The sequence below is a fragment of the Halalkalibacter lacteus genome (genome assembly GCF_036663595.1).
Lineage (GTDB): Bacteria > Bacillota > Bacilli > Bacillales > Bacillaceae_D > Halalkalibacter > Halalkalibacter lacteus.
In genome coordinates, this window is the sequence record NZ_JAWRVL010000008.1 from 115344 (window position 1) to 157989 (window position 42646).

Sequence of the window (42646 nt, forward strand, 5' to 3'; positions counted from 1 at the left end):
GAGTAAACTTGAATGAAAATAAAAAGGAGGATGACTTAATGTATCTTAAGTCATCCTTCTAAAAGTTATACTTCCATTATGATCGGTAAAATCATCGGTTTACGTTTTGTTCGTTCGTATAAAAATGGACCAAGTAAATCTGTAATTTCATTTTTGATTTCTGACCATTGAGTTGTTTTCCGTTCCATCACTTCGTGTAAATGCCCTGCAAGTAGCTTCTGTGCTTCATGAATTAAGTCGCTAGACTCCCTCATATAGACAAATCCACGAGAGATGAGGTCAGGACCAGCTGTAACCTTAAACTCTTTCATGTTTAAGCTGACGACTACGACTACAAGACCTTCTTCTGAGAGGATCCGACGATCTCTTAGCACGATATTTCCAATATCACCTATTCCGTTTCCATCAACATAAACAGACCCTGATGGAATTTTTCCGACAACGCCAGCTTCTTCTGGGTGGAGAGCTAATACATCGCCATTATCCATAATGAAACTGTTTTGTTCAGGAATTCCACAATCTGCAGCAAGCCTTATGTGCATTTTTAGCATGCGATATTCTCCGTGAATAGGCATGAAATATTGTGGCTTCATTAAGCGTAGCATAAGTTTCTGCTCTTCTTGACCACCGTGGCCGGATGTATGAATATCATTTAATGATCCGTGAATGACATCAGCACCAGCACGATATAACTGATTGATTGTCTTACTTACACTTAATGTATTTCCTGGAATTGGTGATGATGAGAACACTACCGTATCTCCAGGAATGATTTGAATTTGGCGGTGCGTACCATTAGCAACACGTGAAAGAGCTGCCATCGGTTCACCTTGGCTACCTGTACATAAGATCGTTACTTGAGTGTCAGGCAGTTTGTTTAATTGAGATGGTTCAATAAATGTACCTTTAGGTGCATTTATGTAGCCTAATTCTTGACCAATTGTTAATGCATTTTCCATGCTGCGACCGAAGACAGCTACTTTTCTACCGTATTGAACAGCAGCTTCTATCACTTGTTGAAGGCGGTGGATGTTGGAGGCAAATGTAGCAAAAATAATACGTCCATTAACTTTATTAAAAATATTGCTAATGCTTTCTCCAACTTTCCTTTCTGACATAGTGAAATCTGGAATTTCACTATTTGTACTATCTGATAATAAGCAGAGTACACCTTCTTCGCCAATTTTTGCCATTTTTGTTAAATTAGCTGGTTCTCCGACTGGAGTGAAATCAAACTTAAAGTCACCTGTATGCACAACATTCCCTGGTGGGGTTTTTACAACAATTCCGTAAGAGTCAGGAATACTATGCGTTGTTCGGAAAAACGATACCGATGTCTTCGTAAATTTAACAATTTGGTCTTCATGAATTTCATGAAGCTTTGTTTTTCGTAAAAGACCGTGTTCTTCTAGTTTTCCTTTTAATAGACCTAAAGCTAATTTCCCCCCGTAAATCGGGACGTTGATAGTCCTAAGTAAATAAGGAATACCACCAATATGATCTTCGTGTCCATGTGTGATAAAAAGGCCTTTAATTTTATCTTCATTTTTTACTAAATAAGAATAATCAGGAATGACGTAATCAATGCCGAGAAGTTCGTCCTCTGGAAACTTAATCCCAGCATCAATAAGAATGATTTCATCTTGAAACTGAACAGCGTACGTATTTTTACCGATTTCGCCTAATCCGCCTAAGGCAAAGACGGCAGTTTGGTTGTTTTTCACTTGTTTCATGGATTAAATGGACTCCACATTAAAATCTTCGCTTTGTTGTTCATAGTCAAGATATGCTCCAGAGACCGGTGTTACAAACTCAATATTATAATTGCGTGAAGCGAGCTTTTTACGTACATCCGCTTCACTCTCTCCCTCAACAAAGAGCGATTCCGTAAATTCCCGTACAGGAACTTGGTTAAATTTCTTTTGATAAAATACTTTAAATATCATGTTACTACCTCTCCTTACCATTGGTTATATTTTCATTATAAAGCAAATGACTCCGCATTTCATGTTTTTCTTTGAGTTGGAGCATTATTTGGTAAACTTTATGCAGTATTAACCAGAGTGGTATTGATTAAACTTCTATAAGTCGGTTTTTAGGGAGTAAGTTTTTACAGCCTTTTACGATTTTTTTACGCCATTTACGTAACATGTTGGGTTCACGCTCCTTCTTTTATTGTTGTTATCTTTTCCTGCCACTTAATGAGGATTGTTATGTATAGTATGTGTTGGTTGTAAATCTGCTGTTCAAGGTAATAAATGGATAAAAAAAAGTGATTCATTCCTAAAGTTCAAATTAGGAAGAGGAATCACTGTTCTTATGCATGTAAATTAGGTAGCTCTTTTTTTAGCTTATCTTTAAAGCTTTCAATACGATCATAAAACATAATACCATTAAGATGATCAAGTTCATGTTGAAAAACAATTGCTACTAGGCCGCGTAAACGTAATGTCACTTCTTCCCCGTCTAAGTTTGTTCCTTTAACGGTAATTCTAGAATATCTAGGAACGTTACCTTGAATATCTCTATCAACAGAGAGACAGCCTTCTCCCCCCTCTAAATGAGTCTCTTCTATAGAATGGCTAACAATTCTAGGATTAAATAGTCCCATACTATATAGCTGGTCTTGTTCATCGGTAACATGAACAGCAAACATGCGCTTAGAAATTCCTATTTGAGGAGCAGCTACCCCAACACCTGGTCTTAGTTCATATTTTTCAGCAATGTCTGGATCTTGACTGTTAATGACAAACTCAAGCATTTTTTGCAAGGTTTGTTTATCTTCTGTATTTGCTGGAAGAGAAACTTCTTTTGCCACTTTTCTTAATACAGGGTCTCCTTCACGAACAATATCTTTCATTGTTAACATTTATGTATCACTCCTTTTGCTTATACATTAACTTTATGAAGAAACCTACGAAATATCAAGTAGTATTCCATTAAGAAAGCTATTTTAACGATCACTTTCCGTTTTTAACTTAATTTTGGAGCTTGTCGAAACGGTTGTAAAAAGTGTCAGAGGCTTCTCATAAGAGGTTTAAGTTTAAATACAGAAAAAAAGGAGCAAGGCAGCAGCCTTACTCCTTTTGTGCATATTAGCAATGACCAAACTTAGAAGCTCCAACAATGATAAGCAGGATGAAAAGTACAACGATTAACGCGAAACCTTTACCTGCACCTGGTGCGTAGCTTGCTCCTGCAACTGGAGCACCGTATCCGTATCCACAAGGGTCATAACAACATCCTGCACCTTGACCGTGTCCATATCCAAACATTTGACATTCCTCCTTTGTCGTCTTGGCACCGCATTGGTTGCGATTCACTAATTACTTTATGCAGGAAGAGGATCGTTGGTTGGACGAATGCCCATTTTTATGATTCTTTTTAAATAAACTCATTCATTTATTAAAGGACAGGCTCATATTACCAAGGTTGCGCTCATATACTAGCAACGTTTACAGATTTACTAATTCAATGTATTGTACAATTTGTACATACTCATTTAGTCTAGAAGTAAATAGGTACACAGGATAGGGGGAAATGGATGTTGAGTTTTGTAAAGTGGGTGCCAACTTTTCTAGTAACAATCGTACTGCTAACAGCTTGTGGTGAAAATCCAGCAAATACCGTTTATCACCATCTAGAGGCTGCAGTTGAACTTGAACAACCTTTTGAAAAGCAACAAGAACCATTACAGAAAGCAGAAATAAGAGAGAATGAACTTTTTGAGAAAATTATTGCTCTTGGTATGGATGAATTTGAGGAAATCGTTCAAGTAGCAGACGAAGCGATTGTTTCGATTCAATCGAGGGAGACAATGATAAAAAAAGAAAAAGAAAGTATTGAAGAAAGTTATCAAGAATTCAAGAAAATAGAAGAAGTTGAAAAGATTGAAGATTTTGAGCTTGCTGATGTGTTAACTGATTTGGTAAAGACTATGCAAGACCGGTATGATCATTATCAACAATTATACGACAGTTACTTTGAAGCAATTAACTTAGATAGAACATTGTTTGAGATGTTACAGGAAGAAGACTTAGTTATGGAGGATCTTCAAAGTCAAATTGACAATGTAAATGAAACATATGAAAAAGTAGAAGGATATAAAGAAGAATTTAACAGAAAGACAGATGAGTATAACCAATTAAAAAGAGAGTTTTATAAAGTAGCAGAGCTTAACGTACTGTTTGAATAGTGCGTTAAGCTTTTTTAGTGAAAATGCCTGTGCTAATAGTTTGAGTCAATTTTTGTTTTTAATACAGGATAAAATGAGCCTGACTTAAGATTATATTTTTAGAAGGGAATCTGTACTATTGTAAATGTAAATTGATATATAACAACAAAACTTTTTAGAGATGCGAAACATTTTGATGGAATTATAAAAAATAGATAAACAAAAGGATTGACGGATTTTAATAAGATGATGTAGACTTAATTTTGTAAGTTGTGTTGTATTACTTTGTTAGTGAATCGACTAATACAGATCAATTGAAGTTTTGCGATGCAACATCAATCGTATTTTTATACATATGTGGCTAAGCGAAGCTTGTCGAAATTTTGTTTCGAACTTTACCATAGAGGTTATGTATGAGTAGAGATTGGGCATCCTATGGGAGAGGTTTGTCAAGTAGATTTTACTACTTAACTTATAGTCATTTTAATTCAATAAAAAAACGATTGAGTTTATTTTTCATTTGAAAGGAAGAGGTGAAGGTAGTGAGTACAAAAACGTTAGAGCAAGTAGAAAATCAGTTTGAGACGTTTCAGATTTTAAATGAAGAGGGCGAAGTTGTTAATGAAGCTGCTATGCCTGAGTTAAGTGATGAACAGCTACAAGAAATTATGAGACGCATGGTGTATACAAGAATTTGGGATCAACGTGCAATTTCATTAAACCGTCAAGGTCGCCTTGGTTTCTATGCGCCAGTGGCAGGTCAAGAGGCATCAATGTTAGGGAGTCAATTTGCCCTAGACAAAGAAGATTGGATTTTGCCTGGTTATCGTGATATTCCACAAATTGTATTCCACGGCTTACCGTTACATCAAGCATTTTTATGGTCCCGCGGACACTATGCTGGAAGCCAGTTTCCAGACGGCTTAAACGTTATGTTTCCTCAAATCATTATCGGTGCTCAAATCATTCAAGCAGCTGGTGTTGCAGTTGGGCTAAAACGTAAAAAGAAAAACAATATTGCTATCACATATACAGGTGATGGTGGTGCTTCACAGGGCGATTTCTATGAAGGTATGAACTTCGCTGGTGCTTATAATGCTCCTGCTGTATTTATCGTACAAAACAACCGTTTTGCCATTTCAGTACCTGTTGAGAAGCAATCTGCGGCAAAGACAATTGCTCAAAAAGCAGTCGCTGCTGGTATTGAGGGAATTCAGGTAGATGGTATGGACGTCCTTGCTGTATATGCTGCAACTAAAGACGCTCGTGAGCGTGCATTAGCTGGTGAAGGTCCAACACTTATTGAAACGATGACCTATCGTTATGGTCCACATACAATGGCTGGTGATGATCCAACTCGTTACCGTTCTTCAGATCTTGATGATGAGTGGACAAAAAAAGATCCCCTTGTTCGTTTCCGTAAATTCCTAGAGAAAAAAGGATTATGGACAGAAGAAAAAGAGAATGAAGTAGTGGAACAAGCAAAAGGCGACATTAAAGAAGCAATGAAAAAAGCGGATGGAACAGCAAAACAAAAAGTAACGGATCTAATTGGCTTTATGTTTGAGGAGTTACCGGCAAATCTCCGCGAGCAAATGGAAGAATATACAGCAAAGGAGTCGAAGTAACCTATGGCACAAATGACAATGATTCAAGCAATTACGGATGCAATGCGTAATGAGCTTAAGAATAATGAAGATGTTCTTGTGTTTGGTGAAGACGTTGGTCAAAACGGAGGGGTATTCCGTGCGACTGAGGGCTTACAAAAAGAATTTGGTGAAGAGCGTGTATTTGATACTCCACTTGCTGAATCAGGTATCGGTGGTTTAGCGATTGGTTTAGGACTTACTGGCTTCCGTCCAGTAATGGAAGTTCAATTTTTCGGTTTTGTATTCGAAGTGTTTGATTCTGTTGCAGGCCAAATGAATCGTATGCGTTATCGTACTGGTGGGAAATTGACATCACCAATTACAGTACGTTCACCATTTGGTGGTGGAGTTAAAACGCCTGAAATGCATGCAGATAGTTTAGAAGGACTTATGGCTCAAACTCCTGGTTTGAAAGTTGTTATTCCTTCAACACCTTATGATGCAAAAGGTCTTTTAATCTCTGCGATTCGTGATAACGATCCGGTTGTTTACCTTGAGCATATGAAGCTTTATCGTTCATTCCGTGCGGAGGTACCAGAAGAAGAGTACACGATCCCATTAGGTAAAGCTGATATTAAACGTGAAGGAAAGGATTTAACTATTGTTACATACGGAGCAATGGTACATTCTTCACTTAAAGCTGCAGAAGAGCTTGAAAAAGAAGGTATCGATGTTGAGGTTATTGATTTAATGACAATTAGCCCTCTTGATATAGACACGATCATCACTTCTGTAGAAAAGACGAGCCGTGCAATTGTCGTTCAAGAAGCACAGAAGCAAGCTGGTATTGCTGCTAATGTTGTGGCAGAAATTACGGAAAGAGCAATACTAAGTCTGGAAGCACCAGTCCTTCGTGTGACATCTCCTGACACGATCTATCCTTTTGCAACTATTGAAGATGATTGGTTACCAGATTATAAAGGCATAGTAGATACGGCGAAAAAAGTTATTAATTTCTAAATTTCAAAAAGAAGATTTTCTAAAGAATAGACAAGCGTATGAGAAGGAAAGATGGGAGTCTTTCCTTTTCGACTAATTTAACTGTTCATTTAAAGGAGGCACTTCAAAGTGGCATATAAGTTTAAACTGCCTGACATTGGTGAAGGTATTCACGAAGGTGAAATTGTAAAGTGGTTTATTAAACCAGGCGATGAAATTAAGGAAGATGACATTCTTCTTGAGGTTCAAAATGATAAAGCAGTTGTAGAAATTCCATCACCGGTTGATGGGAAAGTACTAGAAGTTCATGTTGAGGAAGGTACTGTAAGTATTGTTGGTGACGTTCTTGTAACGATTGATGCTGGTGATGCTAATCCTGCAGAAGAAGATAGTGCACCTGAAGCAGAAGCTGAACCTGCTAAAGAAGAAGCTAAATCTTCTGAACCTGCTGCAGATACTGCGAATGAAGATGAGGCAGATAATGGTGCACGTGTAATCTCTATGCCGTCTGTTCGTAAGTATGCTCGTGAAAAAGGTGTAGCAATTTCTAAAGTAAGTGGAACTGGGAAGAATGGTCGTATTGTGAAAGAAGACATAGATACATTCTTAAATGGTGGTGCAACAACTGAAGCGCCTGCTCAATCAGATGAAAAGACAGCTGCAGCTCCAGCTTCACAAAAATCAGAGCCAGTTTCTAGTCCAGTTGGTGAACAAGAAACACGCGTTCCATTTAAAGGTGTTCGTAAAGCGATTGCTAAGGCAATGGTTAATTCTAAGCATACAGCACCTCACGTTACACACATGGATGAGATTGAAGTTTCTGCGTTGGTTGCACATCGTAAAGAGTACAAAGCAATTGCTGCTGAACAAGGAACAAAGCTTACGTACTTGCCTTATGTTGTAAAAGCTCTTACTGCTGCTTTACGTAAATTCCCAGCTTTAAATGCATCAATTGATGATGCAAATGACGAAATCGTTTATAAAAATTACTTTAATATTGGCATTGCAGCTGATACAGAGCATGGTCTGTTCGTACCAGTTGTAAAAGATGCAGATCGCAAATCAATTTTCGCACTTGCTGATGAAATTAATGAGTTGGCAGGTAAGGCACGTGATGGTAAACTTAGTGGTGCGGAAATGAAGGGCGGTTCTGCCACAATTTCTAACGTTGGTTCGGCTCGTGGACTCTGGTTTACACCAGTTATTAATCACCCAGAAGTCGCTATTTTAGGTATTGGTCGTATTGAAGAAAAGCCAGTTGTGAAGAATGGCGAGATTGTAGCTGCTCCTGTACTTGCTCTTTCAATCAGTTATGATCACCGTCTAATTGATGGCGTAACAGCTCAGAATGCACTAAACCACGTGAAACGTCTATTAAACGATCCACAATTATTATTAATGGAGGGGTAATGCATGGTTGTCGGAGATTTTGCAAATGAAGTAGATACGCTGGTCATTGGTTCAGGTCCTGGAGGTTATGTTGCGGCAATTCGCGCAGCACAACTAGGACAAAAAGTAACAATTGTTGAAAAAGGAGAAATGGGTGGCGTTTGTTTAAACGTTGGTTGTATTCCTTCAAAAGCATTAATTGCTGCTGGTCACCGTTATCATAATGCAAAGCATTCTGAAGATATGGGGATTATTGCAGAAAAAGTTTCGGTTAATTTCGAAAAGGTTCAAGAATGGAAAGCTTCTGTTGTTAAGAAATTAACGGGAGGCGTTGAAGGACTTCTTAAAGGTAACAAAGTGGAAATTGTTCGTGGTGAGGCATACTTTGCTTCTGAAAATTCAGTTCGTATTATGGATGAGAAAAGTGCGCAAACTTATAATTTTAAACATTGTATTATTGCAACAGGTTCTCGCCCAATTGAGATTCCTGCGTTTAAATATACAGATCGTGTTATTAACTCAACGGGTGCTCTTGCTCTTAAAGAAGTGCCAAAGAAATTAGTTGTTATCGGTGGAGGGTACATCGGGATTGAACTCGCTGGTGCTTATTCCAACATGGGAACAGAAGTTGTTGTTCTTGAAGGCAGCAAACAAATCTTGGGCGGTTTCGAAAAGCAAATGGCCAAGCTTGTAGAGCGTCGCCTTAAGAAAAACGGTGTAGACTTCAAAATGGAAGCAATGGCTAAAGGCGTTGAACAGTCTGAAACAGGCGTCAAGGTAACAGCTGAAGTGAAAGGCAAAGAAGAAGTAATTGAGGCTGACTACTGCCTAGTAACAGTAGGCCGTAAACCAAATACGGATGAGCTAGGTCTTGAGCAAATCGGTGTTGAACTTAACGACCGTGGTGTTGTTAAGATTGATAAACAATGCCGTACAAGTGTCTCAAACATATTTGCAATTGGAGACGTTGTTGAAGGTCCGCCACTTGCGCACAAAGCTTCTTATGAAGGCAAAATTGCAGCTGAGGCAATTGCTGGAGAGAAGTCTGAAGTTGATTACCTTGCAATCCCTGCTGTTGTATTTTCTGATCCAGAGCTTGCAAGCGTTGGTTATACAGAAGCAGAAGCGAAAGAAGCAGGATTTGATGTTGTTGCATCGAAATTCCCGTTTGCTGCAAATGGTCGTGCGCTATCTCTAAATGAAACTGATGGCTTTATGAAACTTATCACACGTAAAGACGATGGTTTAGTTGTCGGTGCTCAAATTGCAGGTCCGAACGCATCTGATATGATTGCTGAACTTGGCCTTGCGATTGAAACAGGTATGACTGCTGAGGATATTGCATTAACGATTCATGCGCATCCTTCACTTGGTGAAATTACGATGGAAGCAGCGGAAGTTGCACTTGGTACACCAATTCATATTGTAAAATAAATAAACAAAAAAAGACATCTTACTAAGGTGTCTTTTTTGTGTTTAATTCACACTTAGTACATATAAGTCTGTAAGATAAGATGGCAAGAGAGGAAGTATAGCTTCTTTATCAACATGAAAAATTTCTATTAAATGTGCTAATATTTCGTCTTTTGGCAATGTTCCTTCCATCCTTAAATTTTCCTGGTCACCTGTTAGAACTAGCATAGTTGGGAACTGTTCAATATTAAAATAACGAATGGCATCTCGTTCATTCGCATCAATAATTAAAAAATCTGGCATTTTACTAGGGTAATTCTCTTTCAGTTCGAGTAGTGCATCATAATACGTTTTTTCATCTTGGATTGTGGAGGAATCTGAAAAAAGAACAGTGATCGTTTCTTCAGTATGTTGTTGTAATGGATTTTCTATCGCTGACGCTGCTGAAAAACATGAATTTAATAATAGAATAGAACTTAGGATCATCAATTCGATATACTTGTCCAATCGATTCACTTCCTTAGTTTAATTACATATGTTACTACTTTTATAATGTATCTTATTTTAGCACGCATTGTTTAACTAAGGATATTTGATATAAAATTGTAATCAAATAGAAATATTTAGGACTTTTAAAGTTTTTCTGCAAGAGCAATATAAATGATTGATAATAAGAAAAGATGTGTAATCGACTCGATCACACATCTTGCTAAAGGATATTTATTTTCCTTTTTTAAATTTTATTTTTTCCTTCTTAAATGCATTCTTTTCTTCTTTAAGTCTTTCTCGTTCTTCTCTTAATTCATAACGTTCTTGACGGATTCGCTCTTTTTCAGAAGCTAAAGTCGGTTTCTCTAATTTCAATGACTTCATCAAAGAGAATACCATCATAATCATTATAACCGTAAAAGGAAGGGCTGCAATAATAGCAGCGGTTTGCAATGCACCCAAGCCTTTATCAGTAGATAAAAGTACAGCAGCAGTCGCAGAGATGATCAAACCCCATACAAATTTCACTGAGTTAGGTGGGTTTAAATCTCCGTTTGTTGTTTGCATGCCTAACACTACCGTAGCAGAGTCAGCTGATGTAACAAAGAAAGATGAAATTAAAAATACTGCAATAATAGAAAGGATTATTCCAAGTGGGAATTGTTCAAGTACAGCAAATAAAGCTACTTCCATGCCGCCTGTAGACATCGTATCCATTATATCTGTTGTACCAAGACGTTGCATTTGAATTCCTGTTCCGCCAAAAACGGCAAACCAAAATGCACCGAAGAGAGATGGGACAGCTAAAACACCAATGATAAATTCACGAATGGTACGTCCTTTTGAAACACGTGCTATAAATGTTCCAACAAATGGTGCCCACGAGATCCACCAAGCCCAATAGAAGATTGTCCAGCCTTCAACCCAAGTCGTTTCTGGATTGTATACATCAAGGCGGAAGCTCATTCCTGCAAGGTTTTGAAGGTAACTTCCAATCCCTTGTGTAAACACCCCCATAATGTAACTTGTTGGACCAAATAACAATACAAACAACATGAGAGCAATGGCTAGATAAACGTTTGTTTTACTTAGAATGCGGATTCCTTTATTTAATCCAGTTTGAGCAGAAATCATAAATAAAACTGTAACGACGAGAATAACTAGAAGCTGAAGCAGTATGGCGTTCATATTCTGTAAGCCAGGAATTAAATAGGCAAGTCCTGCAGAGATTTGTGCCGCACCAAAGCCTAAAGAAGTAGCCACTCCAAAAATAGTAGCAAAAACAACGAGCACATTAATAGAGGTTCCAATTCCGCCATTTGACCTCTCGCCAATTAATGGTTGTAATACGGCACTCATTACCGCGGGAGATTCTTTTCTAAATCTAAAATAGGCTAGTGATAATGCGACGATAGAATAAATAGCCCATGGATGCAAGCCCCAATGAAAAAATGCATAACGCATCGCTTGTCCGGCTGCTTGATTGGATCCTGGTTCGGCAGATGGTGGATCAAAGAAATGATACAACGGTTCAGCTACTCCCCAAAAGACAAGACCGATTCCCATCCCTGCTGTAAATAAGAATGAAAACCAAGTTAAGTAATTGTATTCTGGTTTGTCATCCGGTTTTCCTAGCTTAACTTTTCCGTAAGGACTAAAAATAAGATAAAGACAAAAAAATAAAAAGCCTGTTGCAGCTAAAAGATAAAACCATCCTAATTCTTTAGTGATAAAACTTTGAATGGTTGTTGTGACCGTCTCTAAATTTGTTGGAGCAATAAGCCCCCATAAAATAAAGGCAACGGCGATCACAACAGAGATTGTAAAAACGGGTGTAACTTTCTTCATAATCATCTACCTTTCTTCATTAAAACCAAGTTCTAGCCTAACATAAATAAAATAACGATAGCAAAAGCTTTCCTATCTTTTTTGTATACAAAAGTTCCACTATAAAAACAACTCCCCCATCATGTATAGTAAAATGGATATGTCGGATACAAACAAAGCACGCAAATTACGGTTCATAAACGTATGGAATTTAAGTATCATTAAACGTAAGGCTTGTTAGTTACTTAATTCGATTACAGAAATAGTATGATCGTGCCCTGCTAATCATACAGGACCTGCTTTTTGAATATATAAGTAGGATAACTAGTCTCTTGCATTGAAAATCGGCGTTCATCTGTTGTGATTTGTGCTAATTCAGTCGTAACTTCATGAAGAGATAAAAGTTCATGGCAAATTTGGGCTAAGAATAAGTCGTGTTTTTTTTGTTGTTTTTGTAATTGCTTAATTTTTTCAATATTTGTAAAATGAGAGGTCGTGATTTGATGATAATGGTCCTTGTAGATTTTACAAAAAGATTCAATTGTATTACGAATGATAGCTTGGTCATTTTGTGACAATGATTGGTTTAATCGTAAGTGACATATTTTCCCTATGTGGAAAAGAGTAAGATGTAAATAATCTAATTTCTTCTGTAAGTACCCAAAGGAACGTCGTTCGAATTCACTGGATCGTCGATACTGCCATTCATCATGCTGAAATTTCGTTAACTGATAAGCTGTCGTTATTTCTTCATGTAAATGACGATAGTAATGCGTTCGATCTTTCGTATCATCTAAAAAATGTGACTCAATAATGGAAGAGAAGTTAGTTGCTGTTTTTGCATATAGTGCATCGATTTTTTTAACTAAAATCGGTCCAAATTTAGGCGGTAGTATTAGAAAGTTCACGAATGTTGAAACAATGATCCCGATAGAAGTCCCGGATATTCTAATGGAAAAGTCAAAGAGAGCATGATCCGTTGTTCCAGGAATCATTGCTACAGCTGTTAAGGTAGCAACTAACGTTCCTGTATCAAACTTAAGTTTCGAACAGACGATAATTGTAAGCATCGCTACAAGTGCATATGTAAGCGCATTTTGGCCAATTAGAAAATCTACAGCTATTGCAAAAGTGGCTCCCAGTGCAGCCGCAGGTAATCGTATCATCCCCTTTTTAAAGGAGTCAGCTGCTGTTGGTTCAGTTGTCACAATAGCAGTAATAACAGCAAAAGTAGGAGGGAGCTTAATAAGGTGACATAGAAGGGCTGTAATAAAAACGGCCAAGCCTGTTTTAATTACTCTTCTTCCAATCCAGCTTTTCATATCTACATAAACTCCTTATTTATCTTAAATGTTTTGTATGACACACACCTTAGTATGGGGGATATATAGGTATGTTATACTAATGTTTCCGTAATCAGAAGCAATTTGTAATATGATGTAGAAAGGGTGAATTTTTAATGAAACGCATTTGTATTTTCCTGTTTTTCTGTTTGATCCTTAGTGCTTGTCAAGGTCAAGTGGTACCCAGTGAAGAGGTTAATCATGGTATGGAAGCAGACACTGTCGAAAGACAACCTGAAGGAGCAAAGGAAGAGGTCGGTGGAACGGATCCTAAAGAACCTGAAGAACTTGAAGATCCTGAAGATCCTGAAGATCTTGAGGTACCTAAAGAACAGTATGTAATCAACAAAACAAATTGGCTAGTAGAGCCAGTTAATGAAACAAATGACAAAGTAGTCTTATTAACGATCGATGATGCACCTGAAAAGTATAGTGTCAAAATGGCTGAAACGTTAAAAGAATTAAATGCAGGCGCGATTTTCTTTGTTAATGGTCATTTTTTAAAAACAGAGGAAGACAGAGAGAAGTTGAGAGCTATTTACGGGATGGGCTTTGAAATAGGGAACCACACAATGACACATCCTAATATGAGTCAGCTTTCTGCTGAGGAACAACGTAAACAAATCATTGAGCTAAATGACTTAATTGAAGAGATCCTAGGAGAACGTCCGAGATTTTACCGTGCTCCATTCGGTGTCAACACGGAGATATCGAATGAAGTTATAGAAGAAGAAAGCATGACTTCAATGAATTGGACATACGGATATGATTGGGAAAAGGAATATCAAGAAGCTGACTCGTTAGCTGACATTATGGTTAACACATCACTGCTTACAAATGGGGCTAATCTTCTCATGCATGATCGAAAATGGACATCTGAGGCATTAGAAGAAATTGTTGTAGGACTTAGAGAAAAAGAGTATAAAATTGTCAACCCAGCTTTCATTAAAACGAATAACCGTGAGACGACTAATTAGCTAGAGCTTGGCTAATTAGTTTTTCTTTTGTCTTTGTCTAAGTGTAGCATAAGGATTAGAACCGTTTCCAATTTTCTATATTACCATTGGCATGTTCTCTTACTTATCTGTTCGAAAAGCGGCTCAAATTAGATGTTTCGACTCTTGTCAACAACTGCTCTGAAAGGTAAAATAAACGGTATGTCGATTTTAGTAAGTAGTAGGAAGGTTGAAAAAAATGAAAAGAACACACAAATTTATGTATGCTTTATTCTTTGTATTGTTTCTAAGTGGGTGTCAAGGACAAGCTAGCGAAGAAGAAGTCGTAAACGATAATCAATCTCACCAAATTGAGGGTGAAAACAAAGAAAAATTAGCCGTTACGATATCGGAAAATGAAGCTAGGTTTCTATTAGATGATTTAGTTGAGATTGTTGGCGGGGAATGGGAATTTGACCCAATTCACCGTTCATTAACTGTGACGATTAATGATGATCAATATTATCTTATAGACGGGGTTCCGGTGCTAGAGAGAAATGGTGAATATATTCCTTCAGAAGATGTTTATCTTATTGTTGAAGGGAATGAAGGAACAGAAGAAATTTATTTACCTGTTGAATTCTTAGAAGTTGCTCTTGGGACGAACGTAGTTTTTGAAGAAGAACAATTGTCATTCCAATGGTTTGGTCCAACTGAACGTGTAGGAGGTCCACCTGACGCATTTCAATTTGACGATTGGGATGTTGACCAGATGGTTGAGTATTTGTCTTTTTTAGAAAAGCCAATCAAAGGTGCTCAAGTTAGTACAGTTTCAAGCCATTTACCAGGAGCTCCAAGGGCGTATCGAAATGGCTATCATGAAGGCATTGACTGGTATGATTTCGCTTCTGGGAGTGGAATCTCAACAGAAACCCCGATTTATGCTATGGGAGATGGGGTAGTCGTAAGAGCTGATCATGATTTTACTGAATATGAATCTGTTGAAAAACGGAACCAAGACTTAGCATTAACTGCTGAACTTGGTGCTACGCCAGAATATATTTTTGATCGTCTAAGAGGAAGACAAGTTTGGGTGCAATATCAAGGAGGGGTTATGAACCGATTTGCTCACCTTCACGATATTCCAAACGATTTGCAAGTCGGAGATCGAGTGACAGCTGATACGATAATTGGTTATGTCGGGAATTCGGGGACAAGCGATGGAGTAGCAGAAGATTATGAAGCAGGTTTACATTTGCATCAGGACTTATTGATTTATGGGGAACTATTTTGGAAACCATTGTCTCAAACTGAAGTTCAAGAAGTGTTAGAGCGTATTTGGGACTAAAGTTCTAACTGAGCGCCATCGACAATAGCTGTCGAAACCCTACAACTTTTTACAATGGCTTTTATGGTAAGCTATAAAAAAAGATAAGCAGTTTGCACTGATGGAGGTTTGTCTCAATGGATAAGTCGAATTTACTTGATGAGTTACGTCTTGAGATCGGTCTAGTACGCGAACAAGTACAAACTTTATCTAGTTTTTATGTAGGGATTACAAGAACAATTGGCAATCTAATGAAAGGTCGTTTTTCTGTTTCCATCTATGAGTCGACAGATACAACATTTGTTATGAAAGTCTGTTATGGACCTTGTTATTTAGATCGGTCTCTCCCTTTTGGAGATGGCATATTAAGTTTAGTCGCCATAAGAGGAGAATTTGTTTTTCAAGTAGAGGGTGGAATACAGAAACTATTTTTGCCCTTTTACAAAGAGCATCATCTACTTGGTATTATCGTTTTACATGTACCAACAGAGAATTATCAAGCAACCGAAGAAGATTTTATCTTTATTAAAGAGGTAGGGCGTTTCATAGAAGTGCAGCATGAGACGTTCTATCCACGTACATATTAAGTGACTGGTTCAAAAATTGTTAATGGCTTTGCGCATGAACCCCATTGCTCAGAGGATGTCTAAAAAGGTAAGAGGACCTTATTAGACATCCTCTATTTGTTTTAAAAAAATAATGTGACATACAATATAGGGATTGACGTCATGTTTAGTATGTATTATTATATGTATGAGCAATTAAAAACGCTTACAAAAATGCATAAAGGGGATGATTCAAATGGGTATTATCATTTGTCAATCATGTAACAAGACGATCGGTATATTTGAAGGTGAAAAAGTCACTACGCTTTATGCAAAAGGAAATAGTTGTGAGCATTGCAAATCAACGGACCAGAAAAAATAATAAATAAAAAGGGTGAAGGACTTCTTATGAGAAGTTCTTCATCCTTTTTTAAAATGATGAGCCTAAGATAAACCCGGTTCTCCGTTTTTTTTATTGAATTGCTTTATGTTCTTTAATGACCAGTAATGTTCTAAAGGTCTCGTCTTCAGGACCTTGAACCGGTAATCCGCTTTTTACATTTTCTTGAATATACGAGAGGTTATCCTCAGTCACAATTTCACCTGGTATTAAAATCGGAATTCCTGGTGGATACACCATTATGAATTCAGCAATAATCCTTCCAGCCGACTCAGCAAATGGAACAACCTCGGTTTCAGCATAAAAAGCATCACGTGGTGAAAGTGCGAGTGTTGGAATGTCCGGTACATAGACGGATGAAATTTGGCTTTTTTCTGTAAAAGAAGCATGTTCCGCTGCTAATCGAGTTAATGCTTCAATCAGAATATCCATTTTTTCCTGTGTATCGCCAATTGTAACAATACAAAGAATGTTATATAAATCAGACATTTCCACTTCTATCGAATAATTCTCTCGTAACCAGATTTCGACTTCGTGACCATTAATACCTAGCTCTTTCACGGTGATAATAAGCTTAGTGGGATCAAGATCAAATGTTGCTTTCGTTCCAAGGATTTCTTTGCCGATACAAGCTAAACCATCAATTTCGTTAATTCGATATCTAGCTGATTCAGCAAGGTCAATCACTTCTGAAATGAGGCGCTCACCTTTTGTTGCTAGTTGCTTTCTAGCAACATCAAGAGATGAGAGTAACAAATATGACGTTGAAGTCGTTGTGAGCATGCTTATAATAGATTGTACACGTTTTGGAGAAACAAGTCCTTCTTTCACGTTCAGGATTGAGCTTTGGGTCATTGAACCACCTAGTTTGTGAACACTAGTCGCTGCCATATCTGCACCTGCCTGCATAGCGGAGATTGGTAACTGTTCATGAAAATGAATGTGTACACCATGAGCTTCATCCACAAGAACGGGTACATTATACGAATGGGCAATTTCGACAATCTTTTTTAGGTTGCCTGCAACTCCAAAATAAGTTGGATTTATTACGAGAAGTCCTTTGGCATCAGGATGAGAACTTAGAGCTCTTTCAACTGATTCTGTTGTAATTCCATGTGATATACCTAACTCAGGATCGATTTCCGGATGAATAAAGATAGGGGTAGCACCTGAAAAAATAATGGCTGACATAATTGACTTGTGCACATTACGTGGAACTATTATTTTGTCTCCAGGTCCACAAACAGACATGATCATCGTCATAATGGCCCCACTTGTCCCTTGAACTGAGAAGAATGTATAATCAGCTCCAAATGCTTCAGCTGCTAACTCTTGAGCTTCTTTAATAATTCCATGTGGATGATGGAGGTCATCTAAAGGTTCAATATTTATTAAGTCGATAGAAAGAGCATTCTCGCCAATGAACTCTTTAAATTCAGGATCCATCCCTTTTCCTTGTTTATGACCTGGGATGTGAAATTGGATTGGTTGTTTTTCGGCGTGGTTACGAACACCGGTGAACAACGGAGTAAGATGTTGTCGTGACAACAGGTTCACCTCATTTTTTTCTTATTGCTAACATAATGATTGTAAAACAAATTTGAGTATATCAAAAATGAGGATGAAAGCAAAGATTCTTTCTCTAATATAAAAAAATAGACAAGATCATATGGTTCATATGATAGTATATGAATAAAATGGGAGGAGGAAGGAAGTAATGGAATCCAAGTTACCAATTTCACTTGATTGGTCTAAACAAGAGGTTATTGATGTTATTCGTTTTTTTGAAATCGTAGAAAAAGCATATAAAGGTGGTATTGACAGAGAGATTTTGCTGGCTCACTATCAACGATTGAAGGAGATTGTGCCAAGTAAGAGTGAGGAAAAACAGCTTTTTAAACAATATGATGAAGAGTTAGAGATATCAAGTTACCATGTCGTAAAAAAAGCAAGGGAAGCAACGACTAAAACGATAAAAATGGAAAGAGGATAACGATCCTCTTTCCATTTTTATCTTTAAAAGAAAAGAAACTATAAAATTTTGAGTGAATTCAAAGAAGTGTGAGAGCCGAGTCAAGGAAGGACAATGGCTCCACACGTTGCGCGCCTTTCTTAGGATTGTGCCATTGCCTTTTGATAGATAGGAAGCAATTGCTCATACGTCTCTTTCGTGAAGTCTAATAGTGTTTGTCCATTTTTTAAAATAGAACTGTCAGGTTGAAGGTGACGACCAATTAAGAATTCAGCTTTTTTCACATCACGTAGACGTTCTAGAGCAGTAATAACATCACTTTCATTCATTTCACCAATTGACGTAGCCTCTTTTTTCATATGATCTAATGAAATAACGAAGTCACCCGGCAATTCCGTAATTAGGTTGCTGTTCGTTATAAGAGATTCAGCTATATTCGCTTTATTAGGTGCTTCATATATGAACGCGAGCCAGATAAATAAGTGGTCATCGAATAAACCAAGTTGGAAATGTGGGTGCTTTTTGTATCCTCGTTTATCGTGGCAAATAGCCAACCAAGTATCATTTGGAGGATTTACCTTTCTTCTGGCATGTCTAGCAATATGGAGGTACATCTCACTTCCAACTAACATAGATAAGTCATTTGTTAGAAGGTCACCTAACTCTTTGAATTTCGGCTGAATCTTTGACTGGATTCCCTTCATTCTTGCCTCTAGTCCTTCAATAATAAATACGTCAAAATCTGACTTTGTAAAACCATTCAAACTCATACTCGTAACCTCACTTTATCAGTTATAATTGTATTTTATCATATATCCACTAATTAACTCGAATAATTTGCAATAGAAAATGTTCAATAAAAACAAGATAGGTCAAGTTCTCTTCAATTTATTTATTGTTTTTTTTATTCATTTCCTTCTAATATTACATGTGCTATAATAAAATTAGTTTAAATAACAGAAAATTAAGTTTATATTAACTGGTAAGTATTTTAGCTATTATTCGTAAGGAGAGTGAAGCCATATGGAACAAGTTGTGCAAGCTTTTATTCGTGAAGATGGAGAAATGAGAATTCCGGTGTTGCGCCTCGAAATTGACTATGAGCTCGCAACTCTGCATGATGCTTTACTCGATGAAGATTTAGGTGTGATTAGACAAACAAAACAACGACTAGAAAAACTTCGCAAAGAACTGATTTTATTAGAAGTATAATGCAAGTTTTCTTATGGAGGGTGACTTATAAGCGCTGAGTCACCTTCCCTTTTTTGTGTAAAAAAGAAACACCTTCTCATACCTACTTTAGTTATTATTGGGTAGAGCGAGGTGGTTGGGTAGTAAGTAAAACGAAGGAACCGCCTGAGTGCGCTCTTCGGTTGAGTTTCTTTTTTTGTCTGGCGAGAACCAAGTTTTTCTAATATTTTTCTATTTGCAAAATGTATGCCATAATAGATAGGGAAGGTAGTTCGATTTTTAGGAGGTCATGTATATGTCAGTCGACTGGTTAGAGCTTGAAAAAACGGCAAGAACCTGGATATATGAAGCTGCTAGTGTGATTAAACAATCACTTGCAAACCCAATTCAAATTGAATCCAAGTCTAATCCGGATGATTTAGTAACAGAGGTTGACAGAGCAATAGAATCATTCTTTTATCATAAGATTCAAGAAACGTACCCTGAGCACTTTTTTTTAGGGGAGGAAGGGATTGCAGATGAACTGGAGTCATTAGAAGGAACAGTATGGATTATTGATCCAATCGATGGAACGATGAATTTTGTTCATCAAAGGTATAATTTTGCAATTTCAGTTGCGGTTTATCATGAAGGGATTGGAATGGTCGGTCTTATTTATGATGTTATGAATGATGAGTTGTTTCATGCAATACGTGACCGGGGCGCTTACATAAATGATGAGGAACTAGTACCAGTGAAAGAACGACCGCTTCATGAATCAATTATTGGGTTGAATGCAAAGTGGTTAGTTCAAGAAAAAAATCCATATCGCAATCCGCTGAAGGCTCTTGTTCGTGATGTGAGGAGCATCAGGTCTTATGGGTCTGCGGCGATTGAAATAGCTTATGTGGCAGCAGATAGACTTGATGGTTATATTAGTGTCAATCTATCACCATGGGATTATGCAGCTGGGGTTATTTTATTAGAAGAGGTAGGTTGCAGAGCTTCGACGTTTAAGGGAGAACATTTAGATTTTTTACAAAAAAGTACAGTCATTGCGGGCAAGCCAGATCTTCATAAAGAGATGGTTTCATCTTATGTTGGAGAGGAGTTATAAAAAATATGAAAAAAGTAGGTTTTATTGGTCTAGGAACGATGGGGTTACCAATGACAAACCATTTACTAGATGCCGGCTTTGAAACTTACGTAGTCAGTAGAAGTAGGGGACCAGTGGATAAAGCAGTCTCTTACGGTGCACTTGAAGCAAACTCGCCTAAGGAGTTAATGGAAACAGTTGATATAGTGATGACGTGTTTACCTGTTCCCCAATCAATTCTCGATGTTTACGAAGGACCGAATGGTCTGATTGCAGGTGCAAGTGATGGGAAAATTGTCATTGACCATTCGACCGTTAATCGAGAAACCAACATGCATGTTTCAAAGTTATTAGCTGATAAAGGGGCATTATTTTTAGACGCTCCTGTTAGTGGTGGTCCAATGGGTGCAAATGCAGGGACCCTTACAATTATGTGTGGGGGTGAACAAGCAGCATTTGAACAAGCGAAGCAAGTGATGGAAGCGTTTGGTGAATATATTGTTCATGTTGGTTCAACAGGTAGCGGTACAGTTGTAAAATTATTAAATAATATGTTGATCGGGGTGCATCAATCCGCGTTGGCAGAGTGTTACATAATGGCTGAAAAAGCTGGAGTTGACCCTGCGGTTGCTTATGACTTAATTAAGCGCAGTGCAGGTTTTTCAAAAAGTATGGATTGGTCAGTCGATGCTATTCTTGACCGTCAATTCGATCCACGCTTTTCCATTAATCTTCTACACAAAGACATTCGCTTAGCTTTAGAACTTGCTGAGCAAATTGATATGCCACTAGATATGATTAAACTAGGGGAACGAAAAGTAGCTGAAGCGAAAGAAGAGTTCGGAAATCAAGACGTTTGTGCGATCGTACGTCCACTAGAAGAAAAAACAGGAATAATGTTAAAGAGAAGACAATAAAAAGAGGGTGACTTTTTGAAAGACACCCTCTTAAGACTGTTGAGAACATCATCTCAGCAGTTTTTTTTTTACGTTAATTCTCAAAAAAGAAATGATTTAAAAAGTTTCTAACTAATAACAGGGTCTAGCACTCATAAATCACTTGAGTTGCATAATAAAAGTAAAGCGAATTTCATTCTAGAACAGGTTATTCAGGCGAAAGTGTTTACAGTTCATTTGACTCTCTTACTTTTTTACGCAAAGTAAATCCAAGGCCTGTTGCAACAAAAACACCGGCGATGGCTAATATAGCTATAAGAATACTTCTTTCAGCGACGGCAACACCAATACTCATAATGCAAATAACTGTAATGGCTGCAAGCAATAGAAACAATACATTCTCTTTTTTCATATGAGACCCCCCTCAAAACGAACATTCTCTATAACTAAGTGTAACTCGAATTATAAAAAAGAAAAACCCCAACAATGTGACAAATACGTTAAACATGTTCCTAATAGTGAAAATCCGTTGTTTAATAAGGAGAAATAAGTCAATAATAGTCGATATAAAATAACATTTTCCCACCAAAAGGCAAGCTTGTAGAAGTTGGCCTCATAATCAAATTGTCGATAATTGTTCCATTAAAAAGAATTTGTGATATACTTGTACAGTTAATGAACAAATAAGGAGAGAAAAAAATGACTATTCGTAACGATATACGTAACATTGCAATTATTGCCCACGTTGACCACGGAAAAACGACCCTAGTTGACCAATTATTAAAACAATCAGGTACATTCCGTGAAAACGAACAAGTTGATGAACGCGCAATGGACTCTAATGCACTTGAGAAAGAGCGTGGAATCACGATTCTTGCTAAAAATACAGCAATTAATTATAAAGATAAACGAATTAATATTATGGATACACCGGGACATGCTGACTTCGGTGGAGAAGTTGAACGTATTATGAAAATGGTTGACGGAGTATTATTAGTCGTTGATGCCTATGAAGGGTGTATGCCACAAACTCGATTTGTATTAAAAAAGGCTCTTGAGCAAAACCTTATTCCTATCGTTGTAGTAAATAAAATTGACCGTGACTTTGCGCGTCCGGCAGAAGTAGTTGATGAAGTCATTGATTTATTTATTGACTTAGGTGCAAATGAAGATCAATTAGAATTCCCAGTTGTATATGCTTCTGCCATTAATGGTACTGCTAGCATGGATGCAGATAAGCAAGATGAGAATATGACTTCTTTGTTTGAAACAATTATAGAAACAATTCCAGCTCCGATTGACAATAGTGATGAGCCATTACAATTCCAAGTTACAATGCTTGATTACAATGACTATGTTGGTCGTATTGGGATTGGACGTGTATTTAGAGGGACGATCACAGTTGGCCAACAAGTAGCTTTAATGAAGCTTGATGGGTCTGTTAAGCAGTATCGTGTAACAAAAATGTTTGGTTTCTTAGGTCTTAAACGTACAGAAATTCAAGAAGCGAAAGCTGGAGATTTAATTGCTATTTCTGGTATGGAAGAGATTAATGTTGGTGAAACAGTTTGTCCGGTAGATCATCAAGAAGCTCTGCCAATTTTACGTATAGACGAGCCGACTCTTCAAATGACGTTCCTTGTGAATAATAGTCCTTTTGCTGGTCGTGAAGGGAAATTTGTTACGAGTAGAAAGCTAGAAGAACGTTTGAAGTCTGAACTTGAAACAGATGTAAGTTTACGTGTTGAAAATACTGAATCCCCAGATGTATGGGTCGTGTCAGGACGCGGGGAATTGCATTTATCTATTCTAATTGAAAACATGCGCCGTGAAGGTTATGAACTTCAAGTATCTAAGCCAGAGGTTATCATCCGTGTTATTGATGGAGTGAAATCAGAGCCGATGGAGCGCGTTCAAATTGATGTTCCTGAGGAATATACTGGTTCTGTTATGGAATCTGTCGGAGAACGCAAAGGTGAAATGCTTAATATGACGAACAATGGCAGTGGACAAGTTCGGCTTGAGTTTTTAGTACCAGCACGTGGATTAATTGGTTACACAACTGAATTTCTATCACAAACTCGTGGTTATGGAATTATTAATCACTCGTTCGATAGCTATGCACCAATGACTCCTGGACAAGTAGGTGGTCGACGTCAAGGTGTTCTTGTATCGATGGAAACTGGCAAGACTAGTCAATATGGAATTATGCAAGTGGAAGACCGTGGAACGATCTTTGTTGAACCAAGTACTGAAATTTACGAAGGCCAAATTGTTGGGGAGCATACTCGTGACAATGATCTTGCTGTAAACATTACGAAGATGAAGCAACAGACGAATGTGCGTTCAGCAAACAAAGATAATACTGTTACGATGAAAAAGCCTCGTATTATGAGTCTAGAAGAAGCACTTGAATACCTGAATGAAGATGAGTATTGTGAATTAACACCTGAATCAATCCGTCTTCGCAAGAAAATTTTAAACAAATCAGAGCGTGAGCGTGAAGAAAAACGTAGAAAGCTTGCGGCAAAGTAAGGAATAAAGTTAGGTGATGGTATGGACAGCCAGTTTACTGAACAAGAATTAGAAGCGTTAACTTGGATGATGAGGTTAACGGCGGAAAATCCATGGTATGGTTTTTTGACTTATCTCGTTGTCGTCTTATTAACAATTATTGTGTTTAATTTAGGGTTTGCTAGAGAATTGCCAATTCTAAAAAAAGTTATTGTTTATGTGGTGTTAATAATCGGAAGTTTTGTTATGTGGTTTTTGGAGTTTGCTTTTGGTGCTCCAATTATCGCTGTCTTATTTATTTCTGGTATTATTCTAGGGATGTACCGTTTCCGATTACATAAGCATCGGAAAGAAAAAGAGCAAGCATAGAGAAAGAGAGCGAATGGATTTAAATCCATTCGTTCTCTTCTTTTTTCTTAAACGATAATTGAAATGAGCCCGTGTCTTTTCTAGCTTCTGTCCGTTCTCTAATGCGTTCATAACACTCATCACACATATAGGTATGAATTGGGCGGTTACGTAAACGCTTTGCTAACGGCAAATGATCATCTAATTTATCGATTTTATCACAAAGAACACATTTAACGCGCATGGGTACAATCACTCCATTCTCCTTACATTTTAAGCAATTTTCTTAGAAAAAGCTATCTTCATCGTAATATTTGAGCAATTTTTATAAAAATGCTATATAATCGTTGTAACATAATTGAAATGTATAAAAAAGCAGGGCAATGTTTTTACTCGCTAGGCGTCCTAGAGAAACCCATTCATAGCACTCAAAACCATGTAGCAGCTTCACTCATTGCTTCGAGTTTGTTCAAAAAGGAAAAATCACTCCTTTTTGAACAAACTCTTAAAATAATGGTATGATGGTTATAGAATATAAAAATGATTTCTGAAACATTGGAGGGGTAAAAATGACGAATCAAGTAGAGCAAGGTTTAACCGAAGAAATGTTACCACTACTTCAGAAAGAACGATATGTAACGATTGCGACAGTTGATTTTGAAAAGGGGACACCTAATGTAAATGCGATTTCCTGGGTGTATGCTCTTACTTTACAAAAAATACGATTTTCGATCGATAATCGTTCTCGCATCATCGATAATATTAAAACGAATGATGGTGTAGTTATCACTTTGATCGCAAATGGATCTACATATTCGATCGCAGGTTCAGCACGAATTGTAACTGAAAAGATGGAAGGCGTTCCATTAAAATTAGCACTTGTTGAACTTGAAGTAAATGAAGTTCGTGATGTCATGTTTTACGGGGCGAAGATGATGGTAGAACCTAGCTATGAAAAGACATATGATGTAGAAGCAGCTGCCAAATTAGATCGTCAAGTAATGGAAGCATTAAAAAAAGGATAGTCTGTTTTTAAAAACTCAAGTAATGGAGACATAATAATGTCCATTATTTGAGTTTTTTTATTCATAATAAGGAGGAATCGTGATTCGTTCGTCTAACTTTAACAGCTTGATCATACATTTAATAATAAGAAGTAAGGTTGAACAGTCTTGGTCTTTCTAATTGACCATCTTGTTGAATCTGCATAACTTGATTAGTAAGAAGTAGTTGTTAAACGATTCTTTAGTCAGGAGGCGGAATGTTGAAAAAAATCTACGTATTGGACACGAACGTACTCTTACAGGATCCTTACTCCATCTTTTCATTTCAGGATAATGAAGTGGTCATACCAGCGGTTGTACTAGAAGAGGTAGATTCTAAAAAACGTTATATGGACGAGATTGGACGAAATGCGCGTCAATTTTCAAAATTAATAGATAACCTTAGAGGAATGGGGAAGTTACATGAAGGAGTCCCGATCGAATCTGGAGGGAAATTAAGAGTTGAATTAAATCATAGGTCATTTCTTAGACTGAAAGATTCTTTTGCTGAAATGACAAACGATAATCGCATTATTGCAGTGGCTCTTAATTTAATGATTGAGGAACAAGAAAGAGTTGAAGGCAAAGACGTCTTTCTCGTTAGTAAGGATGCTCTTGTAAGGGTGAAGGCTGATGCATTAGGTTTACCTGCGGAAGATTTTTTAAGTGATCGTGTTGTTGAATTTGATCATGTTTATCCTGGTTATGTAGAAATATATGTTGATGCAGATGTGATGAAAACTTTTTATTCAAACGGAGAAATAGCAATATCAGAATTAACAAAGCACCCATTTTACCCACATCAATTTATTATTATGAAAGATGCACTAGGAAGTTCGAGTTCCGCACTTGGGAAAGTTGAGCCTGATGGCAAGAAAGTAAAACCGTTTGTTAGTGATCCAGATCATGTGTGGGGCATTCGCTCTCGCAATGTGCAACAGCGAATGGCGTTTGAATTATTGCTTAGGGATGATATCAATCTAGTTACGATGATTGGAAAAGCTGGTACAGGAAAGACACTGCTATCACTAGCAGCAGGGCTAATGCAAACCGAGGATTTAGGGAAATATAAAAAACTAGTTGTTGCAAGGCCAGTTGTCCCTCTAGGCAAGGATATAGGATATTTACCTGGGGAGAAGGAAGAGAAACTTAGACCGTGGATGCAACCGATTTATGATAATTTAGAGTTTCTATTTGGTACAAAAAAACCAGGAGAGCTTGATCAAATTTTAGCGGGGATGGGTACCATTCAAGTAGAGGCTTTAACTTATATTCGCGGACGGAGTATACCAGATCAGTTTATTATTATTGACGAGGCACAAAATTTAACAAAGCATGAGGTGAAGACAATCTTAACTCGAGTAGGAGAACGAAGTAAGATTGTCTTAATGGGAGATCCACAACAAATTGATCATCCATATTTGGATGAGTATAACAACGGATTAACGTATGTAGTAGAGAAATTTAAAGATCAAACCGTAAGTGGGCATGTAAAGTTAGTGAAAGGTGAACGATCAGGATTAGCACAATTAGCAGCTGATCTATTATAGAGTTTGTTCAAAAAGGCGATCTTCCCTTTTTGAACAAACTCGAAGCATTGAGCGTAGCCGCTGCGAGGTTTTAAGCCCTCTCTGAGTGGGTTTCTCAGAGAGGGAGTGCAGCGAGTGAGCCAATGCCTTCTTTGAGATAACCTAAAACTTCAAAAAAGACAAAAAGGCGATCTTCCCTTTTTGAACAAACTCTTCTAAAATGTAAAAAAGGATCTGTCTTCCGAATACGCTACCTACCCGGGGACAGATCCTTTGGTACTAAACTAGTTTTTGGCTTATGAACAATGAAGTGCGGGCTACGTTTAGCCAGAAGCAAACTCTGTAAGAAATCATTTTGATTAGGCTAAGGGTGCTCGATAAATAGGAAAGAATCGCTCATCTTTGTATAACTCCTATGATTGATGCAGTGTGAATTTACATACATTTTTTATCGGTTCTTCCTGATTAGACCCGTCTCCAAAGTAGAAATGAATGGGACCATCTTCTCTTAAAGGTTGTCCTTTATGAGAAAACCCAACGATTCCAGCTTGAATGACGGAATACGCGAAGCTTTGGACCGTTCCGTCCTCTTGAACGATTTCGACTTTTGTTGCTCCTTCTTTCGGTTTTGCATTGTCCAGAAAAGGCTTTATTGGCATGCCAAAAGAACCATTGATAAGCTTTTGTTTTTCATATTTAATCTCATTGCCATTCTTATTGGGGTTAGGTGGTTCAGAACCTTCCGTAATCTCTCTATCCCATTGGGCAGAAATGGCTTTTTTATATGCAGTCTCCTCATCGTCTTTCGTTTCCAATTCCTCAAAGTATGTATTGAGGTCAACCTTTCGCTCATCAAAAATCCAAACGGTTGGATCAACAGTTAGTGGATGGTTAACATCGCCCTCAATAAAAAAAACAAATTCTTGCATGATGTCGCCTCCTAAACAAAAAAGTGTGTTCAAAGCGCTACAATGACTCCGCTTATTTCTTCTAGTTGCTCAAAAGAGGTTTAATTTAATTTTTTTGGGCAACTTCCAAAGTGTGTCTGAACGTGATGAAATTCAAGACGTTAGAAAACGGTCTTTTTAAACTCCATCTAAAAGTATAAAGGGTTTCGTAGTTTTTGTCACTTTTGGTAAAACTAATAAGTACAATTTACTAAACAGTTGGAGTGATTATAATGGTTTGTCGATATGAAGAAGATTTAAAAGTAATGATTGAAAAGGTGAGGAAATATACAGGATCAGGGAATGTCGCTGATTATATACCAGCACTTTCGAAAGCGAATCCTCACGATGTTGCAGTAGCCATTTTTGATGGGAGTGATACATGCTTTAGTGAAGGTGAATACCGTAAGTTGTTTACGTTACAAAGTATATCTAAAGTATTAACATTAGCGTTAGCATTAATGGATTATGGAGAAGAAGTTGTTTTTAATAAGGTTGGGATGGAACCAACCGGGGATCCATTTAATTCAATTGCAAAATTAGAATCTCACATTCCTTCTAAGCCTCTTAACCCAATGATTAATGCAGGAGCTTTAGCAGTAAGCTCCCTCATAAAAGGTGGGACTAATGAGGAGAAACTAGCTAGACTCCTTCAATTTGTGCGCGAATTGAGTGGGAACGAAAAGATTAATTTTAACAAAGAGGTCGCAAAATCTGAATTTGAAACAGCGGATTTAAATCGGTCTTTAGCTTACTTCATGAAACAACATCATGTTCTTTCTGGTGATGTAGATGAACTATTAGATTTTTATACAAAGCAGTGTGCGATTGAAGTAGACTGTGAGGATTTAGCGAAAATAGGTTATGCGTTAGCACATCATGGAGAGCACCCTAACGATAGTTATTCAATCATCCCGACTGAAATTGCACGTTTAGTAAAAACATTTATGGTTACATGTGGAATGTATAATGCATCTGGTGAATTTGCTATACGTGTTGGAATTCCTGCAAAAAGTGGAGTTTCAGGTGGAATCGTCGGTGCTGTGCCGTGCGGTATTGGAATTGGAATATATGGACCTGCATTGGATGAAAAAGGAAACAGCGTTGCGGGAATGAAGCTATTAGAATTGTTATCAACTCAATATCACTTAAGTATATTCTAAGTAGGTGACATCATTGTATCCGTAAGTGTGAAAATCATTGCAATTCTTAGATGAAAAAGATACTATTAAGACAAGGGAAATTCACATAAAGGAGGGGATCAACATGTCAGCAGAAATGGTGACTGGAGATAAAGAAAAAGCATTTGCCCTTCTGAAATCAGATGCGGATAAAATTCGTCAACTTATTGAAGTCCAGTTGGAGAATTTAACAATGCCACAGTGTCCTCTCTATGAAGAGGTTCTTGATACACAAATGTTTGGGTTGTCCAGAGAGATAGACTTTGCAGTTCGCCTCGGCTTAATAAACGAAGATATTGGAAAGCGAATTATAGGTGAATTACAACGAAAACTAGATGATCTCCATGAAGCGTCGGTGCGAAAATAAAAATCAAGCTATTAAAAATAGCTTGATTTTTATTTTTTTATGTTTCCAACAAAGTTAGAACTATTATTGAATTTAAAAATTAGAACACTTTTAAAAACTCATTGCAATATAGTCACTGTTCTAGCTATACTAGAGTATAGCGATAGCTCAGTTCTTTCAATGTGTGAAGCTGCTTTTCGGAAAAGGAACTATATACAAACGTACAATGAGAAAAGACAATTTATCTGAGGATTGAGGAGGCAGATTATGAACGGACTGTCAAATATTAAGAAGGTTTTGGTAGCAAATCGAGGGGAAATTGCAATTCGAATCTTTCGAGCGTGTACAGAATTACATATCCGAACAGTAGCAATTTATTCTAAAGAAGATTCCGGTGCCTATCATCGTTACAAAGCAGATGAAGCTTATTTAATCGGTGAAGGGAAAAAACCAATTGAAGCATACTTAGATATTGAAGGAATTATTGAAACAGCTAAATTACATAATGTTGACGCCATTCACCCTGGATACGGTTTTTTGTCAGAAAATATTGATTTCGCAAAAAGATGTCATGATGAAGGCATTATTTTTATAGGTCCTGAGTTAGAGCATCTTGTCATGTTTGGTGATAAGGTTCAAGCTCGTCAACAGGCGCTAAAGGCCAATCTGCCTGTTATTCCAGGTAGTGATGGACCGGTTCCTAGTTTAGAAGCTGTTCAGGCATTTGCCGATAAGCATGGATTTCCTTTTATCATTAAAGCCGCTCTTGGCGGAGGTGGGCGAGGGATGCGGATTGTCCGTACGGCAGAAGATCTAAAAGAATCCTATAACCGTGCAAAATCAGAAGCGAAATCGGCATTTGGAAATGATGTCGTATATGTTGAGAAGTTCATTGAAAATCCTAAGCATATTGAAGTTCAGATTTTAGCCGACAAGCACGGAAACATCGTTCATCTATATGAACGTGATTGTTCTGTACAGCGCAGACATCAAAAAGTTGTAGAAATCGCTCCAAGTATTTCTCTTGCTGACGATGTTCGAGAAAAAATCTGCCAAGCTGCTGTTCAGTTTATGGAAAACATTCGTTATGTAAATGCAGGAACAGTTGAATTCCTTGTGACGGATACAGGTCAATTTTATTTTATTGAAGTAAATCCGCGTATACAAGTCGAACATACGATTACGGAAATGGTCACAGGTGTTGACATCGTTCAGTCACAACTATTCATTGCAGACGGTGAGCAGTTACATGGAGAAAAACTCGGCATACCCTTTCAGAAAAACGTAATGTGCAATGGTTTTGCGATTCAATCTCGTGTGACAACAGAAGATCCAAGTAATGGGTTTATGCCAGATACAGGGCGAATTAATGCTTACCGCTCTGGTGGGGGTTTTGGTGTTAGGCTTGATGCGGGTAATGGATTTCAAGGTGCAGTTATTACCCCGTATTATGACTCTTTGCTCGTAAAGGTGTCGACTTGGGCACTGACATTTGAGAGCGCAGCATCAAAAATGTTACGAAATTTACGAGAATTCCGAATTCGTGGAATTAAGACGAATATCGCTTTTCTAGAGAATGTTGTTCAACATCACCAGTTCTTAAGTGGAGAGTATAATACATCGTTCATTGATAATTCGCCTGAACTTTTTGTGTTTCCAAAGCGAAAAGACCGGGGGACTAAAATGCTTTCCTTTATTGGGGAAACAATCGTAAATGGCTACCCTGGACTAGAACAAACAAAGAAGCCTGTTTTTGATAAAGCTCCTATTCCTAAATTAAAATATACCGATCCGATTCCAAATGGTACAAAACAAATTTTAGATGAAAAAGGAGCAGAGGGATTAGCCAATTGGGTAAAGGGACAAAAGGAAATTCTGTTAACAGATACAACGTTCCGTGATGCTCATCAATCCTTACTCGCAACAAGAATTCGTACGCATGAGTTAAAACAAATTGCGGAACCAACTGCTAGGATGCTACCGAACTTATTCTCAATGGAGATGTGGGGAGGAGCAACATTTGATGTCACTATGCGTTTCTTACACGAAGATCCTTGGGAGCGCTTGTTAACATTACGAAAGCAAGCTCCAAACGTGCTCTTCCAAATGCTACTACGAGCTTCTAATGCAGTAGGCTATACGAATTACCCTGATAATGTGATTGAAGAATTTGTTGAAAAGTCAGCAGATGCAGGTGTTGATGTATTCCGGATTTTTGATAGTTTGAACTGGGTTAAAGGAATGACGTTAGCTATTGATTCAGTGAGAAAGAGTGGAAAAGTTGCGGAAGCCTCAATGTGTTACACGGGTGATATTTTAGATCCTTCAAGGTCAAAATATGATTTACAGTATTATAAGAACTTAGCAATAGAGTTAGAACGATCAGGTGCCCATATTCTCGGAATTAAAGATATGGCAGGTTTACTTAAGCCAGAAGCTGCTTATCAGCTTGTATCTGAACTAAAGAGTTCAATTGATATTCCAATTCATTTACATACACATGATACGAGTGGAAATGGTCTGTTCACTTATGCTCGAGCGATCGAAGCTGGAGTAGATATTGTCGATGTGGCTGTTAGTTCAATGGCAGGACTTACATCTCAACCTAGTGCAAATAGTTTATTCTATGCACTAAGTGGGTCTAGTCGACAACCGAATGTTACTATTCAGTCACTCGAACAATTAAGTCAATTCTGGGATCACACACGGAAATATTATGCTGGCTTTGAAAGCGGAATGAATGCACCGCATACGGAAGTGTACGAGCATGAAATGCCTGGTGGTCAATATAGCAATCTTCAGCAGCAAGCAAAAGCAGTTGGGCTTGGTGCAAGGTGGAACGAAGTCAAGAAGATGTACAGAACAGTAAATGATATGTTTGGTGACGTTGTAAAGGTTACTCCTTCTTCTAAAGTAGTTGGGGATATGGCTTTGTATATGATTCAAAATGATTTAACAGAAATGGATATTTATGAAAAAGGACAGGTTTTAGATTTTCCTGATTCTGTTGTTGAATTATTTCAAGGGCAACTTGGACAGCCTTATCAAGGCTTCCCTAAAAAACTACAAGACATTGTGTTAAAAGGAAGAAAACCAATCGAAGGAAGGCCTGGGGAGTCAATGGAACCTTTCGACTTCCAAGGGATAAAAGAATTTCTTTTCAAAGAGATCGATAGGCAAGTAACAAGTCATGATATGCTTTCCTATGCAATGTATCCAAAAGTTTTTATGGAATTTGAACAGTTCCGTCAACAATTCGGCGATGTATCTGTACTTGATACTCCTACATTCTTCTATGGTTTACGCTTAGGTGAAGAGATTGAAGTAGAGATTGAACAAGGTAAGACATTGATTGTTAAGCTGGTCTCTATTTCCAAACCAAAAGAAGATGGAACGCGCATTGTTTATTTTGAACTTAATGGACAGCCTCGTGAAGTTATTATAAAAGATTTGAATGTTCAATCGTCGGCTGTTACTCGTCCAAAAATAGATAAGGGTAATCCAAATCAGATTGGGGCTTCTATGCCTGGAACTGTCGTGAAAACTCTTGTTGTAAAAGGTGATAAAGTGAAAAAGGGAGACCATTTAATGATTACAGAAGCAATGAAAATGGAAACAACAGTTCAAGCACAATTTGATAGTGTTGTGAAAGAAGTATTTGTTTCGGATGGAGACCCGATATTAACAGGGGATTTATTAATTGAATTAAAGTGATAAAAACAGGCTGATCCAAGAAGGGCGTAGTTTTCTACTTCTTGAGATCGGCTTTTCCTATTTGGGTTTAGAAAAAATCTTAGCAGGGGGGAAGAAGTATGGAATAACAAATAGTGGGCAATAACTGGAAAAAATGACAGCAAGATGCTGTCATTTTTCAAGCTACATTTTGTTTGGTTTGCGGAGTAAGATCATCGCCATATAGGTCAAATTTGAAAATAAGATTGAGATAATTAGTGCGTGCATCAGACCGATTGATAATAGTTCATTTTGGGTGAAGACAACGGAAATACCACTAATCATTTGAAGAATGACAAGGAAAAAGGCAATAACACTTGTCCAAACGAGTACTAACTCATTCTTCAAGCGGCTAATTGTCCACAGCATAAGAATAAATAAAAATACAACAAGTGAGGTTGCAGCAACTCTGTGCAAAAATTGAACTCCCATTGGTCCTACAAACCCAGGGAATAGCTGCCCATTACATAACGGAAATCCAGCACAAGCTAATGTTGACTCGGTATGCTTCACATAAGCCCCAGTATAGATAACCGCGTAACAGTATGTGATAACAAAAAAGAAATAAGTCTTATAAGCATTTGTTACTCTAGGGGCAATTCGATAAGGTTTTCCACCTTCAAATGCTAAGATCGTTAAAAGTACAACAGATGCAAGGGACATAGCTGAAATCCCAAAGTGTAGAGCTAATATAGCTTTTGATTGACCAAACACAACGGCTCCTGCACCAAGTAAACCTTGGAAAATAATCAAAAGTACAGCAGCAATGGACATAAACTTAGCTTCTTTGACATGTTTAAGCTGTTTCCATGACCAAATAGCAAGAATAATGATCATCACTCCGACTAGACCGGAAACAATACGATGACTATATTCGATGATCGTTTCAATAGCAGGGTTTACTGGAATAACTTCTCCAAAACACAATGGCCATGTGGCACCGCACCCTTCTCCAGAACCAGTTTTTGTAACGAGTGCACCTTGCAAGAGGACAATGAGCAGGCCGATGGAGGACAGAATGCCGTAGATTTTTAATCTTTTATGCATTCAATTCACCTTTCCTTCTATAAAATTGGTAAGATATATGCTAGAGTAAGCAATGGAAATCTTCTTTGCTACTCATTGATCTTAAAAACAAACGGTAGAAATGTCAATTTTACTTAGGTGAAATTTTTATGGACAACTGTAAATGTGAAGATAATGTGAAACTCATGATTTTAATGAAACGAAGTAGATTTTAAGATATAATGTGATTTGTAGCACATTAGGTGGATACAGCTGTCTAATTTATTTTTTGTAGGAGTGCTCGAATTGGTTGACTCTACAAAGGGGGTGAAGAATTGATGAATAAGACTAATACAGTGCTGAAAGCATCAGAGGTTATGCCTAGTCCTGATTCATCAGTCGCTGCTAGTCAGCAAAAGTCATGGAAGGACTATTTGGTTCTTGCTAAACAAGGAATTGTTACATCTAATTTGATTACGACATTTGCCGGTATTTATTTAGCGGCCGTTTATACAGGTATAGGACTAGGGGCACATTTAGCAACGATGTTCTTTGCATTAATAGGCGCAGCGCTTGTTATGGCAGGTGGATGTACGTTAAATAATTACATTGATCGAGATATTGACCATATTATGGAACGAACAAAAGATCGACCAACTGTAACTGGCCGTTTTACAGCGAACCATGTCTTGTTTGTTGGGTTATTGCAGGCCGCTGTAGGGATTGGCTTTTTGGCGCTCACAACAGCAACAGCAGCGGTTATTGGGTTAATTGGATTATTTATTTATGTTGTGCTATACACGATGTGGACAAAACGTACGACAACTTTAAACACAATCGTTGGTAGCTTTTCCGGTGCCGTCCCACCATTAATTGGTTGGGCAGCAATAGATGGAGGCTTACACACGTTTGCTTGGATTTTATTTTTTATAATGTTCTTTTGGCAACCACCACATTTCCTTGCTCTTGCAATGAAACGTGTTGAAGAATATCGTGCAGCAGGCATTCCAATGTTACCAGTTGTCGCTGGCTTTGAAGTGACTAAACGTCAAATGGTTGTATATGTCATTGCTTTATTACCAGTTTCATTAATGCTCTATCCTTTTGGTATCGTTTATACGGTGATAGCAGCTATACTAGGTTTAGGATGGATTATTCTAGGCTTTGCTGGTTTTAAAATGAAAGATGACATTAAATGGGCAAGGTTAATGTTTGTTTACTCGCTCAACTATTTAACAATTCTATTTGTTCTTATGGTTATTGTTCATATTTAATAATATTGATATCTCTATGTTTCTTATCTAAAGATATTAAAATGAATAATGACTGTAGATATATATCCTAATTGTAGTTTTAACTACTTAATGAAAGTGAGGTTGGATTGTCAGATGAAACTTTGGAAAACTGCTTGGCGTTTTCTACCTCTTTCATTGCTCGTGTTTGTATTAACGGGTTGTTTGGGAGAGACGAACTTAACTGCCCTTGATCCAAAGGGACCACAATCACAATGGATATTCGACAACATGCTTTTATCGTTGTATGTAATGGCCTTCGTGAGTATTGTCGTATTTGCTATCTTTTTCATTATTCTTGCTAAATACCGTCGAGCTCCTGGAGACGACGAGATTCCTAAGCAAGTACACGGAAATACGGCACTTGAAATTACATGGACTGTTATCCCAATTATCTTGTTAACAATTTTAGCTGTTCCAACAATTACAGGACAATTTATGTTAGCTGATACAGAGCCAGACCCTGAGGTTGGGGAAGATACGGTCTATATTAAAGTTACGGGTCACCAGTTCTGGTGGCAATTTGATTATGAAGAAGAAGGATTTACTGCTGGACAAGAAGTATACATGCCAGTCGGTGAAAAAGTAATTTTCGAATTACATGCTCAAGATGTATTGCACTCTTTTTGGGTACCAGCTTTAGGTGGTAAGCTCGATACGGTTCCTGGACTTACAAATCATATTTGGTTAGAGGCTGATGAACCAGGAGTTTATAAAGGTAAGTGTGCAGAGCTTTGTGGTCCTTCACATGCTCTAATGGATTTTAAACTAATTGCACTTGAGCGTGATGATTATGATGCTTGGGTTGCAGGAATGCAAGCGGAAGTTGAAGAACCAACTGAAACTCTTGCACAACAAGGTCGCGAAATCTTTGGTTCTGATGGTTTAGGTTGTATTGGCTGTCATGCTATTGGTGGCGTGGGAACAGCAGCTGGTCCAGCATTATCAGACTTTGCAAATCGTGAAGTGATTGCAGGATATTTAGATAATACAGATGAAAATCTTGAAGCTTGGATTCGTGACCCAGAGTCACTAAAACAAGGAAATAATATGCCAGCATTTCCACAAATCAGCGATGAGGATATGGAAGCGCTTATTGCTTATTTACGTTCGTTAGACGTACAAAATAATTAAAAATTGACTCAAAAGGAGGTTAACCCCTTGGCTGCACAAAAACAGGAAAAAAGCGTTATCTGGGATTGGTTAACAACGGTTGATCATAAAAAGCTTGGAATCATGTATTTGATTGCAGGAACGCTTTTCTTTGTAAAAGCTGGTGTAATGGCGTTATTCATGCGTATCCAGCTCATGTATCCGGAAATGAATTTCTTAAGTGGTCAAACATTTAACGAGTTCATTACGATGCATGGTACGATTATGCTATTCTTAGCTGCCACACCTTTATTATTTGCATTTATGAACTATGTCATACCACTACAGATTGGAGCTCGTGATGTTGCGTTTCCATTCGTTAACGCATTAGGTTTTTGGATCTTCCTTTCAGGTGGTCTGTTACTTAGCATGAGTTGGTTCTTTGGTGGTGGGCCAGATGCTGGTTGGACAGCATATGTACCATTATCTAGTCGTGATTATGCTGGAGTTGGTCTTGACTTTTATGTCCTAGGCTTACAGGTATCAGGTATTGGTACACTTATTTCAGCTATTAACTTCCTAGTAACAATCATAAACATGCGTGCACCTGGAATGACAATGATGCGCCTTCCATTATTTGTTTGGTCGTCATTTATTTCTTCTACATTAATTTTATTTGCATTTACACCGCTTGCTGCTGGTCTTGCTCTTCTTATGTTAGACCGTATATTCGGCGCACAGTTCTTTATTCCGAATATGGGTGGTAATGTTGTTTTATGGCAACATATTTTCTGGATTTTTGGTCATCCTGAAGTTTATATCCTTGTCTTACCTGCTTTCGGTATTATTTCTGAGGTTATTCCAGCCTTTTCTAGAAAGCGTCTATTTGGTTATACAGCAATGGTTTTTGCAACGATTCTAATTGCGTTCTTAGGATTCATGGTATGGGCTCACCACATGTTTACTGTAGGTATGGGTCCAGTAGCAAACTCCATTTTTGCGATTGCGACAATGACAATTGCGGTTCCAACCGGTATTAAAATATTTAACTGGCTCTTTACAATGTGGGGTGGGAAAATAACATTTAATACGTCAATGTTATTTGCATCATCATTTGTACCAACATTCGTACTTGGTGGGGTAACAGGCGTAATGCTTGCAATGGCACCGGTTGATTATCTTTATCATGATACGTACTTTGTTGTAGCTCATTTCCATTACATTATTGTTGGTGGTATTGTATTAGCATTATTTGCTGGTCTTTTCTATTGGTATCCAAAAATGTTTGGTCATATGTTAAATGAAACACTTGGAAAACTCTTTTTCTGGATTTTCTATATTGGTTTCCATTTAACATTCTTTGTACAGCATTTACTAGGTCTTATGGGTATGCCACGTCGTGTCTACACGTACCTTGGCGACCAAGGATTAGATACATTTAACTTTATTAGTACAATTGGGACATTCTTCATGTCAGCAGGGGTTATCCTTCTCGTGATTAATGTTTTCTATTCTGCCTTTAAAGGTGAGCGTGTGACAGTTGCAGATCCTTGGGATGCTCGTACACTTGAGTGGGCAATACCAACTCCAGTGCCTGAGTATAACTTTGCACAAACACCACAAGTTCGTTCATTGGATCCGTTATTCTATGAAAAAGTTCATGGTGATGGAACAATGAAGCCAGCTGAGCCAGTTCAAGCTATTCACATGCCAAACGGTTCAATTCTGCCATTAATTATCTCTGTAGGTCTATTCTTTGCAGGCTTTGGGTTTATCATGATGAACATGGAAAATCCAATTATGAATCCTTGGATTGTGGCAATTGGCGGTTTAGCAATCACTTTTGGTGCTATGTTCGTTCGCTCAGTGAAAGAAGATCATGGATATTATGTTCCAATTGAGCAAGTAAAAGCAGATATTAAGAAAGGAGGCAACTAAGAAATGGCGGGTCATGTAGATACTTCAAAAGGGCTTCCTTCTCATCCTGAGAGAGCCACGTTAGAAGGAAAAAACAAGTTTCTCGGTTTCTGGTTCTTCCTTGGCGGTGAAACAATTTTATTTGCAACTTTCTTTGGGACGTTTTTAGGTCTTCGTAATGGTATTGCTGATGGACCTTCTTCTCAAGAAATGTTCCATCTACCACTTGTTTTTATTATGACAATGCTTCTTTTAACTAGTAGCTTAACAAGTGTGTTAGCAATGTTTGCAATGAAGAAAAATAAGTTTGGTACATTTAAAATTTGGATGTGGATTACCGTTTTACTAGGTCTAGGATTCTTAGGATTTGAGATTTATGAATTCTATGAGTATGTACATCATGGCCTAGGCTTCACAACAAGTGCATTTGCATCATCATTCTTTTCACTTGTTGGATTGCACGGGGCACACGTTGCTTTTGGATTGTGCTGGATTACTGTCCTACTTATTCGCTACAATAAGAGTGGTATTACATTAACGAATGCTCCTAAATTTTATTTAGCTAGTTTATACTGGCACTTCATTGATGTTGTGTGGGTATTTATCTTCACGGTTGTGTATCTTATGGGAGTATTATAGGGGGTTTTAGTCATGGCAGATAACTTAAGTACACCATTTGAGAAAAGTGCAATGACTGAAGAAGAAAAACGTCATACGAGTAAGGAAATTCGTAAGCAGGTTATTGTTTTTGCTTTAATGATCTTCCTAACAATCTTATCGTTTTTAGCTGTTGGAGCAGATATTATTCCACGGTCATTTGCTATTCCATTTATACTGATCTTAGCAATGATACAACTTGCTCTTCAGTTGATTTTCTTCATGCATTTGAAAGATAAGGATCACGGTTGGGCAACAGCATTTATGATTTCTGGTATCTTTGTTACGATGCCTACAATTGCAGCTTTAATGTTGCTACTTGGTATCACAAAATACTAAAGAATAGGTAAAGGGTGACTCTTATAGTAGAGTCACCCTTTGTTATTAATCGTTCAACAGATTGTAAAGAGCTGCGTCGGTTTTCTTATAGGTTATTAGTGTATAATGAAACGGTATGAATTCAATAAAAAGGTGTGATCAAATGAACCGACAAAATAATCAAAGTGTTTTAGGTCAATCACATAGAAAGCGTAATTATAAACCTGCTATCATTATTATTACAATTTTGATAAATGGTTTGGTAGCTCTCCTTGCTGGTTTACCTGGTGTAGAGAATTTTACAGCTTTTGATGTGACAATTCTCCCAATGCTGAATGCGATTTTTAATAGTTTTACATTTTTATTTTTAATTGGAGCTCTTATGGCAATTTTAAAGAAAAATATAACGGTTCATCGGCGTTTTATTTATGCAGCATTTATCACAACAACTCTGTTCCTAGTAACATATGTCGCACACCATTTTCTATCTGCTTCAACGCCGTATGGAGGGACGGGCCTTATGGCGGGATTATACTATTTTATTCTCATTACACATATTATTTTAGCAGCTGTGATCGTCCCACTTGCGTTAACATCTGTTGCTCGTGCATGGAATATGGAAAATAAACGTCATAAAAAAATTGCCAGATGGACGATGCCAATTTGGTTATATGTTAGTCTAACAGGCGTTATCGTGTATATTATGATTTCTCCTTATTATTAAAGAAAAGAGCTTGGTCATTGACCAAGCTCTTTTCCATTTCATATTTTTATGTTTAGTTTAATGATTCCTGCTTCTTTAGCTGAAGTAAAGGCGATTACTAAAAGAGGTCCGATGACAAAGCCCATCACTCCAAATAACATAAGCCCTAAATACATCGCTATTAATGTAGCAAGTGGAGATAACCCGATTTGTTGGCCCATAACTTTTGGTTCTACTGTACGGCGAATGATAAGCAAGACTGCTGCCAAAATAAGCAATTGAGTTCCTGTAGTAGAGTTGCCGGCAATTAATTGAAAAATTGCCCACGGTGCTAATATCGCAATTGAACCGATTAAAGGAACAAAATCAATTATCCATATTATAAAAGCCATTAACAGTGCTACTTCAGGTGCGATCAGCAACAATCCGATTAACGATACGATAAAAATAATAATACTAACTAAAAACTGAGCTTTAAAAAATCCCCAAATCACAAAAGTAAGGCGGGATGTCATGAAATTCACTTTGTCTTTTGTACGATCTGATAAATAAGTAAAAGCCTTATTTCTTAGTGCAGGTAGTTCAAGCATAAAAAGAAACAATGCGATTAAGTAAACGATAAAGGTAACTAAATACTTTGGAATACTTGTAATAATCGATGCAATATCATTAATTAAGTTTCGTTCCCCAATGGTTGTTCTAATAGTGCTCAGTGTATGGGTTACGTGAGTATTAATTTCTTGGACAAGGTCTGGCGGAAGATTTTCATATTCTTCTTCTAAATTACGATTGAATTTATGCCAAGCTCGATTAATATCGTTTATATATTGAGGCAGATTCTCAACTATTTGTGTTCCCTGAGTTACAGCTTGGGTTGTAATGTAATACCCTGCTAATCCAATAAAAAAAACAAACAAGGTGAATACAATCATAACGGCAATATTACGTTTGATTTTTGCTCGTTTATGTAGTGCTGTTACAGCAGGTGTCAAGAAAATTGCTGTTATAAAAGCCGAAATAAGTGGTACAGAAACTGGTAATATAAAGTATCCTGCAACTACAATTGCTAAAATGGTAAGTAAAATTATAAAGGTTCGCTTTGTCATAAGTGCTGCCAATTTGAGACTCCTCTCATAAAACAGAAATGCTCCTTTCATTATATTACGAACGAAACTAGATGAACAGGATAACGACTTAATTTCCTTAAGTCGTTTACAATATAGTGAATATTATAGTTTTTTGTAATGGGTATGGTATAATGATGCTTGGTCAAAAACCATTAACTTTAAAGCAAGGGGCGTTAGCGTGCGGATAATAAGTTTTATTATAATGATTGTACTGTTTCTTACTGCATGTTCATCAGAGGCTGAGAATTTGACTATAATGCAAGGGCAAGAAGCAGAAGAGGTAGCTACTTTCTTACGAGATTATAAAGAAAATATGATTCAATCAGTTAATACAGGAGATTTTAACAATCTTGAACCGTATTTAATTACGAATAATAGCTTCTATCACTCATTAAGGCGCTATACGAGTGATTTGCATAGTGAAGGCACTACAAAGGAACTTGATAAGTTTGATGTTAAAGCAGTATATGAAGATGAAATAGGAGAACTCCATGTTGATGTAGATGAAGGCGTCACATTGTACGAGCATGGACAAGAGAAGAAGATAGAAAGATCTCTGCGATTTGAATTGGTACGTGGAGCTTATGATTCGATTAGGATCGTAACAATAAAAGAAAGAAAATAAGACAACAAGGATCACTACCTTGTTGTCTTATTTGTCTCTAGATTTAATTCGTTTCAAGGTTTTTCTTTAATAGCTCAAGCTTTTTACTACACTTATCAATAATCGGTTGAGGGAAAGTCTCTCCTTCATATTCAACACCATGAGGATAATAATGTTTCCCTAGCATAGGTGTCATAAGCTTGACAATTGTATCATCTTTAGGAATGTCACCCTTAATAGCATAAGCTGGTACACGTAGGTAGTAGACATCGCCTTGGTTAATAATTTTGTAATCAAATGTTACACGACGATAATCCCATTGACCAGCGTGGATAAAGCCAATTGATTCTGCAGCGTAACGAAGTGTTTCAAATTTCGATTCTTTATCTGCTAGTTCAATATGTTCAAATTTCACTACGAATCCGCCTCCAATTTCATCAAATATGTACTCTACTTATGATAGTATGAAAACCCCTAGGTTGCAACGCCTTAATCGTGAATGTTTTATGGATGTTGTTCAAAAAGGGTGGTTTTCCCTTTTTGAACAACATCCAAGCAGTGAGCGGAGCCGGTGCTATCATTTGAGCGGAGCTATGAGTGACTTTCTCATAGCATTGCGTGCACCGAGAGGAACCAATGCTACTTTAATACAAAAAGGGTGGTTTTCCCTTTTTGAACAACATCCAAGCAGTGAGCGGAGCCGGTGCTATCATTTGAGCGGAGCTAT

The 42646-nt window shown here is 37.5% G+C and carries 42 protein-coding genes; 27 read left to right on the forward strand and 15 right to left on the reverse strand.

Annotation, left to right across the window (positions count from 1 at the left end):
• Nucleotides 1–65: 65 nt before the first annotated feature.
• The 4 genes from rnjA to SAZ04_RS08120 form a co-directional block, all read right to left on the reverse strand.
• Nucleotides 66–1733 carry a ribonuclease J1 gene (rnjA, locus tag SAZ04_RS08105; protein ID WP_332693772.1) on the reverse strand — a complete coding sequence of 556 codons (1668 nt, stop codon included), beginning with the start codon at nt 1731–1733 and terminating at the stop codon, nt 66–68.
• Nucleotides 1734–1736: 3 nt separating this feature from the next.
• Nucleotides 1737–1946 (reverse strand): DNA-dependent RNA polymerase subunit epsilon, encoded by a 210-nt coding sequence (locus SAZ04_RS08110; RefSeq protein WP_332693775.1) that lies wholly within the window; start codon nt 1944–1946, stop codon nt 1737–1739.
• 371 nt (nt 1947–2317) lie between these two features.
• On the reverse strand, nt 2318–2869 hold the full coding sequence (gene def, locus SAZ04_RS08115) for a peptide deformylase (protein ID WP_332693778.1): 552 nt from the start codon (nt 2867–2869) through the stop codon (nt 2318–2320).
• A gap of 226 nt (nt 2870–3095) precedes the next feature.
• Nucleotides 3096–3275, reverse strand: coding sequence for a YjcZ family sporulation protein (locus SAZ04_RS08120; protein WP_332693781.1), 180 nt, complete (start codon nt 3273–3275; stop codon nt 3096–3098).
• A 269-nt stretch (nt 3276–3544) separates the two neighbouring features.
• Between SAZ04_RS08120 and SAZ04_RS08125 the strand changes: the two genes are divergently transcribed.
• The 5 genes from SAZ04_RS08125 (at nt 3545) to lpdA (ending at nt 9585) form a co-directional block, all read left to right on the forward strand.
• Nucleotides 3545–4195, forward strand: a complete 651-nt coding sequence (locus SAZ04_RS08125; protein ID WP_332693784.1) for a YkyA family protein — start codon at nt 3545–3547, stop codon at nt 4193–4195.
• A 521-nt stretch (nt 4196–4716) separates the two neighbouring features.
• Nucleotides 4717–5802 (forward strand): pyruvate dehydrogenase (acetyl-transferring) E1 component subunit alpha, encoded by a 1086-nt coding sequence (gene pdhA / locus SAZ04_RS08130; protein ID WP_332693787.1) that lies wholly within the window; start codon nt 4717–4719, stop codon nt 5800–5802.
• Nucleotides 5803–5805: 3 nt separating this feature from the next.
• On the forward strand, nt 5806–6783 hold the full coding sequence (locus tag SAZ04_RS08135; protein WP_332693790.1) for an alpha-ketoacid dehydrogenase subunit beta: 978 nt from the start codon (nt 5806–5808) through the stop codon (nt 6781–6783).
• Nucleotides 6784–6891: 108 nt separating this feature from the next.
• Nucleotides 6892–8172 carry a dihydrolipoamide acetyltransferase family protein gene (locus SAZ04_RS08140; protein WP_332693793.1) on the forward strand — a complete coding sequence of 427 codons (1281 nt, stop codon included), beginning with the start codon at nt 6892–6894 and terminating at the stop codon, nt 8170–8172.
• Nucleotides 8173–8175: 3 nt separating this feature from the next.
• Nucleotides 8176–9585: a dihydrolipoyl dehydrogenase gene (lpdA, locus tag SAZ04_RS08145; RefSeq protein ID WP_332693796.1), complete on the forward strand. Its 1410-nt coding sequence runs from the start codon at nt 8176–8178 to the stop codon at nt 9583–9585.
• Nucleotides 9586–9627: 42 nt separating this feature from the next.
• Here the strand turns inward: lpdA and SAZ04_RS08150 are convergent, their stop codons facing one another.
• From SAZ04_RS08150 to SAZ04_RS08160, 3 genes are all read right to left on the reverse strand, one after another.
• On the reverse strand, nt 9628–10071 hold the full coding sequence (locus SAZ04_RS08150) for a thioredoxin domain-containing protein (RefSeq protein ID WP_332693799.1): 444 nt from the start codon (nt 10069–10071) through the stop codon (nt 9628–9630).
• 213 nt (nt 10072–10284) lie between these two features.
• Complete coding sequence (locus SAZ04_RS08155) at nt 10285–11901, reverse strand: glycine betaine uptake BCCT transporter (RefSeq protein WP_332693802.1); 1617 nt, start codon at nt 11899–11901, stop codon at nt 10285–10287.
• 260 nt (nt 11902–12161) lie between these two features.
• Nucleotides 12162–13202, reverse strand: a complete 1041-nt coding sequence (locus SAZ04_RS08160; protein WP_332693805.1) for an FUSC family protein — start codon at nt 13200–13202, stop codon at nt 12162–12164.
• A gap of 137 nt (nt 13203–13339) precedes the next feature.
• Here SAZ04_RS08160 and SAZ04_RS08165 point away from each other — a divergent pair, with 137 nt between their 5' ends.
• The 4 genes from SAZ04_RS08165 to SAZ04_RS08180 all read left to right on the forward strand — a co-directional run bounded on the left by SAZ04_RS08165 (nt 13340) and on the right by SAZ04_RS08180 (nt 16412).
• Nucleotides 13340–14200, forward strand: a complete 861-nt coding sequence (locus tag SAZ04_RS08165; RefSeq protein ID WP_332693808.1) for a polysaccharide deacetylase family protein — start codon at nt 13340–13342, stop codon at nt 14198–14200.
• A 217-nt stretch (nt 14201–14417) separates the two neighbouring features.
• Nucleotides 14418–15506 (forward strand): M23 family metallopeptidase, encoded by a 1089-nt coding sequence (locus SAZ04_RS08170; RefSeq protein ID WP_332693811.1) that lies wholly within the window; start codon nt 14418–14420, stop codon nt 15504–15506.
• Nucleotides 15507–15622: 116 nt separating this feature from the next.
• Nucleotides 15623–16072 (forward strand): hypothetical protein, encoded by a 450-nt coding sequence (locus SAZ04_RS08175; protein ID WP_332693814.1) that lies wholly within the window; start codon nt 15623–15625, stop codon nt 16070–16072.
• A gap of 214 nt (nt 16073–16286) precedes the next feature.
• On the forward strand, nt 16287–16412 hold the full coding sequence (locus SAZ04_RS08180; RefSeq protein ID WP_332693817.1) for a GapA-binding peptide SR1P: 126 nt from the start codon (nt 16287–16289) through the stop codon (nt 16410–16412).
• A 90-nt stretch (nt 16413–16502) separates the two neighbouring features.
• Here the strand turns inward: SAZ04_RS08180 and SAZ04_RS08185 are convergent, their stop codons facing one another.
• The gene (locus SAZ04_RS08185) at nt 16503–17978 is read right to left on the reverse strand and encodes an aminotransferase class I/II-fold pyridoxal phosphate-dependent enzyme (protein WP_332693820.1); all 1476 of its coding nucleotides are present in this window, start codon (nt 17976–17978) and stop codon (nt 16503–16505) included.
• Between the two features lie 169 nt (nt 17979–18147).
• Between SAZ04_RS08185 and SAZ04_RS08190 the strand changes: the two genes are divergently transcribed.
• Nucleotides 18148–18423, forward strand: a complete 276-nt coding sequence (locus SAZ04_RS08190) for a UPF0223 family protein (protein WP_332693823.1) — start codon at nt 18148–18150, stop codon at nt 18421–18423.
• Nucleotides 18424–18542: 119 nt separating this feature from the next.
• Here the strand turns inward: SAZ04_RS08190 and SAZ04_RS08195 are convergent, their stop codons facing one another.
• Nucleotides 18543–19172 carry a YktB family protein gene (locus tag SAZ04_RS08195; protein ID WP_332693825.1) on the reverse strand — a complete coding sequence of 210 codons (630 nt, stop codon included), beginning with the start codon at nt 19170–19172 and terminating at the stop codon, nt 18543–18545.
• 253 nt (nt 19173–19425) lie between these two features.
• Between SAZ04_RS08195 and SAZ04_RS08200 the strand changes: the two genes are divergently transcribed.
• The 3 genes from SAZ04_RS08200 to SAZ04_RS08210 all read left to right on the forward strand — a co-directional run bounded on the left by SAZ04_RS08200 (nt 19426) and on the right by SAZ04_RS08210 (nt 21585).
• A complete protein-coding gene (locus SAZ04_RS08200) occupies nt 19426–19614 on the forward strand; it encodes a hypothetical protein (RefSeq protein ID WP_332693827.1) in 189 nt (62 codons plus the stop codon).
• A gap of 274 nt (nt 19615–19888) precedes the next feature.
• Nucleotides 19889–20689, forward strand: a complete 801-nt coding sequence (locus tag SAZ04_RS08205; RefSeq protein WP_332693830.1) for an inositol monophosphatase family protein — start codon at nt 19889–19891, stop codon at nt 20687–20689.
• Nucleotides 20690–20694: 5 nt separating this feature from the next.
• The gene (locus SAZ04_RS08210) at nt 20695–21585 is read left to right on the forward strand and encodes an NAD(P)-dependent oxidoreductase (protein ID WP_332693833.1); all 891 of its coding nucleotides are present in this window, start codon (nt 20695–20697) and stop codon (nt 21583–21585) included.
• Between the two features lie 205 nt (nt 21586–21790).
• On the opposite strand, the gene SAZ04_RS08215 is transcribed toward SAZ04_RS08210, so the two are convergent.
• On the reverse strand, nt 21791–21976 hold the full coding sequence (locus SAZ04_RS08215) for a DUF5325 family protein (protein WP_332693836.1): 186 nt from the start codon (nt 21974–21976) through the stop codon (nt 21791–21793).
• A 287-nt stretch (nt 21977–22263) separates the two neighbouring features.
• Here SAZ04_RS08215 and typA point away from each other — a divergent pair, with 287 nt between their 5' ends.
• Together typA and SAZ04_RS08225 are read left to right on the forward strand one after the other, a co-directional pair.
• The gene (gene typA / locus SAZ04_RS08220; protein ID WP_332693839.1) at nt 22264–24099 is read left to right on the forward strand and encodes a translational GTPase TypA; all 1836 of its coding nucleotides are present in this window, start codon (nt 22264–22266) and stop codon (nt 24097–24099) included.
• 21 nt (nt 24100–24120) lie between these two features.
• The gene (locus SAZ04_RS08225; protein ID WP_332693842.1) at nt 24121–24447 is read left to right on the forward strand and encodes a YlaH-like family protein; all 327 of its coding nucleotides are present in this window, start codon (nt 24121–24123) and stop codon (nt 24445–24447) included.
• A gap of 19 nt (nt 24448–24466) precedes the next feature.
• On the opposite strand, the gene SAZ04_RS08230 is transcribed toward SAZ04_RS08225, so the two are convergent.
• A complete protein-coding gene (locus SAZ04_RS08230) occupies nt 24467–24670 on the reverse strand; it encodes a YlaI family protein (RefSeq protein ID WP_332693897.1) in 204 nt (67 codons plus the stop codon).
• A 325-nt stretch (nt 24671–24995) separates the two neighbouring features.
• On the opposite strand from SAZ04_RS08230, the gene SAZ04_RS08235 reads away from it, so the two are divergent.
• Both SAZ04_RS08235 and SAZ04_RS08240 read left to right on the forward strand, forming a co-directional pair.
• Entirely contained in the window at nt 24996–25451 is a 456-nt protein-coding gene (locus SAZ04_RS08235; RefSeq protein ID WP_332693845.1) for a pyridoxamine 5'-phosphate oxidase family protein, read from the forward strand.
• 236 nt (nt 25452–25687) lie between these two features.
• Nucleotides 25688–27019, forward strand: a complete 1332-nt coding sequence (locus SAZ04_RS08240) for a PhoH family protein (RefSeq protein WP_332693848.1) — start codon at nt 25688–25690, stop codon at nt 27017–27019.
• Nucleotides 27020–27411: 392 nt separating this feature from the next.
• Here SAZ04_RS08240 and SAZ04_RS08245 read toward each other — a convergent pair whose 3' ends face one another.
• On the reverse strand, nt 27412–27927 hold the full coding sequence (locus SAZ04_RS08245; RefSeq protein WP_332693851.1) for a peptidyl-prolyl cis-trans isomerase: 516 nt from the start codon (nt 27925–27927) through the stop codon (nt 27412–27414).
• Between the two features lie 251 nt (nt 27928–28178).
• On the opposite strand from SAZ04_RS08245, the gene glsA reads away from it, so the two are divergent.
• From glsA to pyc, 3 genes are all read left to right on the forward strand, one after another.
• Entirely contained in the window at nt 28179–29108 is a 930-nt protein-coding gene (glsA, locus tag SAZ04_RS08250; protein ID WP_332693854.1) for a glutaminase A, read from the forward strand.
• A gap of 103 nt (nt 29109–29211) precedes the next feature.
• The gene (locus SAZ04_RS08255) at nt 29212–29493 is read left to right on the forward strand and encodes an Fpa/YlaN family protein (RefSeq protein WP_332693857.1); all 282 of its coding nucleotides are present in this window, start codon (nt 29212–29214) and stop codon (nt 29491–29493) included.
• 246 nt (nt 29494–29739) lie between these two features.
• Complete coding sequence (pyc, locus tag SAZ04_RS08260; RefSeq protein WP_332693859.1) at nt 29740–33186, forward strand: pyruvate carboxylase; 3447 nt, start codon at nt 29740–29742, stop codon at nt 33184–33186.
• A gap of 162 nt (nt 33187–33348) precedes the next feature.
• Here the strand turns inward: pyc and SAZ04_RS08265 are convergent, their stop codons facing one another.
• Nucleotides 33349–34251 (reverse strand): COX15/CtaA family protein, encoded by a 903-nt coding sequence (locus SAZ04_RS08265; RefSeq protein ID WP_332693862.1) that lies wholly within the window; start codon nt 34249–34251, stop codon nt 33349–33351.
• Nucleotides 34252–34547: 296 nt separating this feature from the next.
• Between SAZ04_RS08265 and cyoE the strand changes: the two genes are divergently transcribed.
• The 6 genes from cyoE to SAZ04_RS08295 all read left to right on the forward strand — a co-directional run bounded on the left by cyoE (nt 34548) and on the right by SAZ04_RS08295 (nt 40209).
• Nucleotides 34548–35483 (forward strand): heme o synthase, encoded by a 936-nt coding sequence (cyoE, locus tag SAZ04_RS08270; RefSeq protein WP_332693865.1) that lies wholly within the window; start codon nt 34548–34550, stop codon nt 35481–35483.
• Between the two features lie 114 nt (nt 35484–35597).
• Nucleotides 35598–36635: a cytochrome c oxidase subunit II gene (coxB, locus tag SAZ04_RS08275; protein WP_332693868.1), complete on the forward strand. Its 1038-nt coding sequence runs from the start codon at nt 35598–35600 to the stop codon at nt 36633–36635.
• Nucleotides 36636–36662: 27 nt separating this feature from the next.
• Nucleotides 36663–38531: a cytochrome c oxidase subunit I gene (ctaD, locus tag SAZ04_RS08280; protein ID WP_332693871.1), complete on the forward strand. Its 1869-nt coding sequence runs from the start codon at nt 36663–36665 to the stop codon at nt 38529–38531.
• 3 nt (nt 38532–38534) lie between these two features.
• Entirely contained in the window at nt 38535–39149 is a 615-nt protein-coding gene (locus SAZ04_RS08285) for a cytochrome (ubi)quinol oxidase subunit III (RefSeq protein WP_332693874.1), read from the forward strand.
• A gap of 12 nt (nt 39150–39161) precedes the next feature.
• A complete protein-coding gene (locus tag SAZ04_RS08290; RefSeq protein ID WP_332693877.1) occupies nt 39162–39506 on the forward strand; it encodes a cytochrome C oxidase subunit IV family protein in 345 nt (114 codons plus the stop codon).
• A gap of 142 nt (nt 39507–39648) precedes the next feature.
• Entirely contained in the window at nt 39649–40209 is a 561-nt protein-coding gene (locus SAZ04_RS08295; protein ID WP_332693880.1) for a DUF420 domain-containing protein, read from the forward strand.
• 38 nt (nt 40210–40247) lie between these two features.
• Here the strand turns inward: SAZ04_RS08295 and ytvI are convergent, their stop codons facing one another.
• The gene (gene ytvI, locus SAZ04_RS08300) at nt 40248–41306 is read right to left on the reverse strand and encodes a sporulation integral membrane protein YtvI (protein WP_332693883.1); all 1059 of its coding nucleotides are present in this window, start codon (nt 41304–41306) and stop codon (nt 40248–40250) included.
• Between the two features lie 187 nt (nt 41307–41493).
• On the opposite strand from ytvI, the gene SAZ04_RS08305 reads away from it, so the two are divergent.
• Nucleotides 41494–41940 carry a TcaA NTF2-like domain-containing protein gene (locus SAZ04_RS08305; RefSeq protein ID WP_332693886.1) on the forward strand — a complete coding sequence of 149 codons (447 nt, stop codon included), beginning with the start codon at nt 41494–41496 and terminating at the stop codon, nt 41938–41940.
• 43 nt (nt 41941–41983) lie between these two features.
• Here the strand turns inward: SAZ04_RS08305 and SAZ04_RS08310 are convergent, their stop codons facing one another.
• The gene (locus SAZ04_RS08310) at nt 41984–42334 is read right to left on the reverse strand and encodes a YugN family protein (RefSeq protein ID WP_332693889.1); all 351 of its coding nucleotides are present in this window, start codon (nt 42332–42334) and stop codon (nt 41984–41986) included.
• Nucleotides 42335–42646: the final 312 nt, after the last annotated feature.

What these genes read in the sequence shown, in the direction of transcription:
- SAZ04_RS08125 (WP_332693784.1), top strand. Translation starts at nt 3,545, where the DNA reads ATGTTGAGTTTTGTAAAGTGGGTGCCAACTTTTCTAGTAACAATCGTA.
- SAZ04_RS08290 (WP_332693877.1), top strand. Translation starts at nt 39,162, where the DNA reads ATGGCAGATAACTTAAGTACACCATTTGAGAAAAGTGCAATGACTGAA.
- SAZ04_RS08175 (WP_332693814.1), top strand. Translation starts at nt 15,623, where the DNA reads ATGGATAAGTCGAATTTACTTGATGAGTTACGTCTTGAGATCGGTCTA.
- SAZ04_RS08235 (WP_332693845.1), top strand. Translation starts at nt 24,996, where the DNA reads ATGACGAATCAAGTAGAGCAAGGTTTAACCGAAGAAATGTTACCACTA.
- SAZ04_RS08160 (WP_332693805.1), bottom strand. Translation starts at nt 13,202, where the DNA reads ATGAAAAGCTGGATTGGAAGAAGAGTAATTAAAACAGGCTTGGCCGTT.
- SAZ04_RS08295 (WP_332693880.1), top strand. Translation starts at nt 39,649, where the DNA reads ATGAACCGACAAAATAATCAAAGTGTTTTAGGTCAATCACATAGAAAG.
- SAZ04_RS08265 (WP_332693862.1), bottom strand. Translation starts at nt 34,251, where the DNA reads ATGCATAAAAGATTAAAAATCTACGGCATTCTGTCCTCCATCGGCCTG.
- SAZ04_RS08285 (WP_332693874.1), top strand. Translation starts at nt 38,535, where the DNA reads ATGGCGGGTCATGTAGATACTTCAAAAGGGCTTCCTTCTCATCCTGAG.
- coxB (WP_332693868.1), top strand. Translation starts at nt 35,598, where the DNA reads ATGAAACTTTGGAAAACTGCTTGGCGTTTTCTACCTCTTTCATTGCTC.
- cyoE (WP_332693865.1), top strand. Translation starts at nt 34,548, where the DNA reads ATGAATAAGACTAATACAGTGCTGAAAGCATCAGAGGTTATGCCTAGT.
- SAZ04_RS08230 (WP_332693897.1), bottom strand. Translation starts at nt 24,670, where the DNA reads ATGCGCGTTAAATGTGTTCTTTGTGATAAAATCGATAAATTAGATGAT.
- SAZ04_RS08210 (WP_332693833.1), top strand. Translation starts at nt 20,695, where the DNA reads ATGAAAAAAGTAGGTTTTATTGGTCTAGGAACGATGGGGTTACCAATG.
- SAZ04_RS08155 (WP_332693802.1), bottom strand. Translation starts at nt 11,901, where the DNA reads ATGAAGAAAGTTACACCCGTTTTTACAATCTCTGTTGTGATCGCCGTT.
- SAZ04_RS08200 (WP_332693827.1), top strand. Translation starts at nt 19,426, where the DNA reads ATGGAACAAGTTGTGCAAGCTTTTATTCGTGAAGATGGAGAAATGAGA.
- SAZ04_RS08180 (WP_332693817.1), top strand. Translation starts at nt 16,287, where the DNA reads ATGGGTATTATCATTTGTCAATCATGTAACAAGACGATCGGTATATTT.
- SAZ04_RS08245 (WP_332693851.1), bottom strand. Translation starts at nt 27,927, where the DNA reads ATGCAAGAATTTGTTTTTTTTATTGAGGGCGATGTTAACCATCCACTA.
- def (WP_332693778.1), bottom strand. Translation starts at nt 2,869, where the DNA reads ATGTTAACAATGAAAGATATTGTTCGTGAAGGAGACCCTGTATTAAGA.
- SAZ04_RS08225 (WP_332693842.1), top strand. Translation starts at nt 24,121, where the DNA reads ATGGACAGCCAGTTTACTGAACAAGAATTAGAAGCGTTAACTTGGATG.
- SAZ04_RS08215 (WP_332693836.1), bottom strand. Translation starts at nt 21,976, where the DNA reads ATGAAAAAAGAGAATGTATTGTTTCTATTGCTTGCAGCCATTACAGTT.
- SAZ04_RS08240 (WP_332693848.1), top strand. Translation starts at nt 25,688, where the DNA reads ATGTTGAAAAAAATCTACGTATTGGACACGAACGTACTCTTACAGGAT.
- SAZ04_RS08255 (WP_332693857.1), top strand. Translation starts at nt 29,212, where the DNA reads ATGTCAGCAGAAATGGTGACTGGAGATAAAGAAAAAGCATTTGCCCTT.
- SAZ04_RS08195 (WP_332693825.1), bottom strand. Translation starts at nt 19,172, where the DNA reads ATGAGTTTGAATGGTTTTACAAAGTCAGATTTTGACGTATTTATTATT.
- SAZ04_RS08205 (WP_332693830.1), top strand. Translation starts at nt 19,889, where the DNA reads ATGTCAGTCGACTGGTTAGAGCTTGAAAAAACGGCAAGAACCTGGATA.
- SAZ04_RS08110 (WP_332693775.1), bottom strand. Translation starts at nt 1,946, where the DNA reads ATGATATTTAAAGTATTTTATCAAAAGAAATTTAACCAAGTTCCTGTA.
- rnjA (WP_332693772.1), bottom strand. Translation starts at nt 1,733, where the DNA reads ATGAAACAAGTGAAAAACAACCAAACTGCCGTCTTTGCCTTAGGCGGA.
- glsA (WP_332693854.1), top strand. Translation starts at nt 28,179, where the DNA reads ATGGTTTGTCGATATGAAGAAGATTTAAAAGTAATGATTGAAAAGGTG.
- SAZ04_RS08135 (WP_332693790.1), top strand. Translation starts at nt 5,806, where the DNA reads ATGGCACAAATGACAATGATTCAAGCAATTACGGATGCAATGCGTAAT.
- pyc (WP_332693859.1), top strand. Translation starts at nt 29,740, where the DNA reads ATGAACGGACTGTCAAATATTAAGAAGGTTTTGGTAGCAAATCGAGGG.
- typA (WP_332693839.1), top strand. Translation starts at nt 22,264, where the DNA reads ATGACTATTCGTAACGATATACGTAACATTGCAATTATTGCCCACGTT.
- SAZ04_RS08165 (WP_332693808.1), top strand. Translation starts at nt 13,340, where the DNA reads ATGAAACGCATTTGTATTTTCCTGTTTTTCTGTTTGATCCTTAGTGCT.
- SAZ04_RS08190 (WP_332693823.1), top strand. Translation starts at nt 18,148, where the DNA reads ATGGAATCCAAGTTACCAATTTCACTTGATTGGTCTAAACAAGAGGTT.
- lpdA (WP_332693796.1), top strand. Translation starts at nt 8,176, where the DNA reads ATGGTTGTCGGAGATTTTGCAAATGAAGTAGATACGCTGGTCATTGGT.
- SAZ04_RS08170 (WP_332693811.1), top strand. Translation starts at nt 14,418, where the DNA reads ATGAAAAGAACACACAAATTTATGTATGCTTTATTCTTTGTATTGTTT.
- SAZ04_RS08120 (WP_332693781.1), bottom strand. Translation starts at nt 3,275, where the DNA reads ATGTTTGGATATGGACACGGTCAAGGTGCAGGATGTTGTTATGACCCT.